At 66.9% G+C, this 42194-nt stretch carries 34 protein-coding genes, 3 rRNA genes and 1 pseudogene; 4 read left to right on the top strand and 34 right to left on the bottom strand.

Annotated features, from left to right (window positions below):
* Positions 1–84: 84 nt before the first annotated feature.
* Entirely contained in the window at positions 85–453 is a 369-nt protein-coding gene (locus tag MIC448_RS15940; RefSeq protein ID WP_036301945.1) for a VOC family protein, read from the bottom strand.
* A 63-nt stretch (positions 454–516) separates the two neighbouring features.
* Here MIC448_RS15940 and MIC448_RS15935 point away from each other — a divergent pair, with 63 nt between their 5' ends.
* Positions 517–963, top strand: a complete 447-nt coding sequence (locus MIC448_RS15935) for a MarR family winged helix-turn-helix transcriptional regulator (RefSeq protein ID WP_036301943.1) — start codon at positions 517–519, stop codon at positions 961–963.
* Between the two features lie 24 nt (positions 964–987).
* On the opposite strand, the gene MIC448_RS15930 is transcribed toward MIC448_RS15935, so the two are convergent.
* The 13 genes from MIC448_RS15930 to MIC448_RS15870 all read right to left on the bottom strand — a co-directional run bounded on the left by MIC448_RS15930 (position 988) and on the right by MIC448_RS15870 (position 14457).
* Positions 988–1887 (bottom strand): NUDIX domain-containing protein, encoded by a 900-nt coding sequence (locus tag MIC448_RS15930; RefSeq protein WP_036301941.1) that lies wholly within the window; start codon positions 1885–1887, stop codon positions 988–990.
* A gap of 49 nt (positions 1888–1936) precedes the next feature.
* Entirely contained in the window at positions 1937–3460 is a 1524-nt protein-coding gene (gene der / locus MIC448_RS15925) for a ribosome biogenesis GTPase Der (RefSeq protein WP_036301939.1), read from the bottom strand.
* The gene (gene cmk / locus MIC448_RS15920; RefSeq protein WP_051514253.1) at positions 3457–4161 is read right to left on the bottom strand and encodes a (d)CMP kinase; all 705 of its coding nucleotides are present in this window, start codon (positions 4159–4161) and stop codon (positions 3457–3459) included. Before cmk ends, der begins: the two co-directional genes overlap by 4 nt.
* Entirely contained in the window at positions 4154–5269 is a 1116-nt protein-coding gene (locus tag MIC448_RS15915) for a prephenate dehydrogenase (protein WP_036301937.1), read from the bottom strand. Before MIC448_RS15915 ends, cmk begins: the two co-directional genes overlap by 8 nt.
* Positions 5266–6084, bottom strand: a complete 819-nt coding sequence (locus MIC448_RS15910; protein WP_051514250.1) for a pseudouridine synthase — start codon at positions 6082–6084, stop codon at positions 5266–5268. Before MIC448_RS15910 ends, MIC448_RS15915 begins: the two co-directional genes overlap by 4 nt.
* Positions 6085–6089: 5 nt before the next feature.
* Positions 6090–6683 (bottom strand): SMC-Scp complex subunit ScpB, encoded by a 594-nt coding sequence (gene scpB / locus MIC448_RS15905; RefSeq protein WP_036301935.1) that lies wholly within the window; start codon positions 6681–6683, stop codon positions 6090–6092.
* The gene (locus MIC448_RS15900) at positions 6673–7503 is read right to left on the bottom strand and encodes a ScpA family protein (RefSeq protein ID WP_036301933.1); all 831 of its coding nucleotides are present in this window, start codon (positions 7501–7503) and stop codon (positions 6673–6675) included. Before MIC448_RS15900 ends, scpB begins: the two co-directional genes overlap by 11 nt.
* Positions 7487–8374: a ParA family protein gene (locus MIC448_RS15895; RefSeq protein WP_036301961.1), complete on the bottom strand. Its 888-nt coding sequence runs from the start codon at positions 8372–8374 to the stop codon at positions 7487–7489. Before MIC448_RS15895 ends, MIC448_RS15900 begins: the two co-directional genes overlap by 17 nt.
* 119 nt (positions 8375–8493) lie before the next feature.
* Complete coding sequence (gene xerD / locus MIC448_RS15890; protein WP_036301931.1) at positions 8494–9423, bottom strand: site-specific tyrosine recombinase XerD; 930 nt, start codon at positions 9421–9423, stop codon at positions 8494–8496.
* 28 nt (positions 9424–9451) lie between these two features.
* The gene (locus MIC448_RS15885; protein ID WP_036301930.1) at positions 9452–10057 is read right to left on the bottom strand and encodes an NUDIX hydrolase; all 606 of its coding nucleotides are present in this window, start codon (positions 10055–10057) and stop codon (positions 9452–9454) included.
* On the bottom strand, positions 10050–11759 hold the full coding sequence (locus tag MIC448_RS15880; RefSeq protein ID WP_036301928.1) for a CTP synthase: 1710 nt from the start codon (positions 11757–11759) through the stop codon (positions 10050–10052). Before MIC448_RS15880 ends, MIC448_RS15885 begins: the two co-directional genes overlap by 8 nt.
* 14 nt (positions 11760–11773) lie before the next feature.
* Positions 11774–13471: a DNA repair protein RecN gene (recN, locus tag MIC448_RS15875; RefSeq protein WP_036301927.1), complete on the bottom strand. Its 1698-nt coding sequence runs from the start codon at positions 13469–13471 to the stop codon at positions 11774–11776.
* The gene (locus tag MIC448_RS15870) at positions 13468–14457 is read right to left on the bottom strand and encodes an NAD kinase (RefSeq protein ID WP_081766487.1); all 990 of its coding nucleotides are present in this window, start codon (positions 14455–14457) and stop codon (positions 13468–13470) included. The genes recN and MIC448_RS15870 overlap by 4 nt, the downstream gene beginning before the upstream one ends.
* Before the next feature lie 158 nt (positions 14458–14615).
* Here MIC448_RS15870 and MIC448_RS15865 point away from each other — a divergent pair, with 158 nt between their 5' ends.
* Positions 14616–16091, top strand: coding sequence for a cryptochrome/photolyase family protein (locus MIC448_RS15865; RefSeq protein WP_051514247.1), 1476 nt, complete (start codon positions 14616–14618; stop codon positions 16089–16091).
* Between the two features lie 3 nt (positions 16092–16094).
* On the opposite strand, the gene MIC448_RS15860 is transcribed toward MIC448_RS15865, so the two are convergent.
* The 7 genes from MIC448_RS15860 to MIC448_RS15830 form a co-directional block, all read right to left on the bottom strand.
* The gene (locus MIC448_RS15860) at positions 16095–16919 is read right to left on the bottom strand and encodes a TlyA family RNA methyltransferase (RefSeq protein WP_036301926.1); all 825 of its coding nucleotides are present in this window, start codon (positions 16917–16919) and stop codon (positions 16095–16097) included.
* Positions 16916–17098: a hypothetical protein gene (locus MIC448_RS15855; protein ID WP_036301924.1), complete on the bottom strand. Its 183-nt coding sequence runs from the start codon at positions 17096–17098 to the stop codon at positions 16916–16918. Before MIC448_RS15855 ends, MIC448_RS15860 begins: the two co-directional genes overlap by 4 nt.
* A gap of 61 nt (positions 17099–17159) precedes the next feature.
* Positions 17160–18200, bottom strand: a complete 1041-nt coding sequence (locus tag MIC448_RS15850) for an HAD-IIA family hydrolase (protein WP_036301922.1) — start codon at positions 18198–18200, stop codon at positions 17160–17162.
* Positions 18200–19840 carry a primosomal protein gene (locus tag MIC448_RS16525; RefSeq protein ID WP_232711673.1) on the bottom strand — a complete coding sequence of 547 codons (1641 nt, stop codon included), beginning with the start codon at positions 19838–19840 and terminating at the stop codon, positions 18200–18202. Before MIC448_RS16525 ends, MIC448_RS15850 begins: the two co-directional genes overlap by 1 nt.
* Positions 19841–19949: 109 nt before the next feature.
* A 5S ribosomal RNA gene (gene rrf, locus MIC448_RS15840) occupies positions 19950–20066 on the bottom strand.
* 104 nt (positions 20067–20170) lie between these two features.
* Positions 20171–23284 (bottom strand): 23S ribosomal RNA (locus tag MIC448_RS15835).
* Positions 23285–23702: 418 nt separating this feature from the next.
* Positions 23703–25224 (bottom strand): 16S ribosomal RNA (locus MIC448_RS15830).
* Together the 16S, 23S and 5S rRNA genes form the textbook arrangement of a ribosomal RNA operon.
* Before the next feature lie 553 nt (positions 25225–25777).
* Between MIC448_RS15830 and MIC448_RS15825 the strand changes: the two genes are divergently transcribed.
* Entirely contained in the window at positions 25778–27097 is a 1320-nt protein-coding gene (locus tag MIC448_RS15825; protein ID WP_051514244.1) for a CoA transferase, read from the top strand.
* On the opposite strand, the gene MIC448_RS15820 is transcribed toward MIC448_RS15825, so the two are convergent.
* The 12 genes from MIC448_RS15820 to MIC448_RS15765 all read right to left on the bottom strand — a co-directional run bounded on the left by MIC448_RS15820 (position 27094) and on the right by MIC448_RS15765 (position 40183).
* On the bottom strand, positions 27094–27909 hold the full coding sequence (locus MIC448_RS15820) for a DUF4184 family protein (protein ID WP_036301918.1): 816 nt from the start codon (positions 27907–27909) through the stop codon (positions 27094–27096). The genes MIC448_RS15825 and MIC448_RS15820 overlap by 4 nt on opposite strands.
* Before the next feature lie 21 nt (positions 27910–27930).
* Positions 27931–29232, bottom strand: a complete 1302-nt coding sequence (tyrS, locus tag MIC448_RS15815; RefSeq protein ID WP_081766489.1) for a tyrosine--tRNA ligase — start codon at positions 29230–29232, stop codon at positions 27931–27933.
* A 63-nt stretch (positions 29233–29295) separates the two neighbouring features.
* Positions 29296–30075: a hypothetical protein gene (locus tag MIC448_RS15810; protein ID WP_036301917.1), complete on the bottom strand. Its 780-nt coding sequence runs from the start codon at positions 30073–30075 to the stop codon at positions 29296–29298.
* The gene (locus tag MIC448_RS15805) at positions 30072–30719 is read right to left on the bottom strand and encodes a SatD family protein (protein WP_036301915.1); all 648 of its coding nucleotides are present in this window, start codon (positions 30717–30719) and stop codon (positions 30072–30074) included. The genes MIC448_RS15810 and MIC448_RS15805 overlap by 4 nt, the downstream gene beginning before the upstream one ends.
* Positions 30720–30815: 96 nt before the next feature.
* On the bottom strand, positions 30816–32246 hold the full coding sequence (argH, locus tag MIC448_RS15800) for an argininosuccinate lyase (RefSeq protein ID WP_036301913.1): 1431 nt from the start codon (positions 32244–32246) through the stop codon (positions 30816–30818).
* Positions 32243–33400, bottom strand: coding sequence for a heparan-alpha-glucosaminide N-acetyltransferase domain-containing protein (locus MIC448_RS15795; RefSeq protein ID WP_051514239.1), 1158 nt, complete (start codon positions 33398–33400; stop codon positions 32243–32245). The genes argH and MIC448_RS15795 overlap by 4 nt, the downstream gene beginning before the upstream one ends.
* Positions 33401–33413: 13 nt before the next feature.
* Complete coding sequence (gene argF / locus MIC448_RS15790) at positions 33414–34337, bottom strand: ornithine carbamoyltransferase (protein WP_036301911.1); 924 nt, start codon at positions 34335–34337, stop codon at positions 33414–33416.
* Entirely contained in the window at positions 34334–35578 is a 1245-nt protein-coding gene (locus tag MIC448_RS15785; protein ID WP_036301909.1) for an acetylornithine transaminase, read from the bottom strand. The genes argF and MIC448_RS15785 overlap by 4 nt, the downstream gene beginning before the upstream one ends.
* Positions 35575–36492, bottom strand: coding sequence for an acetylglutamate kinase (gene argB, locus MIC448_RS15780; RefSeq protein ID WP_036301908.1), 918 nt, complete (start codon positions 36490–36492; stop codon positions 35575–35577). Before argB ends, MIC448_RS15785 begins: the two co-directional genes overlap by 4 nt.
* Complete coding sequence (argJ, locus tag MIC448_RS15775) at positions 36489–37646, bottom strand: bifunctional glutamate N-acetyltransferase/amino-acid acetyltransferase ArgJ (protein ID WP_036301906.1); 1158 nt, start codon at positions 37644–37646, stop codon at positions 36489–36491. Before argJ ends, argB begins: the two co-directional genes overlap by 4 nt.
* A 97-nt stretch (positions 37647–37743) precedes the next feature.
* A complete protein-coding gene (locus MIC448_RS15770; RefSeq protein ID WP_036301905.1) occupies positions 37744–38880 on the bottom strand; it encodes an N-acetyl-gamma-glutamyl-phosphate reductase in 1137 nt (378 codons plus the stop codon).
* A 361-nt stretch (positions 38881–39241) separates the two neighbouring features.
* Entirely contained in the window at positions 39242–40183 is a 942-nt protein-coding gene (locus tag MIC448_RS15765) for an NAD-dependent epimerase/dehydratase family protein (RefSeq protein WP_373457239.1), read from the bottom strand.
* A gap of 191 nt (positions 40184–40374) precedes the next feature.
* Here MIC448_RS15765 and MIC448_RS15760 point away from each other — a divergent pair, with 191 nt between their 5' ends.
* Positions 40375–41514 (top strand): AAA family ATPase, encoded by a 1140-nt coding sequence (locus MIC448_RS15760; protein ID WP_036301947.1) that lies wholly within the window; start codon positions 40375–40377, stop codon positions 41512–41514.
* A 37-nt stretch (positions 41515–41551) separates the two neighbouring features.
* Here the strand turns inward: MIC448_RS15760 and MIC448_RS15755 are convergent.
* Positions 41552–42194 (bottom strand): annotated as a pseudogene (locus MIC448_RS15755) (phenylalanine--tRNA ligase subunit beta); the annotation flags it as partial.

The following is a 42194-nucleotide window of genomic DNA, read 5'->3' as shown; positions in this document are numbered from 1 at the left end:
CGACCGGGCTCACGGTCACTGAGCCTGTCGAAGCGACCCGCCGTGCCGCGGCCGCGCCGCGCCCCACCCCCACCGGGGCGGTGCCTACGCGCGGTCGTGAAGCGTGATCTGATAGCCGTCCGGGTCGGCGAAGGTGAACGTCCGGCCGAACGGGCCGTCGATCGGCGCCGAGACGATGGTCTGACCGTCGGCGACGAGCGCGTCGTGGATGTCCTGAACGTCGGTGGCGTGGAGCCAGATCGCAGCGCCGACGCCCGGTTGAGGCACGGATGCGAGGTCCGTGCCGGGCACGATGTCGCGAAGAGCGAACGCGATCGGCGTCGTTTCGAACACCACAGCGTGGGGCGGACCGGCGGGAGAGCGGACCAGCCCGAGGTAGCGCTCGTAGAACGCCTGCGAGGCCGCGAGGTCTGCCGCCTGAAGTGAAATGAAGTCGGGACCGGTAACAGGCATAACGTTGCTCCTCGGATTCATGTCAGTTTTCTGACATCCGCCAAGCTATGTCAGAATACTGACATGAGTCAAGCCGGTATCGATCTGCAGACCTCGCTGGGCTATCTGCTGAAAGAGGCGTCGAGCGCCCTCCGGTCCGCCATGGAGGAGGTCCTGCGGCCCCTCGGCATGACCGTGACGCACTACTCCTGTCTCGAGCTGCTCTCGCAGCGACCAGGCCTGTCGAATTCCGAGCTCGCCCGCGGCGCTTTCGTTACGCGGCAGTCCATGAACGTGCTGCTGCAGAACCTCGAACGCGACGGATTCGTGACCCGGGCGACCGAAGCCCGCGTCGGCAAGGTTCTTCCCACCGAGCTGACGCCGCGCGGCCGCGAGAGACTGCAGAAGGCGTCGGCCGCCGTGCGGTCCGTCGAGATCCGGATGCTGTCGGGCATGACCGAAGACGAGCAGGCTGGAGCACTGCGGATCTTGCGGAGCATGATCCGCTCGCTGCGAGACAGCAGCGCCTAACGCAAGACGCTTAGTGCAGAACGCCTAACCTAGAAGGTCGAGCAGCCAGCGCGCCCCGTGCACCGTGGCGCCGGCGCGCTCCGAGCGATGCGCGAGTCCCGCGTCGCTCGTGACGACCGTCACCGCGGCTCCGTCAAGGCTCCCCACCGCGTCAACGATCGCGTCGTCACCGGATGCCTCGGCCCGCACGAGCTCGACAAGGCCCTCGCGATCGCCGACACCGCGCGCAGCTCCCTCGACGACCGCGACGATGCGCGGGAACCAGCGGTCGCCCGGCAACTCGAGAGCGGATGCCTCGAGCCCGGCCGCGGCGAGATCCTCCAGCCGATCGAGCAGACGGTCCGTCGCGCCCGCCCGATCCTTCCACCAGCCATCCGGCACCGACCCGACGACGTTCGCGGCGTCCACGACGACCACGGGACGCAGGTGCAGGGCGGCGCGGAGGTGACCCCAGGCATCCTCGAACGACGGATGCAGCGGGTGATCAACGACCTCGTCCACCCGCACCCACTCGAGCGCGTGACTCTCGGGGTCGCTGATGACGGGCGCGAACGGCACGACGACATCGCCAATGACCGTCGTGTACGACCAGATATCGAGGTCGAGCACGCTCGTGGCGCGCGGACGAATCGCCGAGCCGGGAACGCCGGCCTCTTCGAGCGCCTCGCGCAGCGCGGCATCCATCGCCGACTCGCCCTCGTGGCGCGCACCACCCGGCAGCGCCCACGTGCCGCCGAAGTGACTCCACGAGACCCGATGCTGCAGCAGCACGCTGTCGAGCGCGGCGTCGTACGCGAGCAGTCCCGCGGCTCCGAACCGACCCCAGTAGCGTTCGCCGCTATCGGCCACGACCCAGGCATCACCCGAGTCGCGCGGCCCGAACGGCCGCCGCGGCTCACCGGGGACGGGGGGCTCGATGCTCACCCGTCCAGATTCTCACACCCGGACGGCAGTTCGGCGCCCCGAGGGCGACTCAGCGCGTGCGCTTCTCGCGCACCCGCATGTTGATCTGGATCGGGGTGCCCTCGAAGCCGAAGATCTCGCGCAGGCGACGCGCGATGAAGCGACGGTAGCCCGGGTCGAGGAATCCGGTCGTGAACAGCACGAATGTCGGCGGGCGGGACGCTGCCTGCGTCCCGAACAGGATGCGCGGCTGCTTGCCACCCCGAAGCGGGTGCGGGTGCTCGGCCACGAGTTCCGACAGGAAAGCGTTGAACTTTCCGGTCGGAATCCGCTGATCCCACGACTCGAGCGACGTCTCGAGCGCCGGCACGAGCTTGTCGAGGTGACGCCCGGTCTTCGCCGAGATGTTCACGCGGGGCGCCCACGCGACGTGCGCAAGGTCCTGTTCGATCTCGCGCTCGAGGTAGCGGCGACGATCGTCGTCGACGAGCTTGTCGGTCGACAGTAGGTCCCACTTGTTGAACGCGAGCACGAGCGAGCGGCCGGACTCCAGCACCATGTCGATGATGCGGACGTCCTGCTCGCTGAGCGACTCGCTCACATCGAGCACGACGACGGCGACCTCGGCCTTTTCCAGCGCGGTCGCGGTACGCAGCGACGCGTAGAAGTCGGCACCCTGCTGCAGATGGACACGACGACGGATGCCGGCGGTGTCGACCAGGCGCCACAGCTTGCCGCCGAGCTCGACGATCTCGTCGACCGGGTCGCGGGTCGTGCCGGCGAGTTCGTTCACGACGACGCGCTCTTCGCCCGCGGCCTTGTTGAGCAGGGAGGACTTGCCGACGTTCGGGCGACCGAGGATCGCGACGCGACGCGGCCCACCGATCTCGTGCGAGGCGACGGCCGAGATCTCGGGCAGCTTCTCCATGAGCTGGTCGAGCAGGTCGGCCACGCCGCGACCGTGGATGGCCGAGACGGGGTGCGGCTCGCCGAGACCCAGGCTCCAGAGTGCGGCGGCCTCGGGTTCGTGGCGGGCGTCGTCGATCTTGTTCGCGACGAGGAAGACGGGCTTGCCGCTCTTGCGAAGCAGCTTCACGACCTGCTCGTCGGTCGCGGTCGGGCCGACCATGGCGTCCACGACGAACAGAACGACATCCGACAGGTCGATCGCGACCTCGGCCTGGGCGGCAACGGATGCATCGATACCCCGAGCATCCGGTTCCCAGCCACCGGTGTCGACCAGCGAGAAGCGCCGATCCATCCACTCGGCCTTGTACGTGACCCGGTCGCGCGTGACACCGGGGGTGTCCTCGACAACCGCCTCACGGCGGCCCAAGATGCGGTTCACGAGCGCGGACTTGCCGACGTTCGGGCGTCCGACGATCGCGACGACGGGCAGCGCCGGCAGGTACTCGATGCCGTCGAGACCGCGCTCGACTCCGGCGAGCAGGTGCGCGTCGTCTTCGTCGAGATCGTAGTCGGCCAGGGATGCGCGAAGAGTCGCCGCTCTCTGTTCAACCAACTCGGGGTCGAGCTCCGACAATTTCTCGGCGATCTGGTCGGGGCGGCCTTCGTACTCGTCGTCAGCGCTCATGGGGTCAATCCTCGTGTTCTGTCGACGATGTCGAGGACGGCGTCGACGGTCTGTTCGAGATCGAGGTCGGTCGAATCGACCACCTCGACCCCCGGGGCGGCGGTCAGAAAGTCGACCACCCCACTGTCGGAGGCGTCGCGGCGGTGCAGGGCGTCGGCGACGACCGCTGCTTCCACGCCGGTCAGCTCGGCGCTGCGCCGGGCGGCGCGCACCTCGGGGGCTGCTGTGAGCAGCAGCCGTACGGCCGCGTCGGGCGCGACGATGGTCGTGATGTCCCGGCCTTCGACGACGATGCCCGCGGGGGCATCGGCGATGATCGAGCGGAAGAGGTTGGTGACGGCCTGACGAATCGCCGGCACGCGCGCGACGCCGCTGACGGCGTCCGATACGCGCGGTTCACGGATCGCAGCGGCGACATCCACCGAGCCGACGCGCACCCAGGTGTCGTCGGGGTTCGTCGAAATGGCGAAGTCGAAGTCGCCGGTGGCGTCGAGCACGGCGCTCGCGTCGCTCGTGTCGGCACCGCGTTCGAGCACATGCCAGGCGAGGGCACGGTATGCGGCGCCCGTGTCGAGGTATCCGTAGCCGAGGCGCGACGCGACGCGCTTCGCCACGCTCGACTTGCCGCTACCCGCGGGCCCGTCGATCGCGATCACGTTGTCGGCGGTTGCCAGCGGCACCACCGGGGTCGGTTCACTCATTGCCCGTGCCCGCCATCCGCCAGCCTCGCTCTTCCAACCCTGCCGTCGCCTGCGCGACGATCGCGGGCTCCACACTGATCTCGGCCAGGCCGAATGGGGCTCCGGGCGAGTGTTCGAGCCGCAGGTCTTCGACGTTCACGCCGAGTGCACCGAGATCGCTGAACAGGCGCGCCAACTGGCCCGGGGTGTCGTCGACCATGACGACGAGGTGCTCGAAGCGCCGGTTCTGCCCATGCTTGCCCGGCAGACGCTCGACACCCTCGTTGCCGCGCTGGATAGTGTCGGCGATCGTGCGTCGAGAGCCGGCGGCATCTGGATCCCGCAGCGCATCCGCGACGCGACCGAGGTCGGCGGCGAGCTGGTCGAGCACCTCGACGACCGGTTCGGAGTTTGCGCCGAGGATCTGGGTCCACAGCTCGGGAGCGGATGCGGCGATGCGCGTCGTGTCGCGAACGCCCTGGGCCGCGAGCCCGAGCGAATGCTCCGGCGCCTCGCGCAGCCGTGCAGCAAGAAGGCTCGAGACGAGCTGGGGCACGTGCGAGACGACTGCGACGGAGCGGTCATGCTCTTCGGGGGTCATCTCGATCGGCATCGCGCCGAGGTCGAGGGCGAGGCCTTCGACGATCGCCAAGTCGGCCGGCAGCGTCTCTTCGTCGCGGCAGACCACCCACGGGCGACCGATGAACAGGTCGGAGCGGGCCGAGATCGCTCCGCCGCGCTCGCGACCGGCGAGCGGGTGCGACCCGATATAACGCGTAAGGTCCACGCCGCGCTCGCGCAGCTCGTGCAGCGGGGCGAGCTTGACGCTCGCGACATCCGTCACGACAGCGTCCGGAAAGCGCGCCAATTCGGATGCGACGACATCGGCCGTCACATCCGGCGGCACGGCAACGACAACCAGGCGCGGCTCGTCGTCGGGGCGACTCAGGCGTCCGGCGCCGTAATCCACGGCCAGGCGCACCTGCGCGCGCGAGGTGTCATCAAGCACGACGTCGACGCCGAGTGCCGTCAGGGCGTGCCCCACGCTCGCGCCGAGCAGTCCCGCGCCGACCACGCGGACGGTGCCGCTGGTGCGCGCGGCAACACGTGGCGTGGTCGTGTCGGTCACTGAAATCTCCTACGGTGTGTCGCCTGCGGCTCGTCGTCGCTCGCGAGGGCGGCATCGCGGCGCGCGAGGGTGAGCAGCGCGCCGCGTTCCACCTTAGTCAACTCCCGTGCCTGCCCCGCCGGGAGAGTTCCCAGGTGCAGCGGACCGAACTGTCGGCGGACGAGTTCACGGACCGGATGCCCCACCTCGGCCATCATCCGGCGGACGATCCGATTGCGCCCCGAGTGCAGGGTCAGTTCGACCAGGCTCGTGCCGCCCGAGGCGTCCAAGAGCCGTGCCTTGTCGGCCGCGATGGGTCCGTCCTCGAGCTCGATGCCGCGGGTCAGCTGCGAGATCGTCTGGGCGCTGACCCGGCCCGACACCTTCGCGATGTAGACCTTCGTCACGCCGTAGGAGGGGTGCGCGAGCACATGGGCGAGCTGCCCGTCGTTGGTGAGGATGAGCAAGCCGCTCGTTTCGGCGTCGAGGCGACCGACGTTGTAGAGGCGCTCGGGCCATTCCTCGGTGTACTGGGTCAGGTCGGGGCGGCCGCGCTCATCCCGCATCGTGCTGAAAACGCCTGTCGGCTTGTTGAGCATGACGTAGCGCATGCCCGACTCGACCTGAACGGCGACGCCGTCGACATCGACCAGGTCCGACTCCGGATGAATCCGCGCACCCATCTCGGTCACCACGACGCCGTTCACCCGCACGCGCCCGTCGGCGATCAGCTCTTCGCTGACGCGGCGCGAGGCGACCCCCGCCTGGGCGAGGACCTTCTGCAGCCGCACACCGTCGGCCGAGGCATCCGTCGTCGGGAGATCTTTTTCGCTCATGCTGCTTACCGTCCCAGTGCTTCGTCGAGGCTGTCGTCGTCCGAGACATCGGGCAACAGCGGCGAGATCGGCGGTAGCTCGTCGAGCGAGTTGATGCCGAGGTTCACCAGTAGCGCGTCGGTCGTCCCGTAGTGGATCGCCCCGGTCTCGGGATCCGCGAATTCTTCCGTGATGAGGCCACGACCCAGCAGTGTTCGCACGACCGAGTCGACGTTGACGGCGCGAATCGCCGCGACCTGGCCGCGCGTGACCGGCTGCTTGTACGCGATCACGGCGAGGGTCTCGAGCGCCGCCTGCGACAACCGCGACGGCGCCTGCGTGTTGACGAACTCACTCACCAGGTCGTCGTGCTCTGCACGAACGTACAGGCGCCACCCCCCGCCGACCTCGCGCAGCTCGAACCCGCGACGCGGCCCGCCGGCCAGTCCGTCGTAGTCCGCGACCAGCGCCTCGATCGCCTGACGAACGGCGGCGACGGGTGCCGACACGGCTGTCGCGAGGGCGACGAGACTCTGCGGCTCTTCGACGACGAGCAGGATCGCCTCGAGACGGCGGGCGACGTCGGCGGTTGCTGAGCCTGTCGAAGCATCAGTGGTCATAATCGGCCCCCAGGCTCGCAAGTTGTTCGTCGGACCAGTTCTCGGCCGACCATCGGAGGGTGAGTTCGCCGAGCGGTTCGACCTGTTCGAACGACAGCGCCGCGTGGCGGTACAGCTCGAGGATCGACAGGAATCGCGCCACCACGATGCCGGGTTGCGTGACCCCGGCGACCAGCTCGCGGAAGCTCACCGACTCGGCCCGACGCAGCAACGACACGACAACCGCCGCCTGTTCGCGGATGCTGACAAGTGGCGCGTGCAGGTGCTCGAGTCCGACGTGCGGTATCTCGCGCGGGCTGAAGGCCAGCAGCGCGAGGGCGGCGAAGTCCTCGACCGATATCGTCCAGACCAACTCCGGCACGGCCGCGCGGTGCTTCTCGTCAAGTCGCACGGCACGAGCGTGCCGCGTGTCTTCGCTCTGCAGTCGCGTGGCGAACCATCCGGACACCTCTTTGAATGCGCGGTACTGCAGCAGGCGCGCGAACAGCAGGTCTCTCGCCTCAAGCAGCGCAACGGATTCGGAATCGACGAGCTCACCCTGCGGCAGGAGCCCGGCGACCTTCATGTCGAGCAGGGTCGCTGCCACGACAAGGAACTCGCTCGCGCGCTCGAGTTCTTCGTCCGGGTCGAGCGCGCGCAGATACGAGATGAACTCGTCCGTCACCTTGCTGAGCGCGATCTCGGTGATGTCGAGTTCGTGCTTCGAGATCAGAGAGAGCAGTAGATCGAACGGGCCGTCGAAGCCCGTGACCGAGACGCGGAACCGGCCGTCGCCGTCCCCGTCTTCGACCGCCTGTGCGGCCTCAGGCGACGTCGCCACGCGCGACCAGTTCCCGCGCCAGGCGCAGGTAGGCCTGGGCGGCGGCGTGTTCGGGGGCGAATTCGATGATCGGCAGTCCCGAGACGGATGCATCCGGGAACTTCACCGTGCGGCCGATGACGGTCTCGAGCACATCGTCACCGAAGGCCTCGACAACGCGCTCGAGCACCTCACGGGCGTGGAGCGTGCGCGCGTCGTACATGGTCGCGAGAACCCCGTCGAGTTCGATCGCGGGGTTGAGGCGATCGCGCACCTTCTCGATCGTCTCGATCAGCAGGGCGACGCCGCGCATCGCGAAGAATTCGCACTCCATGGGGATCAGCACCCCGTGGCTGGCCGTCAGGGCGTTGACCGTGAGCAGCCCCAGCGAGGGCTGGCAGTCGATCAGGATGACGTCGTACTCGCGCGAGATGTGGCGCAGCACGCGCGCCAGGATCGTCTCGCGCGCGACCTCGTTGACCAGGTGCACCTCGGCGGCGGACAGGTCGATGTTGGCCGGCAGCACGTCGAGGCCCTCGGTGCGCGAGGGGACGATGATCTCGCGCGGATCGCGCTTCGTGTCGAGCAGCAGGTCGTAAACGGTCGGCACGTCGTGAGTCGCGATGCCGAGGCCGGCCGACAGCGCACCCTGCGGGTCGAAGTCGACTACGAGCACGCGGCGGCCGTAGTGCGCGAGCGATGCGGCCAGGTTGATGGTCGTGGTCGTCTTGCCGACCCCGCCCTTCTGGTTGCAGAGCGAGATGATGCGCGCCGGACCGTGCGAATCGAGCTTCGGAGGTGTGGGAAAGCCGTGGTACGGACGACCGGTGGGGCCGAGGGGTGCCTCGTCCGTCGAGGAGGCCTTCTTCGTGCCCCGCGCGCTGCCCGCCACCGATACTCCCTGCGTCACCTTGTCAACGGCACCTGAACGCCATCTCGTGGACCGATTCTAGTCACCCGCGCACCCTCGACCCCGGCGGCGCGCGCGGGCGCCGGCGTGTGTCCGACGCGTTAGCGTGCCCGCGGGTGCGATGTCGCGTACACATCGCGCAGGGCATCAACGGTCACGTGCGTGTAGATCTGCGTTGTCGCAACCGACGCATGCCCGAGAAGCTCCTGTACGACACGCACGTCGGCGCCGCCCTGCAGCAGGTGCGTAGCGAACGAGTGGCGGAGCGTATGCGGCGAGACATGGGCCGAGATCCCCGCTTTTTCGGCGGCGGCACGGATGACGAGCCAGGCGCTCTGCCGAGACAGCGGCGCCCCGCGGGCACCGAGGAACAGCCGAGGCGTCGGGCGACCCCGAAGCGACAGCTCGGGGCGCACCCGGGTCAGATAGGCATCGACCGCCTTACGGGCGAACGACCCGACCGGCACGATGCGTTCCTTGTCACCCTTGCCGCGCAGACGCACGATGTCGCCGGCGCCTTCTCCGCCCACACCGCCCCCGCCCACGAGGTCGTCCACGTCGAGCGTGACCACCTCCGACACGCGGGCGCCCGTGGCGTACATCAGCTCGAGCAGAGCCCGATCGCGGAGGCCAATGGGGTCCTCCCCCGACGGGGCCGCGAGCAACTGCTCGACCTGGTCGATCGTCAACGCCTGGGGCAGGCGCCGGGCGGCCTTCGGCGGGCGAAGCCGGGCCGACACATCCTCGTCCTCGATCCCCTCGCGGGCGAGATGCCGATGCAGCCCCCGCACCGAGGACTGCAGGCGCGCCAGGCTCGACGCGGCGGGAGGCGGGGATGCCGCGGCTCGATCGGCGACGTAGCGCCCCACGACATCCGGGGTGACGTCCGTCGTGTCGAGAAAGCCCTGGTCTGTCAGCCAGGCGACATAGTCGCCGAGGTCGCGTCGATACGCCGCGACCGTGTGCTCAGACAACCCGCGCTCGATCGAGACGTGGCGCAGGTACGCCGTCACGGCTCGATCAATGCGCACCGGGGTTCGGCTCCGTCCCGGACCCGGCTCAGCCCGCCGCGCGGCGGCGGTTCTCGGTCGCCGCTCGGCGGCGGTGTTCGGCGGCCGCGAGCACCGCGACGATCAGGATCGCGTTCTGCATCCGGCCCTCGAGCACGGCCGTCACGACATCGTCGAGCGGGACCCATTCGAGGCGGATGTCGGCCTCTTCGGCCTCGCGTGCGTACGTCTCGGGCGCGGGAGAGATGCCCTCGGCCAAAAAGATATGCACGACCTCGTCGCTGCCCCCGGGCGAGGTCTTGATGCTGACGAGTTCGCTCCACCGACTCGCCGTCAGGTCGGCCTCTTCGGCGAGCTCACGCCGTGCGGTGTCTGCGGGCGGCTCCCCCGCGATGTCGAGGAGCCCTGCCGGAATCTCCCAGTCGCGCGAGCGGATCGGATGGCGATATTGCTGCAGCAGCAGGATGCGTCCGTCGTCATCGATCGCGGCGATCGCGACAGCTCCCGTGTGGTCGACGTAGTCGCGCGACGTGGACTCGCCGTTGTAGTCGAAGGTGTCGCTGCGTACATCCCAGACGCGGCCGGGATAGACGACCTCGCTACGCGTGATGTGGATTTCGGCCGGCTCGTCGCGCAGCGCGCTGAAATCAGTCATTTTCCACCGGATCCACGTCGAAGAGTTCGCTCGCGCGGTGACGCTCGAGCGCGGCGCCGACGAGTCCGCGGAAGAGCGGATGCGGTGCGGTCGGGCGCGACCGCAGTTCGGGGTGCGCCTGCGTGGCGATGTAGAACGGGTGCACGTCGCGCGGAAGCTCGACGTACTCGACCAGTGCCCGGTCGGGTGACAGGCCCGAGAACACCAGGCCCGCCTCCGTCAGCCGATCACGGTAGGCGTTGTTGACCTCGTAGCGGTGGCGGTGACGCTCCGAAATCTGCTTCGCGCCATACAGCTCGGCGGCAAGCGAGCCGTCGCGCAGGTCCGCGGCGTACAGGCCGAGGCGCATCGTGCCACCGAGGTCTCCCCCGGCGATGATCTCGACCTGCTCCGCCATCGTCGCGATGACGGGGTACTCGGTATCGGGGTCGAACTCGCTCGATGAGGCACCCTCGAGCCCGGCGAGGTTTCGCGCGTACTCGATGACCATGCACTGCAGCCCGAGACACAGCCCGAGCGTGGGGATGCCCTGCTCGCGCGCGAACTTCAGCGCGCCGAGCTTCCCTTCGATGCCGCGGATGCCGAAGCCACCGGGCACGCAGATGCCATCGACATCCGCCAAAGCGCGAGCCGCGCCATCCCGTGTCTCGCACAGATCCGACGGGATCCAGCGAATGTTGACGTGCGTCTCTTGCGCAAAACCACCGGCCTTGAGTGCCTCCGTGACCGAGAGGTAGGCGTCGGGTAGGTCGATGTACTTGCCGACCAGGCCGATCGTGACCTCGTGCTTGGGGTTGTGTACGGCGGCGAGCACCCGCTCCCACCGCGACCAGTCGACATCCTTCGCGTCATCGAGCCCGAGTGCGTTGACGATGTAGGCATCGAGGCCCTGGTCGTGCAGCATCGTCGGGATGTCGTAGATGCTCGGCACGTCGACGGCATTGACCACGGCGTCCTCGTCGACGTCGCACATCAGCGCGATCTTGCGCTTGTTCGACTCGGTGACGGGACGATCGCTGCGCAGCACGAGCGCGTCAGGCTGGATACCGATCGAGCGGAGGGCCGCGACCGAGTGCTGCGTGGGCTTGGTCTTCTGCTCGCCCGAGGCACCCATGAAGGGCACGAGCGAGACGTGCACGAAGAACACGTTCCGGCGCCCGAGCTCGTGGCGAATCTGACGCGCCGACTCGATGAACGGCTGCGACTCGATGTCGCCGACCGTTCCACCGACCTCGGTGATGATGACGTCCGGCTGGGGATCCTGCGTGGCCTGCAGACGCATCCGGCGCTTGATCTCGTCGGTGATATGCGGGATGACCTGCACGGTGTCGCCGAGGTACTCGCCGCGACGCTCGCGCGCGATGACCTGCGAATAGATCTGGCCGGTCGTGACGTTGGCGGCCTGGCTCAGCTCAACGTCCAGGAAGCGCTCGTAGTGACCGATGTCGAGGTCGGTCTCGGCGCCATCATCGGTGACGAAAACCTCGCCGTGCTGGAACGGGTTCATCGTTCCCGGATCCACGTTCAGATAGGGATCCAGCTTCTGCATCACGACCCGCAGACCCCGCGCCGTCAGCAGATTGCCGAGGCTCGCGGCGGTGAGGCCCTTACCCAATGAAGAAACGACACCACCGGTCACGAAGATGTGCCTCGTGATGTGTTTGGTGATGTCGTTCGATGTTCCCGATGCAGTTTCCGCCACGGGCTTTAATCCTATCAGTCGCGGGAGCCCGCGAGCCCGAGCAGCTCGCGCGCGTGCTCGAGCGCCGCGGCCGAGTCGGGAAGCCCCGACAACAGCCGCGCCATCTCGGCGGCGCGCTCGGGCCCTTCGAGCCTGCGGACACTCGAGGCGGTCACCGATCCGTCGTTCTCTTTCACGACGGTCAGGTGGTTGGTGGCGAACGCGGCCACCTGCGCGAGGTGCGTGACGACGATGACCTGGGATGCCTCGGCCAGGCGTGCCAGGCGACGCCCGACCTCGATCGCGGCGGCTCCGCCGATGCCCGCGTCGATCTCGTCGAAGACGAAGGTCGGGACGGGATCGGTCTCGGAGATGACGACTTCGATCGCCAGCATGACGCGGCTCAGTTCGCCGCCCGAGGCGCCCTTGGCGACCGCGCGGGGTTCGGCTCCGGGATGCGGGGCGAGCAGCAGGGCAACCTCGTCGCGGCCGTCCGCACTCGGGGTTCCCGCCGACACCGTGACCTGCAGGCGCGCGTCGGGCATCGCGAGCGCGCTGAGTTCGGCGGTGACGGAATCGCCGAGGGTCACGGCGGCTTCGGTTCGACGCTCGGTGAGGGTCGCTGCGGCGTCATCGAGTTCTCGTGCCGCGGTGTCCTTCTCGGCGGCGAGTTCTTCGATGCGGGCGTCGTCGCCCTCGAGCTCTGCCAGACGTGCGGCACCGGTTTCGGCAAGCGCCAGAACCTCGTCCAGCGTCGTCCCGTGGTGGCGAACGAGGGCGCCGAGCGCCGCGCGTCGCGTCTCGACGGCGTCGAGTTCGAGGGGCCCGGATTCATCGAGGTCCGCGAGGTAACCCGAGAGGTCCGTCGCGATCTCGGCGGCACGGAATCCGAGCTCGGCGACCTGCTGCGAGAACGTCTCGAGCGCGGGATCCTGGGCGCTGGCGCGTTCGAGCAGGCGGCGCGCCTCGCCGAGCAGGGTCGAAACGTCCACGGCGTCCGCCTCGGAAGACAGCGCCTCGCGGGCGCCCGCCGCCGCCGCGCGCAGCTCTTCGACGTTGGCGAGGCGTTCCGCGCGCTGAGCGAGCTCGACATCCTCACCCGGCTGCGGTGCGACATCCTCGATCTCGGCGAGGGCCGCCCGCAGCGTCTCGGCCTCGGCCGTGCGCGCGTCGCGCTGGGTCGTCAGGGACGTGTGTTCGGCGTCGAGTTCTCGCCAGCGATTCCACGCCGTGCGGTAGGCGGCGAGCGCGTCACGAACGCCCGCTCCCCCGAATCGGTCAAGGGCATCGCGCTGCGCTGCCGCCGAACGCAGGCGCAGCTGGTCGGATTGCCCGTGGACGACAACGAGATCATCGGCGAGGTCGGCGAGTACCCCGGCCGGCGCCGCGCGTCCGCCGACGCTCGCGCGGCTACGCCCCTCGGCCGTGACCGTGCGGCTCACGTACAGTTCGGCGCGGTCGGCCCCGAGCGGCTCGAGGTCTCCCCCGGCTTCGCGCACGCGGTCGGCGACGGATCCCTCGGCCGGAACGTTCCAGATTCCGGCGACCTCGGCTTGGCCGCCCGAACGGACGACCCCCGAGTCGGCGCGCTGGCCGAGCAGCAGGCCGAGGCCCGTGACGACCATCGTCTTACCGGCACCCGTCTCACCGGTGATGGCCGTGAAGCCCGGGCCGAGCGGCAGGGTCGCTTCGGCGATCACCCCGAGTCCGGCCAGGCGTACTTCCTCGATCACGCGCCCGCCCCGGGGTGGGTCGCAGGGTCGGCGTCGGATTCGGTCGGTTCGTGCATCGCCCAGGTCTCGGGCTCGGCCGATATGGGCCCGCGCCATCCTTCGACCGGCAAACGGAACTTGCGGACGAGCCGGTCGGTGAACGCCGCGGGATGCAGGCGCGCGAGACGGACGGGCTCGGGCGAGCGGCGCACCATGACGCGGGCACCGGGCGGCAGGTCGTGCGAGCGGCGGCCGTCGCACCACAGGATGCCCGTGCCATTGGTGCGCTCGAGCACCTCGATCGCGATCGTGGCCTCGGGGCCCACGACGAGCGGCTTGGCGAACAGGGCATGTGCGGACAGCGGCACGACCGCCATCGCCTCGACGGTCGGCCAGATCACGGGTCCGCCGGCCGAGAAGTTATAGGCGGTGGAACCGGTGGGGGTCGAGACGACCATGCCGTCGCAACCGAAGCTCGAGAGCGGCCGACCGTCCACCTCGAGTACGACCTCGAGCATCCGTTCGCGGCTGGCCTTCTCGACCGTCGCCTCGTTGAGGGCCCACGTTTCGTAGATCAGCGAGTCATCGGAATCCTGCACGCGCACCGCGAGCGCCAGGCGCTCCTCGACCCGGTAGTCGCCGAGGATGGCGCGGTGCACAGCCTCGTCCAGTTCATCGCGCTCGATCTCGGCGAGAAACCCGACGTGCCCCATGTTGATGCCGAGCACCGGGGCCGTGCCGCCGCGCACGAGTTCTGCGGCGCGCAGGATCGTGCCGTCGCCACCGAGCACGATCGCGAGCTCGATCTCGTCGACGGGAACGTCGATGCCGAGCGTGCCGGTGTTGTCGAACTCTTCGATCGCGGCACCCAACTGGGCTCGATCATCCGCGGAGAATACGGCGCGAGCGCCCGCTGCGACCAGGGCGGCGGTCACGCGGCGCGCAGCGGCGACCGTATCGTCACGCAGCGCATGCGCGACGACCAGGATGTTTCGCGTGCTCGTCATGCCGCTCCCGCCGGTTGGTTCGCCTCACCCATTCTGTCGGATGGCTCCCGTTCGCCGGGCCGCCCGCGCGCTGGGGAGGAGATCTCGGCTTCGGAGGACGGATGTCGAGGCATGCATCCTCCGAAGCCGGGATCTCCTCCGGCTGCGAGACTGGAGAGATGAAGGCTGCGCTGGTGCTCGCGACGCAGGTGCTCGAAGACCACCCCGCCTACTCGGACCCCGAGATCGACCTCATTCTCTTCGTCGAGAACGCGCGGAGCTTCGAGCGTCGCCCGTACCACGCGCACAAGATCGTGCTGCTGCTGGCTTCCCTGCGCCATGCGGCCGCTCGCCTCGAAGAGCGCGGCATCGCCGTCGCGTACCGCCGGATGGACGCGGACGAAACGGGCGCGAACCAGCCCAGGGAGTCGTTCGGTGACGCGGTGGGGGCGCTCGTCCGCGAGCACAACATCACCCACCTCGCCTGGATGGCGCACACCGACCCGCGCGTTCAGGGCTCGATCGAGAAGATCGCTGCCGGACACAGGCCGCAGACGCGCACCTACCCCGACGAGCTCTTCCTCACCCCCGAGGCGCTGGTCGACGAGTGGTTCGCGACACACCCGACGGCCCGGATGGAGGACTTCTACCGCTGGCAACGTCGGCGCACGGGCATCCTGATGGAGGGCGGCGCACCCGAGGGACGCCGGTGGAACTTCGACGCCGAGAACAGGCATCCGCTCCCCCGCGACAAGAAAACGAAGGCCCACACCCTCGACATCCCGACGGTGCCGATACCCGAGCCCGATGAGATCACCCGCTCGGCCATCGCGGACACGCAGCGGTTCTTCGGCGATCATCCGGGCGACCCGCGGACCTTCTGGCTCCCCGTCACCCCCGCGGGGGCACGCGCATGGGTCGATGACTTCGTCACCCGTCGCCTGTCCGATTTCGGACGCTACGAAGACGCGATGGACGCCGACGAGCCGTTCCTTTTCCACTCCGTGCTCAGCCCCCTGATCAACATCGGGCTGCTCACGCCTCAGGAAGCCGTTGACCGGGTTGAGCGGTCCGATGCCCCCCTCGAATCGCGCGAGGGTTTCATCCGCCAGGTGATCGGATGGCGGGAGTACATGCGCGGCGCTTTCCGCGCGCAGCCCGCGCTCGAGAACGCCGATTACTTCCACTTCACGCGCACCCTCGAGGCATGGTGGTACACCGCGGAAGGGATCCCCGACGACATCCCCACGCCGGTCCGCACCGTCCTCGAACGCGTCCATCGCTACGGCTACGCGCACCACATCGAGCGCCTGATGGTGCTCGGCAACTGGTTCCTGCTGCAGGGCTACCACCCACGCGAGGCCTACGAGTGGTTCTCGGCGATGTTCGTGGACGCGTACGACTGGGTCATGGTGCCGAACGTGCAGGGCATGAGTCAGTTCGCAGACGGTGGCCGTGTGGCGACCAAGCCCTATATTGCGGGCGGGGCCTACCTGCAACGCATGGGGTCGTGGTGGCCGAGCGCGAAAGCCGCGCAGGCGGATGCCTTCACCGACGCCTACTGGCAGTTTCTCGACCGCAACGAGCCCCAGCTCTCGGACAACCACAGGCTCGCCATCCCCCTGGCGCAGATGCGCAAGCGCCGCGAGAACTAACCGTCAGCGCTGGGTGAGCTCGTTCACCAGGGCGAGCCACGCGGTCGGGTTCGCAGCATCCGCGTCCGCGCCCTCATCGGCAACGTCGCGCACCCGGAACCACGCCACGAACTCGTGGTTGCCGTGCGTCCCGGGCAGCGGCGAGGCAATCACGCCATGTGTACCGAGGCCCGCGTCCCACGCCGCCCACAGCACGCCCGCAACAGCATCCGCACGCGAAGCCGGATCTGTCACCAACCCACCGCGGACGGATGTGCGGCCCACCTCGAACTGCGGCTTGATCAGCAACACGGCATCGCCAGCGGCGTCCATCGTTGCGCGGACGGCCGGAAGGACCAGCCCCAGCGAGATGAAGGACAGGTCGCCGGTCACAAGCGAGGGCGCGAGCTCTGTACCGCTCGCGGCGGCGAGGGACTCGGGCGTCATGTCGCGAACGTTGAAGCCCTCGACCGAGATGACCCCCGCGTCATCCTTGATTCGGTCCGACATCTGGCCATGCCCGACATCAACGGCGATCACCGGGTCGGCGCCGCGCTCGCGCAGCACTTGCGTAAAGCCGCCGGTCGAAGCGCCCATGTCGAGCGCCACCCGCCCCGCGACCTCGACCGGGAACGCGTCGAGCGCCGCCACGAGCTTGTGCGCGGCGCGGCTGACGTAGTGGTCGAACGCGGCGACCTCGATCAGCGACGACTCCTCGACCTTCGCCGAGGACTTCACGACGGGGCGGCCATCGACCGTCACGAGGCCCTCGGCGATCAGCCCCGCTGCGTGCGTGCGGGAACGCGCGAGTCCGCGGGCGGCCAGGGCCGCGTCCAGACGCTCACTCATCGGTCGCCGGATGCCGAAGCGCGCGGATCGGCAAGACCGCCCACGCCCTCGAGCTCACGCGAGAGTTCGTCGTACAACGCGTCGAACGCGGCGGCACGGGTCGCGAGGGGCTGCTCCTCGACCACTCGCAGGCGCGACACGAGGCTGTCGTCGAAAGATGCCTCGGGCGTGTTGCTCATCGTCCCAGGATACGACGGGGCTGACGGATGCCTCGGCGCCCCGCCTCACACGAGCCGCGGATCAACGCCCAGCGCGAAACGGGTCGTCGTAGAGCCGCTCGGGCACGCGCAGTCCGTAGATCGCACGACCCGAGTCCCAGATCGCACGGGCAGCGGCGCGAAGCAGGTCGATCTGTCGCGACCCCTCGGCCACGATCTCGACGTCGTTGCCGGCGACACGCACGGTGGCGTCACCGATCGTGACCGCGCCATCCTTCGCGCGTGCTTTAGCCGCCGGATACGGCTGCGACAGCTCACGCAGGTCGCCGAGGATGAAGTCCGGACGCGAACCGGCGGGCGCGGCAAGAACGTGCTTCGGCCGGTCGATGCCCGTCAGCACCAGGGCCGACGCGATACCGGCACGCTGGGCACCGAGGATGTCGGTGTCGAGTCGGTCGCCGATGAAGAGCGGATGCTTCGACCCGAACCGCGCGATCGCCTCGACGAAGATCGGTGTCTCGGGTTTGCCCGCGACCGTCGCGAGACGCCCGACCGCGGTGTGCACGGCGGACACGAGCGTGCCGTTCCCCGGCGCGATGCCACGAGCCTGGGGGATCGTCCAGTCCGTGTTGGTGGCGATCCACGGGATACCGCCCTCGTCCTCGGGCAGAGCCAGCGCGTACGCCGCCTCGGCCAGATCCCGCCACGCCACATCGGGCGCGAAACCTTGAACGACGGCGGCGGGCGCGTCCTCGGCGCTGCGGGTGACGACGTATCCGGCCTTCTCGACCTCGACGGTCAGGCCCTCTCCGCCGACGACCAGCACACACGAACCCGCGGGAAGCATGTCCCGCAAGAGACGCATTGCGGCCTGTGGGCTCGTGATGACGTCTTCGGGTTGAACGGCCAGCCCGAGTTCTCGCAGCTGCCCCGCAACCGTGGCGTCCGTACGCGAGGCGTTGTTGGTGATGTAGCCCAGGCGGCGCGTCTGACCCGCAGCGTTCAGCGCCTCGACAGCGTGCGGAATCGCCTGATGCCCGGCGTATACAACGCCGTCGAGATCGGCCAGGACCGCGTCGACCCCGTCGAGCGGTGTCGGGCTCGTCCTTCCGAGGAAAGCCATCAGTCGGATGCCTCGGTCTTGTCGCTCTTCACGCCCTCATCGGGCTCGGGGGTCGATTCGCCGTTGTCTTCGACATCCGCAACGTCTTCGAGATCAGCGTCTTCATCGAGATCGGCGTTTTCATCGACATCAGCGTCATCATCGAGATCGATGTCGAGCTCTTCGACCTCGTCGATCTCGAGCACGTCGTCCGAACCGTCACCATCGAGCGCCGCCTCGGCGACTTCGGCAAGCTGGGCCCATCGAGCGGCCTCGTCCAGACGTCCGAGCTCTTCGAGCACCGTGGCGCGCGCAGCGAACAGGCCGGGACTCCAGGGGAAGGCCTTGTCGGGATCCAGCTCGGGAATATCGAGCTCGCGCAGGGCGCGCTCGGGGTCGCCAAGATCCAGACGGGCGCCAGACATAGCAACCGCTAGTTCAACCCGCGTCTCGATCGGAAGCGAATCACGCTCGACCGCTCGTCCGACCTCGAGCGCGCGGTCGGGTCGCCCGACGCCACGCTCGCTGTCGACCATCATCGCGATCTGGTCGTCGCTACCCGAAATACGCCGATACGTGCGCAATTCGCGAAGCGCCAGCGCAAAGTCGCCCACGGAGTACGCCGTGATCGCGAGCGATTCCCGGACGACCGCGACGCGGCCCGCCTTGCGGGAAGCCGCGAGGGCGTGCTCGTGCGCAAGTGCCGGGTCTTCGTCAATCAGACGGACGGCCATCGCCAGGTGGCGACCGACCGTATCGGCGTTCTCCTTGCTCAGGGTGCGCAGTTCGTTTCGCGCACTCGGGTGCAGATCACGGGCTGTGACATCGTCGGGCAGGAACGGATCAGGAATGCGCGGCTCGAAGTCACGATCGCGGTCCCGGGGCGGGGCGTCGCTGCGGTTATAAGTGGGACGACCAGAGTTGCCGTCGCGGCGTTCGTAGGGTGGGCGCGAACCTCCGCCATCACGGTTCTCGTACGGTCGACGAGGCCCGTCGCCGTCACGCTTGACGTAGGGCGGACGCGAGGAGTTCCCGTCACGCTTCTCGTATGGACGACGCGGCGCGTCGCCATCACGCTTCACGTACGGCGGACGTGAGCCACCGCTGTCACGGTTTTTGTATGGGCGCCGCGGAGCGTCACCATCACGCTTGACGTAGGGCGGACGCGAGGAGTTGCCATCACGCTTGACGTAGGGCGGACGCGAGGAGTTGCCATCACGCTTCTCGTACGGCGGACGCGATGAATTGCCATCACGCTTCTCGTACGGCGGACGCGAGGAGTTGCCATCACGCTTCTCGTACGGCGGACGCGATGAATTGCCATCACGCTTCTCGTAAGGCTTGCGCGGAGCATCACCGTCGCGCTTCACGTACGGCGGACGCGAACCACCGCTATCCCGGTTCTCATACGGGCGACGGGGCGCATCACCATCACGCTTCACGTAGGGCGGACGCGAGGAATTCCCGTCACGCCTCTCGTACGGCTTGCGCGAAGCGTCACCATCGCGCTTCACATATGGCTTGCGTTGAGCATCGCCCCCACGAGGCGTGCTCGGACGGCGATCAGCGCCACCACCGGTGCGGGGCGAACGTCCGGAGGCGCCGCGCGCTCGATCGGGCCCACCGCGACGCTCATCGTCCTTGCGGTCGTCGTCTGCCATGTTTCCGATCCTTTCGCGAACCGCCCGTCGGCGGAATCGCACTGTTGCAAAACAACTGTGTTAACGAAGAAAGGGCCACCCAGCATTGGGTGGCCCTTTCTTGAAAGAAGTCCGGCGGTGTCCTACTCTCCCACAGGGTCTCCCCTGCAGTACCATCGGCGCTGAGAGGCTTAGCTTCCGGGTTCGGAATGTAACCGGGCGTTTCCCTCTCGCTATGGCCGCCGAAACACTATTGATGTTTCAATCAGCATAACAAAGTCATTGTTATGCGGTTCTCGACCGTACATCGAGAACCACTCAGTGGACGCAAGCACCTAGCAAAAATAGGTGATTATCAAATCATCGGCTTATTAGTACCGGTCAGCTACACGTGTTGCCACGCTTACACACCCGGCCTATCAACCCAGTAGTCTGGCTGGGAGCCTCTCGCCCGAAGGCATGGAAATCTCATCTTGAGGCCGGCTTCCCGCTTAGATGCTTTCAGCGGTTATCCATCCCGAACGTAGCTAATCAGCGGTGCCCTTGGCAGGACAACTGACACACCAGAGGTTCGTCCAACCCGGTCCTCTCGTACTAGGGTCAGATCCTCTCAAATTTCCTACGCGCGCAGCGGATAGGGACCGAACTGTCTCACGACGTTCTAAACCCAGCTCGCGTACCGCTTTAATGGGCGAACAGCCCAACCCTTGGGACCTACTCCAGCCCCAGGATGCGACGAGCCGACATCGAGGTGCCAAACCATGCCGTCGATATGGACTCTTGGGCAAGATCAGCCTGTTATCCCCGAGGTACCTTTTATCCGTTGAGCGACAGCGCTTCCACAAGCCACTGCCGGATCACTAGTCCCGACTTTCGTCCCTGCTCGACTTGTCAGTCTCACAGTCAAGCTCCCTTGTGCACTTACACTCGACACCTGATTACCAACCAGGTTGAGGGAACCTTTGGGCGCCTCCGTTACTTTTTGGGAGGCAACCGCCCCAGTTAAACTACCCATCAGGCACTGTCCCTGAACCGGATTACGGTTCTAAGTTAGATATCCAGAGTGACCAGAGTGGTATTTCAACAATGACTCCACCTGAACTAGCGTCCAAGCTTCAAAGTCTCCCACCTATCCTACACAAGCCACACCGAACACCAATACCAAACTATAGTAAAGGTCACGGGGTCTTTCCGTCCTGCTGCGCGTAACGAGCATCTTTACTCGTAATGCAATTTCGCCGAGTTCGCGGTTGAGACAGTTGGGAAGTCGTTACGCCATTCGTGCAGGTCGGAACTTACCCGACAAGGAATTTCGCTACCTTAGGATGGTTATAGTTACCACCGCCGTTTACTGGGGCTTAAATTCTCAGCTTCGCCTTGCGGCTAACCGGTCCTCTTAACCTTCCAGCACCGGGCAGGCGTCAGTCCGTATACATCGTCTTGCGACTTGGCACGGACCTGTGTTTTTAATAAACAGTCGCTACCCACTAGTCTCTGCGGCCTCCAAACGCTTTCGGAGCAAGTCCTTATACGTCGAAGGCCCCCCTTCTCCCGAAGTTACGGGGGCATTTTGCCGAGTTCCTTAACCACGATTCTCTCGATCTCCTTGGTATTCTCTACCTGACCACCTGAGTCGGTTTGGGGTACGGGCCACTAGAACCTCGCGTCGATGCTTTTCTTGGCAGCATAGGATCACCGGATCTTGCCCTTGCGGGCTCCCCTTCGTGTCTCAGCCTTAATGAGAGACGGATTTGCCTATCTCTCGGCCTACACACTTGGCCTCGGACTACCATCGCCGAGGACCGGCTACCTTCCTGCGTCACACCTGTTAATACGCTAACCGCACCAGAATGGGGTCGTGCGCTAGGCCCAACGCTTCACCCCGAAGGGATCCGTCAGTGGGATTCAGACACTTAGCACTACTGGATTAGTTTGGGCGGTTCTTCGCGGGTACGGGAATATCAACCCGTTGTCCATCGACTACGCCTGTCGGCCTCGCCTTAGGTCCCGACTTACCCAGGGAAGATTAGCTTGACCCTGGAACCCTTGGTCTTTCGGAGGACATGTTTCTCACATGTCTTTCGCTACTCATGCCTGCATTCTCACTCGTGTAGCCTCCACGGCTGGTTCACACCGCCGCTTCGCTGGCCACACGACGCTCTCCTACCCATCAATACGGCTGGACCACGAAGGCCTACCAATAATATCAATGCCACAGCTTCGGTGGCGTGCTTGAGCCCCGTTACATTGTCGGCGCGGAATCACTTGACCAGTGAGCTATTACGCACTCTTTCAAGGGTGGCTGCTTCTAAGCCAACCTCCTGGTTGTCAAGGCAACTCCACATCCTTTCCCACTTAGCACGCGCTTTGGGACCTTAGATGGTGGTCTGGGTTGTTTCCCTCTCGACTATGAAGCTTATCCCCCACAGTCTCACTGCTGCGCTCTCACTTACCGGCATTCGGAGTTTGGCTGACGTCAGTAAGCTTTTGGGCCCCATCGGCCATCCAGTAGCTCTACCTCCGGTAAGAAACACGCAACGCTGCACCTAAATGCATTTCGGAGAGAACCAGCTATCACGAAGTTTGATTGGCCTTTCACCCCTATCCACAGCTCATCCCCTCAGTTTTCAACCTAAGTGGGTTCGGTCCTCCACGAAGTCTTACCTTCGCTTCAACCTGGCCATGGATAGATCACTTCGCTTCGGGTCTAGGACATGCGACTGAATCGCCCTATTCAGACTCGCTTTCGCTACGGCTACCCCACTCGGGTTAACCTCGCCACATATCGCTAACTCGCAGGCTCATTCTTCAAAAGGCACGCTGTCACCCCTACTAAGGAGGCTCCAACGGTTTGTAAGCAAACGGTTTCAGGTACTATTTCACTCCCCTCCCGGGGTACTTTTCACCTTTCCCTCACGGTACTTGTCCGCTATCGGTCATCTGGGAGTATTTAGGCTTACCAGGTGGTCCTGGCGGATTCACACGGGATTTCTCGGGCCCCGTGCTACTTGGGATACTTCTCGCGCTGAGGGCAACATTTCGACTACGGGGTTGGCACCCTCTATGACTGGTCTTTCAATACCATTCGTCTATATTGTCTCATCACGCTTGTTGCTCGGCAGAGCAACATGAAAAGTCCCACTACCCCGAATATGCAACTCCTGCCGGATATCACACATACTCGGTTTAGCCTCTTCCGGTTTCGCTCGCCACTACTAACGGAATCGCGGTTGCTTTCTCTTCCTGTGGGTACTGAGATGTTTCACTTCCCCACGTTCCCTCTACCCGCCCTATATATTCAGGCGGGAGTCACTGGGTCAGCACGCTGCCCAGCGGGGTTTCCCCATTCGGAAATCCTCGGATCAAGGTGTGCTTATCCACTCCCCGAGGCTTATCGCAGATTGCTACGTCCTTCTTCGGCTCCAGATGCCAAGGCATTCACCGTTTGCTCTTAAAGATTTGAAATCACATGAGTTTGAATCAGAATCGGTTCTGAGCTAAAAGCTCAACTCGAAATTGATTAATGATCTATAAGATCATCTTTGTGAGCCGATCAAAAGATCGACTCAAAGATGCTCGCGTCCACTGTGTAGTTCTCAAAGTACGGGCGGTACCTTCCCGCGATGCCATCCTGTGGCAACGAAGAAAGGTCCTGAGGTTCGTCTGCTCCGACCCGTAGGCCGAGCGCATCCGGTCCCTCAGGACCCAACAGCGTGCATGTGCCGCGAGAGCGACCTGAACCTTTCCAGCTGCAAGCAGCGTACTGAGTTCGGGACGTTCCGATACGGCACCTTGTCTAATGTTCCACCCATGAGCTACCAGTCGAGAACGTGTGTCTCGAATCTGGCTCTGGAAGGCCCGAAGGCCTCCAAGTGCTCCTTAGAAAGGAGGTGATCCAGCCGCACCTTCCGGTACGGCTACCTTGTTACGACTTAGTCCTAATTACCAATCCCACCTTCGACGGCTCCCTCCACAAGGGTTGGGCCACCGGCTTCAGGTGTTACCGACTTTCATGACTTGACGGGCGGTGTGTACAAGACCCGGGAACGTATTCACCGCAGCGTTGCTGATCTGCGATTACTAGCGACTCCGACTTCATGAGGTCGAGTTGCAGACCTCAATCCGAACTGGGACCGGCTTTTTGGGATTCGCTCCACCTTACGGTATTGCAGCCCTTTGTACCGGCCATTGTAGCATGCGTGAAGCCCAAGACATAAGGGGCATGATGATTTGACGTCATCCCCACCTTCCTCCGAGTTGACCCCGGCAGTATCCCATGAGTTCCCACCATTACGTGCTGGCAACATAGAACGAGGGTTGCGCTCGTTGCGGGACTTAACCCAACATCTCACGACACGAGCTGACGACAACCATGCACCACCTGTTTACGAGTGTCCAAAGAGTTGACTATTTCTAGCCCGTTCTCGTATATGTCAAGCCTTGGTAAGGTTCTTCGCGTTGCATCGAATTAATCCGCATGCTCCGCCGCTTGTGCGGGTCCCCGTCAATTCCTTTGAGTTTTAGCCTTGCGGCCGTACTCCCCAGGCGGGGAACTTAATGCGTTAGCTGCGTCACGGAATCCGTGGAATGGACCCCACAACTAGTTCCCAACGTTTACGGGGTGGACTACCAGGGTATCTAAGCCTGTTTGCTCCCCACCCTTTCGCTCCTCAGCGTCAGTTACGGCCCAGAGATCTGCCTTCGCCATCGGTGTTCCTCCTGATATCTGCGCATTCCACCGCTACACCAGGAATTCCAATCTCCCCTACCGCACTCTAGTCTGCCCGTACCCACTGCAGGCTGGAGGTTGAGCCTCCAGTTTTCACAGCAGACGCGACAAACCGCCTACGAGCTCTTTACGCCCAATAATTCCGGATAACGCTTGCGCCCTACGTATTACCGCGGCTGCTGGCACGTAGTTAGCCGGCGCTTTTTCTGCAGGTACCGTCACTTTCGCTTCTTCCCTGCTAAAAGAGGTTTACAACCCGAAGGCCGTCGTCCCTCACGCGGCGTTGCTGCATCAGGCTTGCGCCCATTGTGCAATATTCCCCACTGCTGCCTCCCGTAGGAGTCTGGGCCGTGTCTCAGTCCCAGTGTGGCCGGTCACCCTCTCAGGCCGGCTACCCGTCGACGCCTTGGTGAGCCATTACCTCACCAACTAGCTGATAGGCCGCGAGCTCATCCCTGACCGAAGTTCTTTCCAGCTTCTGAAGATGCCTTCGAAGCTCGTATCCGGTATTAGCAGCTGTTTCCAACTGTTATCCCAGAGTCAGGGGCAGATTGCTCACGTGTTACTCACCCGTTCGCCACTGATCCGGAGAGCAAGCTCTCCTTCACCGTTCGACTTGCATGTGTTAAGCACGCCGCCAGCGTTCATCCTGAGCCAGGATCAAACTCTCCGTGAAAGAATTTTGCTGCGACAAGACCGGAATGGGTCGAGCCGAGCGAGTTTGATCTGACGATCGGATGTCATTACTGACATATCCGTTTAATCTCAAAAGAATCTCATCGGTCAGACAAGCTGACCGCGAGGTTTTTTGGCATTTGACAAGTGCACGCTGTTGAGTTCTCAAGGATCGGATGCTCCTGCGCCGTGTCTCTCGACCGTCCCGCAGGGCAACTTCTCTATCTTACATCCTCTGTGCGAGATGTCAAAACGACATTCTCAGCTCTTCGCGACCCGAACTTCATGTTCGTAGGCGCTCCGATCAGAGGAGACCCCATCGTAAACCCGAAGGTTTCCGACACTCAAGAGTGTTGGTTTTGATGGGGGTGTTCTTCGCTTGAGGAGGGGAAGCTTTCGGGGCCTCACCGCGCTCCTTTGGGGCGAACAGGTATTACCTTACGTGGGATTTTGCGGGGCGGGCAAATTGCGGTGCGTCCCGGGCGTGTCGCGCATGTTTCCGGCGTTTTTCCGGCGCCGTCACAGGAGCCAGTGGCGGGGCTACGATCGCGACCATGATCGATCCCGCAGAAACCGACGTCGCCACCGACAGCCCGACGACGTCCGTCCCGCTGCGCTCATGCCTGGCCGTCGGCAAGCTCGCGTGGGACAGCGTTTCCGCAGCATCGCTCGCGGCCGCTCGACTGGCCTCCGCACAGACACAGGTTCCCGATCCCGTCCGAGTTGCCGTGGCGTACTCGAGCGAGCGCCACATCCGCTTCGACGGTGAACCACCCTGCCCCTGGGCGCCATTCTCGGGCTTCTTCCGCACATCCGACGGCTGGGTGCGGACCCACGGCAACTACCCGCACCATGCCCGTGCGCTCCGGGCGGCCTTGGGTCTGGGCGCACACGCAGACGCAGACGCAGACCGGGATGCCGTGGTTCGAGCCCTGGCGTCGATGCCGGCGGGCGTGGCAACGCAGGCGATCACCGCGCGGGGCGGCATCTGCGTCGGCGTGATGCACGAGAACCCGGGCATTGACGCCGTTCTCGCCGAGGAGCCCGTTGTACGGGTCGATCGACTCAGCCCCTCCCCCATTCGCCCGCGCACATGGGGGCCGACGTCGGCGCCGTTGCGAGGCATCCGGGTCCTGGATCTGACGCGCGTGATCGCGGGACCTGTTGCCACCCGCACTCTGGCGCTCCTCGGCGCCGACGTTCTGCGAATCGACCCTCCCCACAACCCGGAGCTGCCGATGCAGCACGCGGACACGGGTCACGGAAAGCGGTCTGCGCTTCTGGATCTTCACCAGCCGAGTCAGCTCGATGTATTCGACCGCCTTCTCGCTGATGCGGACGTGATCGTTCTCGGGTATCGACCCGCCGGTCTGGCGCACCTGGGGCTCGAACCCGCGGCGCTGGCCTCTCGCCATCCCGGAATCATCGTCGCGCGTCTGTCGGCATGGGGTTTTGAGACGTCGTCCGCCGACCGCCGTGGATTCGACAGCATCGTGCAGGCCGCGAGCGGCATCGCCTGGATCGAGTCACGCGAGGACGGCATCCCCGGAGCACTCCCCGCACAGGCGCTCGACCACAGCGCCGGGTACCTGCTCGCCGCCGAGATCATGAGCCTGCTCGAGCGGCAATCGGTCGAGGGTGGATCGTGGCTCGCCGAAACGTCCCTCCGCCGCGTCGCCGCGGAGCTGCTTCGCATGCCTCGGACGGCCGAGCCGAATGCCGCCGAGTCCTTCGAACCCGCCCCGCACCTGCAGACGTTCGATTTCGACGGCGGGATTCTCACGACCGCAGGCCCCGCGATCGCGTACGTGGGCGGGCCGGATGCGTTCGCCCCTCCGCGCACCTGGGGCGGCGACGCCCCGGCCTGGCTCTAGACGTCCGACAGGGGTCGGCGCATCAGCTGCAACACGATCGCCAACACCAGGGTGAGCCCACCCCAGAGGCCCACTGCGGGCGGAAGCACGAGATAAGCGAGGTGTTCGACGCCGAAACCCGAACGCAAAGGACCGAAGAGCATCAGCCCGCCGACCCACGCGATCACGAGAAATGCCGGCAGCGATATCCACCACGCGACGCGGACAAAGCCCGGGGCGCGATCCTGCGGGGGCACGGGACGACGTGGGCGAAGCCATACAACGGCCCAGATTCCGATCACGAGCAGTCCGAAAACCGAGGAGCCGTACTGCAGCCACTTGTATCCGAGGAGCGGACCCCATCGCTCGGCCAGCAGCGGGAACACCCGTAGCCCCCAGCGATCAAGGTGCGTGAAGAGGTCCCACGCGATGTGACTCGCGACCCCGATCGCGAGAGACACGACGAGAAGCAGGATGCTCGCCGGCGAGATCTTCCCGGCCGAGGCGCCGGGCCGATGCAGCGCGAAGGTCTCGCGCGCGGATGCGCGAGCCCCGGCGTCCCATCCGTCCGGGAGCCGTTCGGCCAGCACCATCGGCACCAGATCACGCGCGACCGGCCGCAACACGCAGCGCCACACCAACAGCAGCGCGAGCGCGACGACCACCGTGACCGGAAGCCACGACCAGGTGTGCGTGGCCGAGTAACGCAATCCGAAACCGCGCAGGAAGATCGGCAGGTCCGGCGTCATCGCTCCGATCGCGATCGCCGCCGGTACGAGTGGCGTGCGAATGAACGGCAGCGCGACGACCGCGTGACTCGGAGTGAAGGGCATACGCTCAGCTCTCGAATCGGGTCATCGGACGAAAACGCCCGCCAAGGTCTTCTTTCCGCGCCGGAGGACCGAGACCCCGCCGGGCAGCGCGCCCGAAACGATGACGGATTCGTCGGCCACCCGCTCGCCGTCGAGACTCACGCCGCCCTGCGCTATCGCACGGCGCGCCTCGGACAGGCTCGCCACGAGCCCCGTGTCGACGAGCGCTCGGACGATGTCGGTGCCCGCGGGCAACTCGGCGTGCGGCAGTTCACGCAGGGCCGACTCGAGCGTCGACGCGTCGAGTGCGGTCAGGTCACCGCCCTGGAAGAGGGCCTCTGATGCGGCGATCACAGCGGCCGCCGCATCCGTCCCGTGCACGAGCGCGGTGACCTCGAGCGCCAGCCGCTTCTGCGCCTCGCGGCGGAACGGCTCGGATTCGACGAGCTTCTCGTACCGCTCGATCTCGTCTCGACCGAGGAACGTGAAGATCTTCAGTCGCGCGATCACGTCCGCATCGAGCGTGTTGAGCCAGAACTGGTAGAACGCGTACGGGCTGCACATCTCGGCATCGAGCCAGATCGCGTTGCCCTCGCTCTTGCCGAACTTCGTACCGTCGCTGTTCGTGATGAGCGGCGTGCCGAGCGCGTGCACCGACGTGCCCTCCACGCGATGGATCAGATCCACACCGCTCGTGAGGTTTCCCCACTGGTCACTGCCGCCGGTCTGCAGAACGCAGCCGTACGACCGGTAGAGCTCGAGGTAGTCCAGCCCCTGCAGGATCTGGTAGCTGAATTCGGTGTAACTGATGCCGGCGTCGGAATTCAGCCGGGCACTCACGGCATCCTTCTTGATCATGGTCCCGACGCGGTAGTGCTTGCCGATCTCGCGCAAGAAGTCGATCGCAGTGAGCGGGGCCGTCCAGTCGAGGTTGTTGACCATCCGCGCGGCGTTCTCGCCCTCGAAGCTGAGGAAGCGTTCGACCTGAGCACGCAATCGGTTCACCCACTCGGCGACGGTCTCGGGCGTGTTGAGTGTTCGCTCGGCCGTGGGGCGCGGATCGCCGATCAGCCCCGTCGACCCACCGACCAGACCCAGCGGGCGGTGGCCCGCGAGCTGGAGTCGACGCATCGTGAGCAGCTGCACCAGGTTGCCGAGGTGCAGGCTCGGTGCCGTCGGGTCGAACCCGCAGTAGTAGACGATCGGGTCGCCGCCGAGCATCTCGCGAAGCGTCTCGGCATCGGTCGAGACATGCACGAGTCCGCGCCAGACGAGATCATCCCAGACGTTGTCGAAGGAGGGATCCCGCACGGGAGGGGTCACGGTGAGGGCATCGGATGGCACGCCCACGAGGTTATCAGCGGCCCACGCGGCGCCCGCACGGGACCGGGAATGTGCGAAAGATGCTCACGCTCCGACGGAGCCGAGAACCCACCATACGAGAAGGGCGGCGGCGAGCGCTGTCACCCAGCTGACCATGCTGCCGACGAGAAAGTACTCGGCTCGGTCGCCGTTCTCACCGTCGCGCGAGATCTCGGGGAATCGGACGATGCCCTTCGCCGCGATGACGGCCGCGAGCAGGGTGTAGGCACCCGTGAGCGTCAAAGCGAAGACGAGCAGGCGCTCGAGGGGCCCGATCAGCCTGCCGCCCTTGAGCACCGAAGCCCGGGCCGCGGGAGGAGGGGGCGGCATCGGCGGCGCGCCCGCGACATCCCGCCCGGCTCCCGCCTCAGGCGGCTGGACCACGCGTTCGAGTGCGAGAGCCGAACGCACGATCACGTTGCCCGACTCCAGCAAGAACACGACGGTGCCCGCGAGCAGGATCATGTCGGCGACGGACAGCGGCCCGAACGGCGAGGCGATCAGCGGAAACGTCGCGAGCGCTCCCCCGCCGCTACCCGGCAGACGGCCACCCACCAGGATGCCGGTGAAGCAGATGACGAGCAGTCCCAGCATCGGCCAGGCACCCGCCCGGCCACCGCCCGCGTGCGGCATGAGCGCAACCCAGACCCCGGCGGAGACGAGGGCGACCACGATCGCGACGGGCGCGGCCGCAACGATACCGACCGCGATGACCGCGAGCGCCACCACGGCAAACCCGATCGCGCGGCGCGCACGCACGCGCGTGAAGGCGCGCACCAGGTCGGCAGCCCCGATCGCCACCAAAACAAGACCGGTCAGGATCACGAGGCCGCCCGGCGGGTGAGGGACTGGAATCCTTCGACGAGCGCCGACGCTCCCGCTCCGGTGAGCGCCTGCGAAACGGCGGATTGCGTGATGCCCTCGTTGCGGGCGAGATCCTTCTGGGGCCGATCCAAGCAGCGCCCGTAGGTCAGGCGACGCGTTCGTTCGGACATCGCCGTGACGATCTGGTCACGCGCCAGCAGGTAGGCGTTCGCGAGCGGCACGGATGTCGACATGCCCTCAGTCTCGTCGGCATCACCGACAACCCAGGCACGTGCGCTCGGCGCGGCGCGGCGCTGCTTCGCGTGAACCGTGTTGATCGCCTCCCGCGCCGCCCACCAGGCCGGCCCCTCGGGAATCTCCCCCGCGGCCGTCGGGATGGGCGAGAGTGCGCCGATCCCCATCCCGAATCGGAACGCCACGGCATCCGGGAGCGTCAGTTGCAGGAGCAGCGTCGAGGCGAGCGCAGCCTCGAGCGTGTCGTAGACGGCCTGCTGCTCGTCGCCCGCGGTCGGACGGAACGGCTGGCGGGCCAGCGGAAAGTCCGCTTCCACCCGGGCGATCGCATCGTCGAGCGTATGTTGAGCGGACTCGCGGTCGTCGAGCCGGCGAGATCCGATGATGTCGGCGATCACAGCGATGGGCATGGAATAAGCATATAGCTTATTACTCAGAGATATAAGCCCTTTGCTTATTTACGAAAGATATTTCGTCGGGCCTTCGTCTAAGCGGTTGACCGAAGGTCAGACCCCGAGCGAGTGGCTCGTCGCCTGTGCCCGCGCGACGAGCTCAGCACGTTGCTCTGTCACCCGCACGGGCGCGGTACCACCGACCCCCGAACGACTCGCGACGGAACCCTCGATCGTAAGGACCTCACGCACCTCGGGGGTGAGCAACGGCGAAACCTGCGCGAAGAGGTCATCCGAAGCATCCTCGAGTCCGATCCCGCGCTCCTCGCAGGCGCGAACCAGTGCGCCCGAAATCTCGTGCGCGTCGCGGAACGGTACCCGCCGGCGCACGAGCCAGTCGGCCACGTCGGTCGCGAGAGAGAAACCCTCGGGGGCGAGCCGCGCCATCCGCTCGGTATCAAAACGCAGGGTCGCGATCATGCCCGTGACCGCGGGAAGAAGCACCTCGAGAGTCACGACGGCATCGAAGACGGGTTCTTTGTCTTCCTGCAGGTCGCGGTTGTACGCCAGCGGCAAGCCCTTGAGCGTCGCGAGCAGGCCGGTCAGGTCGCCGATCAGACGCCCCGCCTTGCCGCGCGTGAGCTCGGCGATATCGGGGTTCTTCTTCTGCGGCATGATGCTCGAGCCCGTCGAATACGCATCGTCGAGCGTCACGAATCCGAACTCGCGCGTGTTCCAGAGGATGATCTCTTCCGCGAAACGGGACAGGTCGATGCCGATCATCGCGGCGATGAACGAGAACTCGGCCACCACATCGCGTGCCGCGGTGCCATCGAGCGAGTTCTCGGAGGGGCGGTCGAGCCCCAGTTCACGGGCGACGAGCGCCGGGTCAAGACCCAGGCTCGACCCGGCCAACGCTCCCCCGCCATACGGCGAGACCGCGGCCCGCGCCCGCCAGTCGCGCAGGCGCTCGAGGTCCCGCACGAGCGGCCAGGCGTGGGCCTGCAGATGGTGCGCCAGAAGGATCGGCTGGGCGTGCTGCAGGTGGGTCCGACCTGGCATGATCGCGGAGCCCGCGGCATCCGCCTGCGAGACGAGAGCGTCGATGACGCGCAGAATGTCTCGGGCGATGACCGTCGCGTGGTCGAGCAGATACATCCGCACGAGCGTCGCGATCTGGTCGTTGCGACTGCGCCCGGCGCGCAGCCGACCGCCGAGTTCGGCGCCGGCCCGCTCGATCAGCCCGCGCTCGAGCGCGCCGTGGACGTCCTCATCCGAATCAGCCGCGACGAACGCGCCCGACGCGACGTCGGCGGCGAGTTCGTCAAGGGCCGCGTGCATGGCCGTGAGCTCTTCGGCTTCGAGGTATCCGGCCGCGGCGAGCGCGGTGGCGTGCGCCTTCGAGCCGGCGATGTCATAGGGCGCGAGCACCCAGTCGAAGTGCGTCGAACGGCTGAGAGCGGCCAGCTCGGGCGAGGGTCCACCCGCGAATCGCGCGCCCCAGAGGGCTCCTTCATTCGTGCCCTGCGCCTTGTCGTTGCTCACTGCTCCACCCTATCGACGGCCTGGCCGGCGCCCCGCCGACGGCGACCCGCGAGGCGTGAGACGCGATCGAGCGCCCACTCGAGCGGCCCGCGCCCCACCACCAGCGCCCAGAGTGTGCACGCGACGATCGTCCACACGACGAACGGGACGAAGGGATCGGTGTCACGGAATGCCTCGAGCGTCGATTCGCCGGGGTCAGGCGTCGGCTGCAGAACCCACCAGGCGACGATCTGACCCACGTAAGCGGTGAGCGGCATCGACCCGACCGCCCGCAGGGGCAAGGTGAGCCATCCGATCGGACCGAGCCACGCACCCGCCCACCAGGGGCGGGTCAGGAGCAGGCAGAGTCCCAGCACCGCGAGCGCGAAGCCCCCGGACCCGAACACCTCCAGCAGCCCGTCGGAGTGCGCATCGGCGGTCCATACGAGCGCGAAATACGTGTCGGGGGCGGCGGGGAACGCGACGGCGAGCGTGTAGGCGAGCACCGCCAGCCCCGCTCCCACGAGAACGAGAGCGGCCTGGGTGCCGAGCGAGCGAAGGTCGAGGCGCCCGACGCCGAGTCCCGCCACGATGAACGCGATCCACACCGGGAACGGATAGTTCAGCCCCAGCAGCAGGCCGATCTCGGCCCCGATCTGGGTGTCCCAGAACGGCAGCTGCCCGATGAGCGCCTGCACCCACGGCATCACGAGGCCGAGCACGGCCGCGAGTGCGAACAGGAATGCCGGGCGCGCACGCAACAGCGGCAGGGCCAGCAAGAAGAGGATGGCGTACGCGGGAAGGATGACGTAGACCGGCACCTGCGTCAGGATCAGCAGCACCCCGATCACCCAGATGCACAGTGCGCGCAGGGCGAGCCGAGCGGACGCACGTTCCCGTGCCGCGCCACTCACGGGGGTACGTCCCCCCGTGATGAGCGCGATCGAGACACCCGCGATCGTCGCGAACAGGATGGAGGAGCGGCCGTTCGCGACATCCGTCCACGTCGACGCATCCGTCGGGTCGAACGGATCGATCCACAACAGGTGTGCCGCGAACATCCCGATCACGGCCAGACCGCGCGCGAGGTCGAGCCCGGCGACGCGGCGAGGGCCGTTCAGCCTGCGCCAGTTGTCCGCGAGCCAGGGGCGTTTCGACTCGCTGCGCTCGCTCAACGACCGGGTCCGCTCAGGCCTGCTGCAACAGCCACACCAGCAGCGCCTTCTGCGCGTGGAGCCTGTTCTCGGCCTCGTCCCAGACGACCGATTGAGGGCCATCTATGACGTTCGCGTCGACCTCGTACCCGCGGTCGGCGGGCAGGCAGTGGATGAAGATCGCATCCGGCTTCGCGAGCGCCATGGTCTCTTCGGTCACCTTGTAGGCGCCGAGATCCCGCAGGCGTGCGATCTTCTCCTCTTCCTTACCCATCGACACCCAGGTGTCGGTCACGATGACGTCTGCCCCGGCCGCGGCCTCGACCGGATCGGTGTAGAGCGTGACCGAACCGCCGGTTGTCGCCGCGATGCGATCCGCATCGGCGACGACGTCCTCGCGGGGCGAGTAGTCCTCGGGCGATGCGACGCGCACGTGCATTCCGGCCGTCGCACAGGCCAGCACGTACGAGTGGGCCATGTTGCTCATGCCGTCGCCGAAGAACGTCAGCGTCAGCCCCTTCAGCGCACCCTTGTGTTCGCGGATCGTCAGCAGATCCGCGAGCAACTGGCAGGGGTGAAAGTCGTCGGACAGCGCGTTGACGACGGGCACCCGCGTGTCCTGGGCCATCTGTTCCAGCCCCGCCTGCGCATATGTGCGCCAGACGATCGCCGCGACCTGACGCTCGAGCACGCGCGCCGTGTCGGCGGGGGTCTCTTTGCCTCCGAGCTGACTGTTCGCGGTCGAGATGATGAGCGGCGTTCCCCCGAGGTCGGCAATGCCGACGGCGAACGAAACGCGCGTGCGGGTCGAGGACTTGTCGAAGATCACCGCGACGGTCTGGGGCCCGGCGAGCGGCTTCTGGGCCCAGCGATCCTTCTTCAGCTCGATCGCAAGATCGAGGATCTCGGCCTGCTCGGCCGCGGTGATGTCGTCGTCGCGCAGGAAGTGGCGGGTCATGCGGGAACCTCCGTAGGTTCGGGCGTGGATGTGGATTCGGATGTCTCGATCAGCAGTGCGTCCGCGACGGTCGAGAGGGATGCGGCGAAGAGTTCGAAGAACTCCGCCACCTCGGCATCGCCGATCGTCAGGGGCGGCGCGAGGCGGATCGTGTCATCGTTCGCGGCGTTGACGATCAGGCCGTGCTCTTGTGCCGCCGCGACAACGGCCTTCGCGACCGGATGCGTCAACGCCACGCCGATCAGCAGGCCCTGGCCGCGGGTCCCGGCGATCAGGGGTGAGCCGAACGCCTCGACGCCGGCGCGCAGTTCCGCGCCCCGGGCCGCCGCGTTCTCGACGAGTCCGGCGCGCTCGATCTCGCCGAGGACCGCGCCTGCGACCGCCGTACCGAGGGCGTTGCCGCCGAAGGTCGAGCCGTGCGTGCCCGGGTAGAAGAGGTCGCTGGCCGCGCCGAACGTGATGAGAGCCCCGATCGGGAATCCGCCGCCGATGCCCTTCGCGACCGTGATCGCATCGGGCGTGATGCCTTCGTGCTGAAATCCGAACCAGCGCCCGGTGCGACCGGCACCGGTCTGGATCTCGTCGATGATCAGCAGCGCACCGTGCTTCTCGGTCAGTTCGCGAGCCGCGCGCAGGTACCCCTCGGGCAGTTCGACGACGCCGGCCTCGCCCTGGATGGGCTCCACGACCAGGGCCGCAACATCACCCGCGGCGAAGGCATCCGTCAGCGCTTCGATCGTGGCAGGAAGGTGGTCGACACCCGGCACCATGGGTAGGAAGTCGGCCTGCATGGCGGGCTTGCCGGTCATGGCGAGCGTGCCCATCGTGCGCCCGTGGAACGCGTTCTCGAGCGTCAGGATGCGGGTCAGGCCCGTCTTCTTGCCGTGCAAGCGGGCGAGCTTGAACGCCGCCTCGTTGGCTTCGGCGCCCGAGTTGCCGAAGTACACGCGCCCGCTCTCGCCCGTCGCGGCGAGCCGCTTCAGACGCGCGGCGAGCGCAAGCTGCGGCGGTGTCGCGAAGTAGTTCGAGACGTGCGCGAGGGTCGACGCCTGCACCGTGATCGCGTCGACGAACACCGGATGCGCGTGCCCCAGCGAATTGACCGCGATGCCGGCCAGGAAGTCGAGGTAACGGCGACCGGAGTCATCCCACAGCGCACAGCCCTCGCCGCGGACGAACAGCGCGAGCCGATCGCCGAAGCTGCGAACCAGGTCCTTGCCCGCGTCATCCTGCCAACTCATCCCGCCACCACCTCTGTTCCGATTCCTTTGTGTGTGAAAACTTCGACCAGCACCGAATGCGGCACACGACCGTCGATGATCGCCGCCGTGTCGACGCCGCCCTCGACCGCGTCGAGGCACGCCTGCATCTTGGGGATCATGCCCGACTCGAGCGTCGGCATCATGTCTCGCAGGCGCGACGAGGTCAGGTGCGAGACGAGCGAGTCGCGGTTCGGCCAGTTCGCGTACAGCCCCGGTACGTCCGTCAGGACGATGAGCTTGGTCGCACCGAGAGCGACCGCGAGAGCGGATGCCGCGGCATCCGCGTTGACGTTGAGCGACTGGCCGGGGCGGTCAAGGTCCGGCGCGATGCTGGATACCACCGGGATGCGTCCCGCCTCGAGGTGATCGTGGATGGCCGTCGGATCGACCTCGACGACATCGCCGACGTTACCGAGATCGTGTTCGACGCCGTCGATCGTCACACCGCGGCGACGCCCGCCGAACAGGCCCGCGTCCTCGCCGCTCAGCCCGCTCGCGAACGGGCCGTGCGCGTTGATACGACCCACGAGCTGGGGGTTGATCTGGCCGGTCAGAACCATCCGCACGACCGAGATCGCGTCGGTGTTGGTCACGCGGTAGCCGCCCTTGAATTCGCTCGGGATCGCGAGCCGGTCGAGCATCGCCGAGATCTGCGGGCCCCCGCCGTGCACGACGACCGGTTTGACCCCGACGAAGCGCAGATACGCGATGTCTTCCGCGAAGCTCTCCTGCAGTTCTTCCGAGATCATGGCGTTGCCGCCGTATTTGATCACGATGATCTGGTCGCGGAAGCGCTTCAGCCACGGCAGCGACTCGATCAGCACGCCCGCCTTGGCGGCAGCCTCTTCGGGGCTGGTGTCTTGGATGTCGGTCGTGCTCGTCGTATCGCTCATGAGCTGTACGCGCTGTTCTCGTGGACGTAGTCGTGCGTCAGGTCGTTGGTCCAGATCGTGGCCTCGGCGGCCCCGGACTTGAGGTCGATCAGGACATGCGTCGCACGCGGGGTCAGATCGACCTCTTCCCGCGGGCGGTCGGGGCCGCCCTGGCTGCAGACCCGCACGCCGTTCATGCTCACGTCGACGTTGTAGGGGTCGAAAACGGCATCGGTCGTGCCGATGGCCGCGAGCACCCGGCCCCAGTTCGGGTCGTTGCCGAAGATCGCCGCCTTGAAGAGGTTGTTGCGTGCGACGGAGCGGCCGACCTCGACGGCGTCGTCTTCGGATGCGGCGCCGGTGACCTCGATCGTGATGTCGTGGCTCGCTCCCTCGGCGTCACCCTGCAACTGGGTCGCGAGGTTCGTGCACACCTCGCGCAGCGCCTGTGTGAAGGCATCCGGGTCGGGCGTGACACCCGAGGCGCCGCTCACCATGAGGGTGACCTGGTCGTTGGTCGACATGCAGCCGTCCGAGTCGAGCCGATCGAAGCTCACCCGGGTTACGGCACGCAGGTGCGCATCGGCCTGCGCCGAGGTGAGGACGGCATCGGTCGTGATCACGACGAGCATCGTCGCAAGTCCCGGCGCGAGCATCCCGGCACCCTTCGCCATCCCACCGATCGACCAACCGTCACCCTGAACGACGGTCCGCTTCGGGTGCGAATCCGTCGTCATGATGGCGAGGGATGCGTCTTCCCCGCCGTCCGCGGTGAGCGCGGCAATCGCCTTCTCGGTGCCGTCGAGAACCTTGGCGCGGAAGACCTCGTCGCCCGTGCCGATCAGTCCGGTCGAGCAGATCAGGATGTCGCCCGAGCTGACGTCGAGCAACTCACCGGCTTTCTCGGCCGTCTGGTGCGTCGTCTGGAAACCGAAGCTGCCCGTAAAGCAGTTCGCCCCGCCCGAGTTCAGGACGATCGCCTCGACGACGCCGTCCTTCACCGCCTGTTCGGACCAGAGGATCGGGTTGGCCTTGGCGCGGTTGCTCGTGAACACGGCCGCGCCGACCTTGAGGGGCCCGCGGTTGACGACGACCGCGACATCCTGCTTGCCCGTCGATTTCAGCCCCGCAGCAACGCCGGCCGCCTCGAACCCCTGGGGTGCGGTCACGCTCACGGTGCCACTCCGTTCATTTGTTCCTGCATGTCCCGACTTTTCACCGCATGGCACCCCGGAAGGGTGAAAAGGTGGGACATCGGGCGGATGGGTGCGCTCACGGTGCCACTCCGTTCACGCTCAGGCCCGTGGCCTCGGGAAGGCCGAGGGCGATGTTCATCGATTGGATCGCGGCGCCCGCGGTGCCCTTGACCAGATTGTCGAGCGCCGTGACGACGACGACCCGGTTCGCGGCCCGGTCGATCGCGATACCCATCAGAGCGGTGTTGGCGCCGAGCACGTCGGCCGTGCGGGGGAACTCACCCGCGGGGAGGAGCTGGACGAACGTCTCGTCGCCGTACGCCGCCTCCCAGGCGCCCCGAATGTCTGCGTCGGACGCGCCGGGCACGATCGGGGCCGAGCTCGTCGCGAGGATGCCCCGCGCCATCGGCACGATGACCGGGGTGAACGAGATGCGAATGCCCTCGTCCGCGTGCTCAGTCGCCAATGCCTCGGCCACTGAGCTTGTCGAAGTGACCGCCCCGGCCGCCACTGAGCTTGTCGAAGCGACCGCTCCCGCCGACCGCGCCGCGGCGAGCGCCTGCCGTATCTCGGGAATGTGCCGGTGCGTGCCGCCCACCGCATACGGGTTGGCGGAGCCCAGGATCTCACTCGCGAGCAGGTTGGTCTTGAGGCTCTTGCCTGCGCCGCTCGGCCCGACGGCGAGCATCGCGACGACGTCGGACGGATCGATCACTCCGGCCGCGACCCCCGGTGCGAGGCTGAGGCTCACGGTCGAGGCGTTGCATCCGGGCGCCGCGATCCGCGTCGCGCCGACGAGCCGGTCCCGCTGCGTGCCACCATCGACGGGCAGCTCGGGAACGCCGTAGGTCCAGGCTTCATGGAAGTCGCCGCCGTAGAAGTGGTCCCACGCGCTGACGGACTCGAGCCGATGGTCGGCCCCGCAGTCGATGACGAGCGGGGTGTCGGCGAGCGCCTCGGTGTACTGTCCCGACTGGCCGTGCGGCAGGGCAAGGAAGACGATGTCGTGACCGGCGAGCGTCTCGGGCGTCGTGTCCTGCAGCGTGAGGTGCGCGAGCGAGCGCAGGTGCGGCTGGTGCGCGACGAGGGGCTGGCCCGCGTTGGAGTGTGCGGTCACGGTGCGGATTTCGACATCCGGATGCGCCGCCAAGAGGCGCAGCAATTCGCCGCCGGCATAGCCGGAGGCGCCGGAGACGGCGACCTGATAGGGCATGGTTTCAACCTTAGAGTCTGGGACGGTGCGCCCCTGCCCGACGGGCAGGATGCGGTACAACGCGCTGTTTACAGACGGCGACACCGTTCGCTCGACCCACCGGGGCGGGGAGCGCGGGGTCGCCTAGAGTCGGCGTCCGTCCAGACGTCGGCGCACACCAGCGGAGCTCACGGGGAGCGTCTCGAGGTTGGTGGCGGCCGAAGGCATGGGCCGACAGTAGCTGCCGGGCCGCGGCATCCGCAAATCCGGGCGCGGCTTGCGTCATTGAGCGTCGGAGATCTGGCGACCGTCGGATGCACACCGGCGCGCGGCTCCGACCGCCGCCGGATCTCCGACCTCCGCCGGTCTTGGGTACCGCGCGTCAGCGCGGCAGAGCGGCGAGGAGCTCGAGTTCGTCGGGGCGGGAGAGACCGGCCTTCCGTTCGCGGTCGAGCCCGCGCGCGCGTTCGTCCGCGAGGGTGCGCTCGAGGGTGGTGCGGATGTCTCGCAGCTGGCCGCCCGCGGCGCGGTACACGACATTCGAGCGCGTCATGAAGCCGGGCATGCCGGGAGGTAGCCAGAGCGGCAGCGAACGCGGCCCCATCCAGGGCGCCACGTCGTGTTCCGTCAGCCACTCGTGTCCCGCCTCGACGAGCGGGCCGGAGTGCCCGGCGACCTCGCGTGCGAGCGCGAGCATCTCGCCGAGCGGCATCGAATCCCCCACCGCGTTTGCCGTGCCGTGCCAGCCGTCTGCCCCGCGTTCGACGATGAAGGAAGCGAGGTCGTCGACGTCTATCACCTGCGCCCGTGCGGACTCGAGAGGCGGAGCGAGCACCGGGTCGCCGCAGGCGAGAGCGAAGCGCCCGACCCAATACCCGAAGCGGTCGGTGGGATCGCCCGGCCCGACGATCAGCCCGGGACGCACGATCGCGGCGCGGTCGCCGATGTCCGAGCGGACGGATGCCTCGGCCGCGGCCTTCGCGCGGGAGTAGTCGTACTCGTCGTCGGGCGTGCCCGGTGCAGCGGGTTCACTGAGTGGTGCGCCCTCGTCCGCGCCGATCTCGTCGTTGCCCGCGTAGGCCGATACCGACGAGACGTACGTCCAGTGCCGAGCCTGGGGCGCCAGAGCCGCCAGGGCCGCCGCGACGTGGTCGGTATTCGAAGAAATTTCGATGACCTCGTCCCAGTCACGCCCGACCACGTCGTCATAGGCACCCGGCTCTGACCGATCCGCGGCGATCAGCTCTGTGCCGTCCGGTGCGGGTCGCGTTCCACGGGCCAGGCAGGTCACCGCGGCCCCGGCATCCGTCCACCGTCGCGCGATCGCTCCGCTCAGCCATCCGGTGCCGCCGAGAATCAGAAACGTCGGTCATCCCGCCATCCCAGCAGACCACGCAGCCGCCGCGCACCCCGTTCCGCCACGGGCGGACGCCCCTGCCGGCCCGGTCCCGTGTCGGGGTCGGGGACAGGAGGGCGGTGGTGGCGACGTCGGATGCCGCGGGCAGACTGGAACGCGTGATCCAGACCGTGGCTGTCGCCGGATACCGATCGCTCGTCGACCTGGTCCTGCCCCTCGGGCGCTTGACCGTCGTGACCGGAGCGAACGGGACGGGCAAGTCGAGCCTGTACCGGGCGCTGCGGCTGCTCGCCGCGGGCGCCTCGGGGGACGCCATCGGCGCGATCGCCGAGGAGGGCGGGCTCGACTCCGCACTGTGGGCGGGTCCCGAGACCCCCGGCGGCGCGGGAGCGCAGGGGACGGTGCGGCGCGGACCCATCTCGCTCCGCCTGGGGGTGGCGACCGACGACCTGGGCTATCTCGTCGACTACGGACTCCCCCAGACCGACAAGCTGAGCGTCTTCGCCCGCGATGCCGAGATCAAGCGCGAGCAGATCTTCGCCGGCGCCGTCGCGCGACCAGCCACGACTCTCGTCGACCGCACCCGCGCCGCTGTGCGCGTGCGCCGCGACGGATGGGTCGACGCCGAGCAGCGGCTGGCACCCTTCGAGAGCATCCTCACCGACCTCGGCGACGGCGACGCCGCGCCCGAGACGCTATCGGTGCGAAGAATGCTGCGAGCCTGGCGCTTCTACGACCACTTCCGGACGGACCGGGATTCCCCCGCGCGGCATCCGCGGGTCGGCACACGCACGCAGACCCTCGCCCACGGAGGCGAGAACCTCGCAGCCGTCTGGGCGACGATTCAGGATGCCGGATACGGCGATGCCCTCGCACGCGAGGTGGCTCGGGCGTTTCCCGGCGGACACGTCGAGGTGGCGGCATCCGGCGGCCTCTTTCGCCTGCTGATGCACCAGCCGGGCTTATTACGACCGCTCGAGACGACCGAACTGTCGGACGGCACGCTCCGCTACCTGCTGCTGTGCGCGGCCCTGCTGCCGGCCCGACCCGCCCCCCTCCTGGTGCTGAACGAGCCGGAGTCGAGCCTGCATCCTGACCTGCTCGATCCGCTCGGGGCGCTGATCAACGCGGCATCGGACGAGAGCCAGATCATCGTCGTGACGCACGCCGACCGGCTCGCCACGGCGCTCGCGAACTCCGGCGCCGACATCGTGCGGCTCGAGTCGACGGGCTACGGCACACGGATCGAGGGCCAGGGCATGCTCGATGTCCCGGCCTGGCACTGGCCCTCGCGCTGACCAGACCTGGCCGCCCCGCAGGGGGTCCCGCCGGGTGTCAGTCCCGGATCGTGGCGCTGAAGCGCTCGGCCGCGACTGCGACTCCCGCGAGCTTGGCATCCGTCGCCTCGGCCGCCGTGAGCGTCCGATCCGGGGCGCGGAAGCGCAGCGCAAACGTCAGGCTCTTGGACCCTTCGGGCACACCCGTGCCGCGGTAGTCGTCGACCAGCCGCACCGAATCGAGCAACTCCCCCGCGCCCTGCACGAGCGCGGCGCGCACCTCGGCGGCCGGGACGTCCGCGGCGACGACGAGCGAGACATCCTGGGTCGCCGCCGGGAAGCCCGACAGCGACGCCGCGACGACACGCGGCGACACGAGCGAGAGCAGCAGATCGAGGTTCAGCTCGGCGACGATCACGCGACCGGGAAGATCGGATGCCTCGGCGACCGCCGGCAGCAGTTCGCCGACGTACCCGACCTCGACACGCGTGTCATCGGGTCCACCTACCGACAGCACACCGGTCCGACCCGGGTGCAGCGCCGCGCGAGCACCCTGGGCGACGTCGATCGAGACGCCGGCCGCCGCCGCGATGACGCGCACGGCGTCGAGCGCCGCACCCAGGTCGGCAGGCTCGGCTGCACGGCCGGGCTGCTTGGGCGCCAGGTTGCCGGTCAGCAGAACCGCGACGTGCCGGGGCTGG

It is taken from the genome of Microbacterium sp. C448, from assembly GCF_000582705.2.
Lineage (GTDB): Bacteria > Actinomycetota > Actinomycetes > Actinomycetales > Microbacteriaceae > Microbacterium > Microbacterium lacus_A.
The sequence above is the reverse complement of the archived record's forward strand: the minus strand, read 5'-3'. Positions and strand labels throughout refer to the sequence as shown.

Coding starts and splice junctions, on each gene's coding strand:
- MIC448_RS15865 (WP_051514247.1), top strand. CDS start 14,616: ATGAAGGCTGCGCTGGTGCTCGCGACGCAGGTGCTCGAAGACCACCCC.
- argF (WP_036301911.1), bottom strand. CDS start 34,337: ATGACCCGCCACTTCCTGCGCGACGACGACATCACCGCGGCCGAGCAG.
- MIC448_RS15785 (WP_036301909.1), bottom strand. CDS start 35,578: ATGAGTTGGCAGGATGACGCGGGCAAGGACCTGGTTCGCAGCTTCGGC.
- MIC448_RS15860 (WP_036301926.1), bottom strand. CDS start 16,919: ATGAGTGAGCGTCTGGACGCGGCCCTGGCCGCCCGCGGACTCGCGCGT.
- argB (WP_036301908.1), bottom strand. CDS start 36,492: ATGAGCGATACGACGAGCACGACCGACATCCAAGACACCAGCCCCGAA.
- MIC448_RS15940 (WP_036301945.1), bottom strand. CDS start 453: ATGCCTGTTACCGGTCCCGACTTCATTTCACTTCAGGCGGCAGACCTC.
- MIC448_RS16525 (WP_232711673.1), bottom strand. CDS start 19,840: ATGGCAGACGACGACCGCAAGGACGATGAGCGTCGCGGTGGGCCCGAT.
- MIC448_RS15820 (WP_036301918.1), bottom strand. CDS start 27,909: ATGCCCTTCACTCCGAGTCACGCGGTCGTCGCGCTGCCGTTCATTCGC.
- MIC448_RS15885 (WP_036301930.1), bottom strand. CDS start 10,057: ATGACTGATTTCAGCGCGCTGCGCGACGAGCCGGCCGAAATCCACATC.
- MIC448_RS15770 (WP_036301905.1), bottom strand. CDS start 38,880: ATGCCCTATCAGGTCGCCGTCTCCGGCGCCTCCGGCTATGCCGGCGGC.
- MIC448_RS15935 (WP_036301943.1), top strand. CDS start 517: ATGAGTCAAGCCGGTATCGATCTGCAGACCTCGCTGGGCTATCTGCTG.
- cmk (WP_051514253.1), bottom strand. CDS start 4,161: ATGAGTGAACCGACCCCGGTGGTGCCGCTGGCAACCGCCGACAACGTG.
- MIC448_RS15855 (WP_036301924.1), bottom strand. CDS start 17,098: ATGAGCAACACGCCCGAGGCATCTTTCGACGACAGCCTCGTGTCGCGC.
- scpB (WP_036301935.1), bottom strand. CDS start 6,683: ATGACCACTGATGCTTCGACAGGCTCAGCAACCGCCGACGTCGCCCGC.
- MIC448_RS15825 (WP_051514244.1), top strand. CDS start 25,778: ATGATCGATCCCGCAGAAACCGACGTCGCCACCGACAGCCCGACGACG.
- der (WP_036301939.1), bottom strand. CDS start 3,460: ATGAGCGCTGACGACGAGTACGAAGGCCGCCCCGACCAGATCGCCGAG.
- MIC448_RS15850 (WP_036301922.1), bottom strand. CDS start 18,200: ATGGCTTTCCTCGGAAGGACGAGCCCGACACCGCTCGACGGGGTCGAC.
- MIC448_RS15805 (WP_036301915.1), bottom strand. CDS start 30,719: ATGCCCATCGCTGTGATCGCCGACATCATCGGATCTCGCCGGCTCGAC.
- MIC448_RS15870 (WP_081766487.1), bottom strand. CDS start 14,457: ATGACGAGCACGCGAAACATCCTGGTCGTCGCGCATGCGCTGCGTGAC.
- MIC448_RS15910 (WP_051514250.1), bottom strand. CDS start 6,084: ATGAGCGAAAAAGATCTCCCGACGACGGATGCCTCGGCCGACGGTGTG.